At 68.9% G+C, this 56,987-nt stretch carries 49 protein-coding genes and 1 pseudogene (1 of these 50 running past the window's edge); 19 read left to right on the forward strand and 31 right to left on the reverse strand.

Translation table 11 applies throughout. From position 1 onward, the window contains the following. The 8 genes and pseudogenes from glyA to C3942_RS19105 all read right to left on the reverse strand — a co-directional run. Positions 1-131 (reverse strand): annotated as a pseudogene (gene glyA / locus C3942_RS19070) (serine hydroxymethyltransferase); the annotation flags it as partial. A gap of 63 nt (positions 132-194) precedes the next feature. Then, positions 195-1,292, reverse strand: a complete 1,098-nt coding sequence (nadA, locus tag C3942_RS19075; RefSeq protein WP_104231968.1) for a quinolinate synthase NadA — start codon at positions 1,290-1,292, stop codon at positions 195-197. 95 nt (positions 1,293-1,387) lie between these two features. Next, complete coding sequence (locus C3942_RS19080) at positions 1,388-2,989, reverse strand: hypothetical protein (protein WP_104231969.1); 1,602 nt, start codon at positions 2,987-2,989, stop codon at positions 1,388-1,390. 20 nt (positions 2,990-3,009) lie between these two features. Beyond that, a complete protein-coding gene (gene aspS / locus C3942_RS19085) occupies positions 3,010-4,806 on the reverse strand; it encodes an aspartate--tRNA ligase (RefSeq protein ID WP_104231970.1) in 1,797 nt (598 codons plus the stop codon). 154 nt (positions 4,807-4,960) lie between these two features. Further along, the gene (locus C3942_RS19090; RefSeq protein ID WP_104231971.1) at positions 4,961-5,248 is read right to left on the reverse strand and encodes an FmdB family zinc ribbon protein; all 288 of its coding nucleotides are present in this window, start codon (positions 5,246-5,248) and stop codon (positions 4,961-4,963) included. 83 nt (positions 5,249-5,331) lie between these two features. Continuing rightward, complete coding sequence (locus tag C3942_RS19095; RefSeq protein ID WP_104231972.1) at positions 5,332-6,519, reverse strand: sensor histidine kinase; 1,188 nt, start codon at positions 6,517-6,519, stop codon at positions 5,332-5,334. Beyond that, positions 6,516-8,297, reverse strand: a complete 1,782-nt coding sequence (locus tag C3942_RS19100; protein ID WP_104231973.1) for a putative bifunctional diguanylate cyclase/phosphodiesterase — start codon at positions 8,295-8,297, stop codon at positions 6,516-6,518. The genes C3942_RS19095 and C3942_RS19100 overlap by 4 nt, the downstream gene beginning before the upstream one ends. A gap of 10 nt (positions 8,298-8,307) precedes the next feature. After that, positions 8,308-8,790 (reverse strand): response regulator, encoded by a 483-nt coding sequence (locus C3942_RS19105; RefSeq protein WP_243393674.1) that lies wholly within the window; start codon positions 8,788-8,790, stop codon positions 8,308-8,310. Between the two features lie 109 nt (positions 8,791-8,899). Here C3942_RS19105 and C3942_RS19110 point away from each other — a divergent pair, with 109 nt between their 5' ends. Then, the gene (locus C3942_RS19110; protein WP_165797537.1) at positions 8,900-9,763 is read left to right on the forward strand and encodes a DMT family transporter; all 864 of its coding nucleotides are present in this window, start codon (positions 8,900-8,902) and stop codon (positions 9,761-9,763) included. Positions 9,764-9,793: 30 nt separating this feature from the next. On the opposite strand, the gene C3942_RS19115 is transcribed toward C3942_RS19110, so the two are convergent. Next, complete coding sequence (locus C3942_RS19115; RefSeq protein WP_104231976.1) at positions 9,794-10,555, reverse strand: competence/damage-inducible protein A; 762 nt, start codon at positions 10,553-10,555, stop codon at positions 9,794-9,796. A gap of 72 nt (positions 10,556-10,627) precedes the next feature. Then, positions 10,628-12,400 carry an isocitrate dehydrogenase (NADP(+)) gene (gene icd / locus C3942_RS19120; RefSeq protein WP_104231977.1) on the reverse strand — a complete coding sequence of 591 codons (1,773 nt, stop codon included), beginning with the start codon at positions 12,398-12,400 and terminating at the stop codon, positions 10,628-10,630. 112 nt (positions 12,401-12,512) lie between these two features. On the opposite strand from icd, the gene C3942_RS19125 reads away from it, so the two are divergent. Continuing rightward, a complete protein-coding gene (locus tag C3942_RS19125) occupies positions 12,513-13,055 on the forward strand; it encodes a DJ-1 family glyoxalase III (RefSeq protein ID WP_104231978.1) in 543 nt (180 codons plus the stop codon). Between the two features lie 67 nt (positions 13,056-13,122). Here C3942_RS19125 and grxD read toward each other — a convergent pair whose 3' ends face one another. Beyond that, positions 13,123-13,452, reverse strand: a complete 330-nt coding sequence (gene grxD / locus C3942_RS19130) for a Grx4 family monothiol glutaredoxin (protein ID WP_104231979.1) — start codon at positions 13,450-13,452, stop codon at positions 13,123-13,125. Positions 13,453-13,651: 199 nt separating this feature from the next. Between grxD and C3942_RS19135 the strand changes: the two genes are divergently transcribed. From C3942_RS19135 to nadC, 3 genes are all read left to right on the forward strand, one after another. Further along, positions 13,652-14,227, forward strand: a complete 576-nt coding sequence (locus C3942_RS19135) for a superoxide dismutase (RefSeq protein WP_104231980.1) — start codon at positions 13,652-13,654, stop codon at positions 14,225-14,227. A 75-nt stretch (positions 14,228-14,302) separates the two neighbouring features. Further along, positions 14,303-15,214 carry an ornithine carbamoyltransferase gene (argF, locus tag C3942_RS19140; RefSeq protein WP_104231981.1) on the forward strand — a complete coding sequence of 304 codons (912 nt, stop codon included), beginning with the start codon at positions 14,303-14,305 and terminating at the stop codon, positions 15,212-15,214. 4 nt (positions 15,215-15,218) lie between these two features. Then, positions 15,219-16,073: a carboxylating nicotinate-nucleotide diphosphorylase gene (nadC, locus tag C3942_RS19145; RefSeq protein WP_104231982.1), complete on the forward strand. Its 855-nt coding sequence runs from the start codon at positions 15,219-15,221 to the stop codon at positions 16,071-16,073. A 101-nt stretch (positions 16,074-16,174) separates the two neighbouring features. On the opposite strand, the gene murI is transcribed toward nadC, so the two are convergent. The 7 genes from murI to C3942_RS19180 form a co-directional block, all read right to left on the reverse strand. Continuing rightward, positions 16,175-16,945: a glutamate racemase gene (gene murI, locus C3942_RS19150; RefSeq protein ID WP_104231983.1), complete on the reverse strand. Its 771-nt coding sequence runs from the start codon at positions 16,943-16,945 to the stop codon at positions 16,175-16,177. Then, positions 16,942-17,733, reverse strand: coding sequence for an alpha/beta fold hydrolase (locus tag C3942_RS19155; protein WP_165797538.1), 792 nt, complete (start codon positions 17,731-17,733; stop codon positions 16,942-16,944). The genes murI and C3942_RS19155 overlap by 4 nt, the downstream gene beginning before the upstream one ends. Before the next feature lie 90 nt (positions 17,734-17,823). Beyond that, positions 17,824-19,701: a signal peptide peptidase SppA gene (sppA, locus tag C3942_RS19160; RefSeq protein ID WP_104231985.1), complete on the reverse strand. Its 1,878-nt coding sequence runs from the start codon at positions 19,699-19,701 to the stop codon at positions 17,824-17,826. A gap of 52 nt (positions 19,702-19,753) precedes the next feature. Continuing rightward, positions 19,754-20,875 (reverse strand): beta-ketoacyl-ACP synthase III, encoded by a 1,122-nt coding sequence (locus tag C3942_RS19165; RefSeq protein WP_104231986.1) that lies wholly within the window; start codon positions 20,873-20,875, stop codon positions 19,754-19,756. A 96-nt stretch (positions 20,876-20,971) separates the two neighbouring features. Beyond that, entirely contained in the window at positions 20,972-22,381 is a 1,410-nt protein-coding gene (locus tag C3942_RS19170; protein ID WP_104231987.1) for an alpha/beta hydrolase family protein, read from the reverse strand. Positions 22,382-22,389: 8 nt separating this feature from the next. Beyond that, entirely contained in the window at positions 22,390-22,683 is a 294-nt protein-coding gene (locus C3942_RS19175; protein WP_104231988.1) for a hypothetical protein, read from the reverse strand. Next, entirely contained in the window at positions 22,680-22,994 is a 315-nt protein-coding gene (locus C3942_RS19180) for a hypothetical protein (protein WP_243393675.1), read from the reverse strand. Before C3942_RS19180 ends, C3942_RS19175 begins: the two co-directional genes overlap by 4 nt. Before the next feature lie 30 nt (positions 22,995-23,024). Between C3942_RS19180 and C3942_RS19185 the strand changes: the two genes are divergently transcribed. The 3 genes from C3942_RS19185 (at position 23,025) to C3942_RS19195 (ending at position 31,315) form a co-directional block, all read left to right on the forward strand. Then, positions 23,025-23,537 carry an alpha/beta fold hydrolase gene (locus tag C3942_RS19185; protein WP_104231989.1) on the forward strand — a complete coding sequence of 171 codons (513 nt, stop codon included), beginning with the start codon at positions 23,025-23,027 and terminating at the stop codon, positions 23,535-23,537. Beyond that, complete coding sequence (locus tag C3942_RS19190; RefSeq protein ID WP_104231990.1) at positions 23,534-23,968, forward strand: DUF3293 domain-containing protein; 435 nt, start codon at positions 23,534-23,536, stop codon at positions 23,966-23,968. The genes C3942_RS19185 and C3942_RS19190 overlap by 4 nt, the downstream gene beginning before the upstream one ends. Positions 23,969-24,046: 78 nt before the next feature. After that, complete coding sequence (locus C3942_RS19195; protein WP_165797539.1) at positions 24,047-31,315, forward strand: two-partner secretion domain-containing protein; 7,269 nt, start codon at positions 24,047-24,049, stop codon at positions 31,313-31,315. A 12-nt stretch (positions 31,316-31,327) separates the two neighbouring features. Here the strand turns inward: C3942_RS19195 and C3942_RS19200 are convergent, their stop codons facing one another. Then, positions 31,328-31,789, reverse strand: coding sequence for an acyl-CoA thioesterase (locus C3942_RS19200; protein WP_104231992.1), 462 nt, complete (start codon positions 31,787-31,789; stop codon positions 31,328-31,330). A gap of 40 nt (positions 31,790-31,829) precedes the next feature. Between C3942_RS19200 and C3942_RS19205 the strand changes: the two genes are divergently transcribed. The 8 genes from C3942_RS19205 to C3942_RS19240 all read left to right on the forward strand — a co-directional run bounded on the left by C3942_RS19205 (position 31,830) and on the right by C3942_RS19240 (position 42,183). Continuing rightward, positions 31,830-32,735: a glycerophosphodiester phosphodiesterase gene (locus C3942_RS19205; protein WP_104231993.1), complete on the forward strand. Its 906-nt coding sequence runs from the start codon at positions 31,830-31,832 to the stop codon at positions 32,733-32,735. A gap of 172 nt (positions 32,736-32,907) precedes the next feature. Beyond that, complete coding sequence (locus C3942_RS19210; RefSeq protein ID WP_104231994.1) at positions 32,908-33,360, forward strand: SUF system Fe-S cluster assembly regulator; 453 nt, start codon at positions 32,908-32,910, stop codon at positions 33,358-33,360. A gap of 2 nt (positions 33,361-33,362) precedes the next feature. Then, the gene (sufB, locus tag C3942_RS19215; RefSeq protein WP_104231995.1) at positions 33,363-34,826 is read left to right on the forward strand and encodes a Fe-S cluster assembly protein SufB; all 1,464 of its coding nucleotides are present in this window, start codon (positions 33,363-33,365) and stop codon (positions 34,824-34,826) included. A gap of 45 nt (positions 34,827-34,871) precedes the next feature. Continuing rightward, a complete protein-coding gene (gene sufC / locus C3942_RS19220) occupies positions 34,872-35,618 on the forward strand; it encodes a Fe-S cluster assembly ATPase SufC (protein WP_104231996.1) in 747 nt (248 codons plus the stop codon). A 1-nt stretch (position 35,619) separates the two neighbouring features. Further along, the gene (gene sufD / locus C3942_RS19225; protein ID WP_104231997.1) at positions 35,620-36,714 is read left to right on the forward strand and encodes a Fe-S cluster assembly protein SufD; all 1,095 of its coding nucleotides are present in this window, start codon (positions 35,620-35,622) and stop codon (positions 36,712-36,714) included. Continuing rightward, entirely contained in the window at positions 36,711-37,919 is a 1,209-nt protein-coding gene (locus C3942_RS19230; protein WP_207766153.1) for an aminotransferase class V-fold PLP-dependent enzyme, read from the forward strand. The genes sufD and C3942_RS19230 overlap by 4 nt, the downstream gene beginning before the upstream one ends. 84 nt (positions 37,920-38,003) lie before the next feature. Further along, the gene (locus C3942_RS19235) at positions 38,004-41,144 is read left to right on the forward strand and encodes an EAL domain-containing protein (RefSeq protein WP_114409780.1); all 3,141 of its coding nucleotides are present in this window, start codon (positions 38,004-38,006) and stop codon (positions 41,142-41,144) included. A 175-nt stretch (positions 41,145-41,319) separates the two neighbouring features. Next, positions 41,320-42,183 (forward strand): helix-turn-helix domain-containing protein, encoded by an 864-nt coding sequence (locus tag C3942_RS19240; RefSeq protein ID WP_165797540.1) that lies wholly within the window; start codon positions 41,320-41,322, stop codon positions 42,181-42,183. A gap of 58 nt (positions 42,184-42,241) precedes the next feature. Here the strand turns inward: C3942_RS19240 and C3942_RS19245 are convergent, their stop codons facing one another. The 11 genes from C3942_RS19245 to surE form a co-directional block, all read right to left on the reverse strand. Further along, entirely contained in the window at positions 42,242-43,624 is a 1,383-nt protein-coding gene (locus C3942_RS19245) for a DUF1329 domain-containing protein (RefSeq protein WP_104232000.1), read from the reverse strand. A gap of 11 nt (positions 43,625-43,635) precedes the next feature. After that, positions 43,636-45,216, reverse strand: a complete 1,581-nt coding sequence (locus C3942_RS19250; RefSeq protein WP_165797541.1) for a DUF1302 domain-containing protein — start codon at positions 45,214-45,216, stop codon at positions 43,636-43,638. 254 nt (positions 45,217-45,470) lie between these two features. Continuing rightward, positions 45,471-47,168 carry a single-stranded-DNA-specific exonuclease RecJ gene (gene recJ / locus C3942_RS19255; RefSeq protein ID WP_436286243.1) on the reverse strand — a complete coding sequence of 566 codons (1,698 nt, stop codon included), beginning with the start codon at positions 47,166-47,168 and terminating at the stop codon, positions 45,471-45,473. Positions 47,169-47,265: 97 nt separating this feature from the next. After that, the gene (gene thrC, locus C3942_RS19260; protein ID WP_104232003.1) at positions 47,266-48,387 is read right to left on the reverse strand and encodes a threonine synthase; all 1,122 of its coding nucleotides are present in this window, start codon (positions 48,385-48,387) and stop codon (positions 47,266-47,268) included. A 46-nt stretch (positions 48,388-48,433) separates the two neighbouring features. After that, positions 48,434-49,054 carry a GNAT family N-acetyltransferase gene (locus C3942_RS19265; RefSeq protein WP_104232004.1) on the reverse strand — a complete coding sequence of 207 codons (621 nt, stop codon included), beginning with the start codon at positions 49,052-49,054 and terminating at the stop codon, positions 48,434-48,436. A gap of 23 nt (positions 49,055-49,077) precedes the next feature. Beyond that, positions 49,078-50,385 (reverse strand): homoserine dehydrogenase, encoded by a 1,308-nt coding sequence (locus tag C3942_RS19270; RefSeq protein ID WP_104232005.1) that lies wholly within the window; start codon positions 50,383-50,385, stop codon positions 49,078-49,080. After that, complete coding sequence (gene alaC, locus C3942_RS19275; protein WP_104232006.1) at positions 50,382-51,572, reverse strand: alanine transaminase; 1,191 nt, start codon at positions 51,570-51,572, stop codon at positions 50,382-50,384. Before alaC ends, C3942_RS19270 begins: the two co-directional genes overlap by 4 nt. A 140-nt stretch (positions 51,573-51,712) precedes the next feature. Next, positions 51,713-52,567: a peptidoglycan DD-metalloendopeptidase family protein gene (locus C3942_RS19280; protein WP_133164366.1), complete on the reverse strand. Its 855-nt coding sequence runs from the start codon at positions 52,565-52,567 to the stop codon at positions 51,713-51,715. Then, positions 52,564-53,169 carry a DedA family protein gene (locus tag C3942_RS19285; protein ID WP_104232008.1) on the reverse strand — a complete coding sequence of 202 codons (606 nt, stop codon included), beginning with the start codon at positions 53,167-53,169 and terminating at the stop codon, positions 52,564-52,566. The genes C3942_RS19280 and C3942_RS19285 overlap by 4 nt, the downstream gene beginning before the upstream one ends. Beyond that, positions 53,169-53,798, reverse strand: a complete 630-nt coding sequence (locus tag C3942_RS19290) for a protein-L-isoaspartate(D-aspartate) O-methyltransferase (protein WP_104232062.1) — start codon at positions 53,796-53,798, stop codon at positions 53,169-53,171. Before C3942_RS19290 ends, C3942_RS19285 begins: the two co-directional genes overlap by 1 nt. 65 nt (positions 53,799-53,863) lie before the next feature. Further along, positions 53,864-54,610, reverse strand: a complete 747-nt coding sequence (gene surE / locus C3942_RS19295; RefSeq protein WP_104232009.1) for a 5'/3'-nucleotidase SurE — start codon at positions 54,608-54,610, stop codon at positions 53,864-53,866. Positions 54,611-54,679: 69 nt separating this feature from the next. Between surE and C3942_RS19300 the strand changes: the two genes are divergently transcribed. The 3 genes from C3942_RS19300 (at position 54,680) to C3942_RS19310 (ending at position 56,591) form a co-directional block, all read left to right on the forward strand. After that, positions 54,680-55,231 carry a Smr/MutS family protein gene (locus C3942_RS19300; protein WP_104232010.1) on the forward strand — a complete coding sequence of 184 codons (552 nt, stop codon included), beginning with the start codon at positions 54,680-54,682 and terminating at the stop codon, positions 55,229-55,231. Then, positions 55,228-55,644, forward strand: a complete 417-nt coding sequence (locus tag C3942_RS19305) for a hypothetical protein (protein ID WP_104232011.1) — start codon at positions 55,228-55,230, stop codon at positions 55,642-55,644. Before C3942_RS19300 ends, C3942_RS19305 begins: the two co-directional genes overlap by 4 nt. A 140-nt stretch (positions 55,645-55,784) precedes the next feature. Beyond that, positions 55,785-56,591, forward strand: a complete 807-nt coding sequence (locus tag C3942_RS19310) for a LamG domain-containing protein (RefSeq protein ID WP_104232012.1) — start codon at positions 55,785-55,787, stop codon at positions 56,589-56,591. 32 nt (positions 56,592-56,623) lie between these two features. Here the strand turns inward: C3942_RS19310 and ispF are convergent, their stop codons facing one another. Further along, a protein-coding gene (gene ispF / locus C3942_RS19315; protein ID WP_104232013.1) for a 2-C-methyl-D-erythritol 2,4-cyclodiphosphate synthase crosses the window boundary here: on the reverse strand, positions 56,624-56,987 show its 3' portion. 122 nt of this gene lie beyond the right edge of the window; the window shows 364 of its 486 coding nt (coding positions 123-486); its start codon lies beyond the right edge, outside the window; its stop codon occupies positions 56,624-56,626.

Here is a 56,987-nt window from a genome sequence, read left to right on the forward strand (position 1 = left end):
ATCACCGCCGGGCTGGCGTAGTTCTCCGAGGCGATCAGCTCGATGTGCGCTTCCTGCCGCCCCGCTTCCTTCTGGATCGCGGCGTGCAGCTCAGGGTCGTATTGGGCGAGGCTCGGGGCGTTGGTCCACATGGCTTGGTCTGGCTACGGTGAAAAGGTGAAATGAAAACGGACAGGGCTACCCTGTCCGGCGCATCAGTCGACGACTTCGAGCATCAGCTCCAGCGCCGCCTTGGCGGGCCTGGCGATGTCCGCCGGGACGCGGATCTGGTTGACCACCTTGCCGGCGACCAGGTTGTCCAGGGTCCAGGCCAGGTGCTGGGGGTCGGTGCGGAACATGGTGGAGCACATGCACACGGTGGGCGACATGAACTCCACCTTGACGCCCTTGGGCTTCATCTCGTCGGCCAGGCGGTTCACCAGGTTCAGCTCGGTGCCCACCAGCCAGTGGTCACCCGGCTGCGAGGCGCGCACGGTGCGCAGGATGTACTCGGTGCTGCCGACGAAGTCGCTCTTCTCGCAGACCTGCAGGGCATTCTCCGGATGGCTGATGACCTTGCCTTCCGGGTGACGGCTGCGGAAATTGTCGATGTGCGCCGGCTGGAACATCTGGTGGACCGAGCAGAAGCCCTTCCACAGGATCATCCTGGCCGCCCGGATCGCCTCGGGCGTATTGCCGCCCAGGGGCTTGTTGAAGTCCCAGACGATCATCTGGTCCAGGCCGATGCCCATGTTCTTGGCGGTATTGCGGCCCAGGTGCTGGTCGGGGAAGAACAGCACCTTCTCGCGGCGGGCGAAGCTCCACTCCAGTACCGCGCGGGCGTTGCTGGAGGTGCAGACGATGCCGCCGTGGTTGCCGCAGAAAGCCTTCAGGTCGGCCGCGGAGTTGATGTAGGTTACCGGCGTAACCATCTGATCCGGATCAAGAATCTCGGACAGCTCCGCCCAGCACTTGTTGACCTTCACCAGGTTGGCCATATCGGCCATGGAGCAGCCGGCCGCGAGGTCCGGCAGGATCACGGAGCGCTGGCCGTCGGTGAGGATGTCCGCCACCTCGGCCATGAAGTGCACGCCGCAGAACACGATGAATTCGGCGTCGGTCTTCGAGGCCAGCTGTGACAGCTTCAGGGAATCCCCTGTGAAATCAGCGTGTTTGAAGACTTCGTTGCGCTGGTAATGATGCCCGAGGATGCACAGGCGTTTGCCCAGCAGCTTCTTGGCGGCGACGATGCGTGCGTCGCATTCGCCGTCGTCCAGCAGGTTGAAATGCTCGATCTTGAGCGCGGCAGCCATGTCGGCCTCCAGGCCTGAAAATGCCCGTCAGTAGCCAGACATTGTAGCGCGCCCGGCCCCCGACCACTACCAGTGGTACGGGGGCCGGGACGGAATCACTTGGAGATCGTCGCCGTGACCGTCTGGGTCTTGGTGGTGCTGGCGCGCTCGTTGGTGGCCTTGATCTTGACCGTGCGGTCCTGCAGCGGCGTGCCGTTGCTGTCGTCGGTGTCGGTATTCACCTGGAAGGCGGAGATCGCGGTGCCCGAGATCACGCTGTTCAGGCCGCCGATGGCCACCTTGGTGGAGCTGGTGGTGCCGTCGTTGGCGAAGACCGTCCAGGCGACCTGGCGGGTGATGTCCTGCTGGAAGCCCTCGTCGAAGGTGCCGACCGCGCGGAACTGAAGGCTCTTGTAGGCCTCGATCACCGGAGCGTCACCATCATCCGGCTTGACCGCAATGCCGGTCAGCGTCGACTTGCGGGCCTTGAACACGATCGTCGCCTTGGTCGGCTTGCCCTCCCAGCACTTGGACACGTAGTCGGTCGGGCGCGGATCGGGAACCGGCTCGGGCTGGCAGTAGGTGATGGTCACGTCCTCGCTCAGCTGCGGCGTCGTGGTGCCGGTACCGGTGGCCAGCGCTCGGACCGCCGTCGGCACCAGGCTGACGCCACCGCTGGTGTTGGTCAGGAAGACGCTCGTCGTGATGACTTCCGGCTTGCTGGACGACGCCAGGACCTGGGACGAGAGATCCTGTGCCGGCCCGGTGACGTCCGCGAACGTGGCGTAGGTGCGCAGCACCTCGGTGGTCTGGGACTGGGTGGCCGTGGTGGTCGTGGAATCCGGGATCACGGCCAGCACGTTGCCGTTGACCGGGCTTTCGAGTTCGCGCTGGATCAGCAGGCCGGTAGGCTGTGCCACGGTGACGTCGAGCTTCGCATCGGCGAACAAGGCCTTGGTCGCGGCCGGCAGCGCAGGATCATCGCCCTTGCAGGCGATCAGCGTCGGCAGGACCGTGCGGGTCGGAATCTTGCCGGTGAGGTCCTTGACCGCCTGGACGATGGTGGTGGCCTGGCCGCTGACGACCACGAAGTTGGCGGCCGCCTCGTCGTCGTCGTCCGGGTCCGTGAAGGACATCCCGCTCAGCGCCGAGGCCAGGTCGGTCTCGTAGCCCTCCAGCGTCCCCACCAGCTGCAGCTGCTGGATGGTGTTGGGGCTCATCTTGATGGCGGTGGCGGCCTGGTCGCCGTAGCCGGTGGCCTTGATGCGGAAGTTGCCGTCCGGGTTCTTCACCGTCATCGGGAATTCCTTCTGGATCCGCCCCAGGGCGGTCGCCTTGATGACGACGTCGCCCGGCGCGCGGGGCAGGACCAGGCCCGACACCGTGTAGACCAGCGGCTTGCCATCCTCGTCGAACTCGGCAGGGTCGACCGGATCGCCCCGGTTGGTGACGATCGCGATGCTGGGGTTGCTCGACTCCCACCTGGAGCGGTCGTTGAAGTTCTCCTGGCCGCCGTTGCTGAAGCCGATGGAGTACAGGAGCTGCTGCGGCACGCAGGTGAAGAGCTTGTTCTCCCCGAAGGCGGTGGTGCCGCCGACCTTCTGGATGCGCGCCGTATCCGGGTCCGGCGCGCTGCCGTCACCCACGCCGTCGCAGCCCGCGAGCACCAGCACCGACGCGGCCAGCATCGCCGCGATTCCGCCCTGCTTGATTCCCATCTTCAGCGATCCTCGATTCTTCAGGCCGGCTTCGCCGGCTCCTTGGGCTGCACGGTGCTGCGAATGCTGAGTTCCCTCAGCTGCTTGGCGTCCACCGGGCTGGGCGCATTGGTCAGCGGGCAATGCGCGGTCTGCGTCTTGGGGAAGGCGATCACCTCGCGGATGCTCTGCCCGCCCGCCATCAGCATGACCAGGCGATCCACGCCGATGGCCAGGCCGCCATGCGGAGGCGCGCCGAACGAGAGCGCCTCCAGCAGGAAGCCGAACTTCTCCTGCTGCTCCTCCGCGCCGATGCCCAGCAGGTCGAACACGGCCTGCTGGATGTCCGCACGGTGGATACGCACCGAACCGCCGCCCAGCTCGATGCCGTTCAGCACGATGTCGTAGCCCTGGGACAGGATCGTGCCCGGATTGTTCCGGATCTCGGCCGCGTCGAACTGCTTGGGGGCGGTGAACGGGTGATGCAGGGAGGCCCAGCGGCCGCCCTCGCGGTCGTCCCACTCGAACATCGGCCAATCCACCACCCACAGGGCCTTCCAGCCCTGGGCAGTGAAGCCGAGATCGTTGCCCACCTTCAGGCGCAGGGCGCCGAGCGCGTCGGACACCACGCCGCGCTTGTCGGCACCGAAGAACAGCACGTCGCCGTCCTGCGCGCCGGTGCGTTCCAGGATGCCGGCCAGCGCCGCGTCATGCAGGTTCTTGACGATCGGCGACTGCAGGCCGTCGCGGCCCTTGGCCTTGTCGTTGACGACGATGTAGGCCAGGCCCTTGGCGCCGTAGATCTTGACGAACTCGGTGTACTTGTCGATCTCGCCGCGCGACAGGCGCTCGCGGCCGCCGGGCACGCGCAGCGCGGTGACGCGGCACTTGGGGTCGTTGGCCGGGCCGGCGAAGACCTTGAAGTCCACGTCCTTGACCAGGTCGGCCACGTCCACCAGTTCCAGCGGGTTGCGCAGGTCCGGCTTGTCGGAGCCGTAGCGCGTCATCGCCTCGGCGTAGCTCATGTGCGGCAGGGTGCCCAGGTCCACGCCCAGCACTTCCTGGAACAGCTCCTTCACCAGGCCCTCGATCAGGGCCATGATCTCCTCCTGCGTCAGGAAGGAGGTCTCGACGTCGAGCTGGGTGAACTCCGGCTGGCGGTCGGCGCGCAGGTCCTCGTCGCGGAAGCAGCGCGCGATCTGGTAGTAGCGGTCCAGGCCCGACATCATCAGCAGCTGCTTGAACAGCTGCGGCGACTGCGGCAGCGCGAAGAACTGGCCCGGATGGGTGCGGCTGGGCACCAGGTAGTCGCGGGCGCCCTCGGGCGTGGCCTTGGTCAGGATCGGCGTCTCGACGTCGACGAAGCCGTTGGCATCCATGTAGTTGCGCATGCGCCGCACCACTTCGTGGCGCAGGCGCAGGTTCTTCTGCATCTGCGTACGGCGCAGGTCGATGTAGCGGTACTTGAGGCGGATGTCCTCGCCGGCGGTCTCGTCGTCCGGGTGGAACGGCGGGGTTTCCGCCTTGTTCAGCAGTTCCAGCTCCTTGGCCAGCAGCTCGATCTTGCCGGTGGTCAGCCCCGCATTCTCGGTGCCGGTGGGACGCGGCCGCACGCGGCCGGTGATCTTGACCACGTACTCGGAGCGCAGCTTGTCGGCCAGGGCGAAGGCCTCCGGGGTATCCGGGTCGAACACGCACTGCAGCAGGCCTTCGCGATCGCGAAGGTCGATGAAGATCACACCGCCATGGTCGCGGCGGCGGTGGACCCAGCCGGAAACGGTAACGGTCTGGCCGGTCAGCTCTTCGGTGACCTGGCCGCAGTAGTGGGAACGCATCATGTTGGAATCTTTGAGGTTTACGCCGGGCCGAACAATCGCGGCCGGAACGACGGGCCGCGTAGTGTAACCGCCCCCCGGGCGCCGGAGCCAACTCCCGGCGCCTGAAACGAAAAACGGCGCCCGAAGGCGCCGTTTCAGGTCCCTGCCCGGCCGTTCAGGCCGCGGCGCAGCCCGGCTTGTCGCAGCCTGACGGGGTACAGGCCGCGCCCGCCGAAGCGCCGCTGTCGGCCTTGGAGTCGGCCGTGAGGTTCTTCTTGTTGCCGGACTTGAAGTCGGTCTCGTACCAGCCGCCGCCGCTGAGGCGGAAGCCGGCCGCCGACACCACCTTGGTCAGGGCCGACTTGCCGCAGGAGGGGCAAACGGTCTCCGGCGCATCGGAAATGCGCTGCATGATCTCGGTCTCGACCCCGCAATCCTGGCAAACGTACTCGTAAATCGGCATGGCAACCTCGGTGAATCGGCAAAAAACGGCAACGGGCGCGGAGGCTATAGGGTCGGGCCGGTGCTTTTCAAGGGGTGGCGCGCCTAGCGCACATCCGGCGGGATGCTGCGGGCCGGCTTCAGGGTGGCGGGCTGGACCGGCAGCTGGATGTGGAACTCGGCGCCCCTGGAGCGGCTTTCCGCCCAGATCTGGCCGCCGTGGTAGGCCACGATCTTGCGGCAGATGGCCAGGCCGATGCCGGTACCCTCGTATTCCTCGGGTCCGTGCAGCCGGCGGAACACCGCGAACACGTTCTCGAGCTGGTCGGCCGGGATGCCGATGCCGTTGTCGATCACGGTGATGTGCCAGTCGTCCTTGCGGCGATCGCAGTAGACCTCGATCACCGGCTTGCCGCCCTGGGGCTGGAACTTGATGGCATTGCCGATCAGGTTCTGGAACAGCTGCAGCAGCAGGTTGTGGTCGGCGGTGATCTCCGGCAGGTCTTCCGCGATCAGCGTGGCCCCGGAGCGTTCGAACTCGCTCTCCAGCGCCTTGCGCACCTTGTCCAGCGTGTCGCCGAGCGGCTTCTTCTCGAACGGGGAATCGGTGCGGCCGACGCGCGACAGCGCCAGCAGGTCGTTGATCAGGGTCTGCATCTGCCGGGTGCCCTGCTCGATGAACTCGAGGAACTCCAGGGCATCGCCGTCGAGCTTGCTCTTGTAGCGCTGCGACAGCAGGCGCGAGAAGCCGGAGATGTTGCGCAGCGGCGCCTGCAGGTCGTGCGAGGTGATGTAGGCGAACTGCTCCAGCTCCGCCGCGGCGCGCTTCTGCTCGCCCAGGGACTTGCGCAGGTTGCGCTCGGCGGACTCGCGCAGCAGGATTTCCTCCTGCAGGCGGTGGTTGGATTCCTGCAGCTCCTGCGCGGAGCGCATCGCCAGCAGCCGGGGCACCAGCGGGATGATCGCCAGCGCGGTGGCCAGCGATACCAGGGCGGTCAGGACCTTGATCCAGCCCTGCAGGTAGTAGACCGGCTGCCAGATCGTGATGATGCCGAAGACATGGGTGATGCCGCAGAGCGTGATGAAGGCCGCGAACAGCCCGATCGCCCAGTTGAAGCTGATGCGGTTCTGGTAGCGCCGCAGGAAGTACAGCATGGTCACCGGAATCATGAAGTACGCCAGCGCGATGGTCAGGTCGCTCAGGACGTGCAGCAGGATCAGGTCCTTGCGGCCGACAAAGCAGAAGGCATGCGGCATCAGCGGCGTGGGGTCCAGCCAGGTCAGCAAGTTCATACCTCGAAGTCGGCAGTCCGGGAATCGGTCCGGCGTCGGCCGGCATCCCCTCGAAGGTAATCGGCCAGCGCCGCGGGCGCCAGCGGCGGACAGGGCCAGAAGCCCTGCACGTAGCGGAAGTCCAGGCCGGCAAAGCCTTCCAGTTCCTCTCCGGACTCGATGCCGGTGAAGAAGACCTGCAGCTGCAGCGCCGAAGCGGCCGCCAGCAGGCCCAGCAGAAAGCGGTGCGGGGTGCTGTTGCGGCCGTCGCGCGCGGCGGAGCGCAGCAGCCGGCGGTCCAGCTTGACGCCGGTGATCGCCGGCGAGGCCAGCGCATGCAGGTCGCCATTGCCCGGCAGGAAACCTTCCAGCACCATCGTGAAGCCGGCCTCGCGGAAGCGCTCCACGGGCACCGCCAGGCGGCCGTCGGAGGTGCCCATGGCCGCGGCATCCACCTCCAGCTGGACCTGGCCGGGGCTGATGCCTTCCTGGGCCAGCAGCGCCACCAGGCGCTCGGCCTGCTGCGGCGCCTGCAGTTCGGCGCCGGACAGGTTCAGCGCCAGCATCCCCGGCGCCAGGCCTTCTTCCCGCCAGCGGCGCCAGTCCCGCACCGCCAGGCGCGCCAGTTCCAGGCCGATGTCGGGCATGCGTCCCCCGCGCTCGAGCAGGGGCAGGAATTCGGCCGGCAACAGCAGGCCCTCCGGCCGGCGCCAGCGCAGCAAGGCCTCGATGCCGGCGACCTCGCCGGTGCCGTAGTGCAGCCAGGGCTGGAAATGGATCTCGAAACCGCCGTCGGCCACCGCCCTGGCCGCGTCGGTCGCGAGCTGACGCGCCAGCTCGCCGTCCCCGGCGGTGAAGTCGTCGCGCAGCGACAGGACGCCGCCGCCGCTGCCCTTGGCGCGGTACATGGCGGCGTCGGAGTGGTGCAGCAGCTCCTCCAGCGTCTCGCCGTGCTCCGGATACAGCGCGATGCCGACGCTGCAGCCGACCGAGACCGGCCGGCCCTCGATGCTCTCGATGCCGCGGATGCGCTCGACGATGCGCTCCGCCACCTCGCGGGCACGCGCCAGTTCGCCGATGGATGCCAGCAGGATCGCGAACTCGTCGCCGCCGATGCGAGCCAGGGTATCGCTGTCGCGCACCGATTCCCGCAGGATCTGGGCGATGCGCAGCAGCAGGGCGTCGCCCACGGCATGGCCGTGCCGGTCATTGACCGCCTTGAAGCGGTCCAGGTCCAGGAAACAGATGGCAAAACGCCGGTCCGCGGCGGCGGCCAGGTGTTGGCGCGCGCGTTCCTCGAACAGCTTGCGGTTGATCAGCCCGGTCACCGGGTCATGGCTGGCCAGCTCGAACTGGCGCGCGCTGCGCTCCTCCAGTTCATGGACCTGGCGGTTGCGTTCCAGGGCATGGCGCACCACCTTCAGCAGGCGCTCGCCTTCGTACTGGCCCTTGACCACGTACTCCTGGGCGCCGAGCTGCAGGGCGCGGATCGCCGAGCTCTCGCAGTCCAGGCCGGTCAGCACGATCACCGCCAGCTGCGGCTGCAGGCTGCGCAGGCGTTCGACATTGGCCAGGCCCTGGCCGTCCGGCAGGCCCAGGTCCAGCAGGGCGCAATCGTGGTGGCTGCGGCGCAGCTCCTCCTCGGCATCGGCGATGCTGCGCACGGTCTTGAGCACCAGCTCGCCGCGGTCGATGGCCTCGCGCAGCGACTCCTTCAGCAGGCGCGCGTCGGCCGGCGAATCCTCGACCGCGAGGATCGAGAACGGGGCGACGACGGGTGGCTGCGGGGCGGCGGACACGGCGACTCCATCACTCCATGCGGGGCGGCAACTGGATCATGCCCAGCCAGCAGTCGCGGATCATGCTGGCCAGGCGCTCGAATTCCTCGAGGTCCACCGGCTTCACCAGGTAGGCATTGGCATGCGACTGGTAGCACTCGACGACGTCGCGCTCGGCCTTGGACGTGCTGAGGATCAGGACCGGGATCTGGCGCAGCCGGGGGTCGGCCTTGACCTCGCGCAGCACTTCGCGGCCGTCGCGGCGCGGCAGGTTCAGGTCCAGCAGGACCAGGTCCGGCAGCGGCAGGCGGGCATGCTCGCCCTCCCGGCGGAGCATGCGCAATGCCTGTTCCCCGTCCCGTGCAACATGCAGGCGATGGCGGAAGCCGGCGTCGCGGAAGACCTCCTGGGCCAGCCGCACATCGGCCGGGCTGTCCTCCACCAGCATCAGCACGTACTCGCGGCCATCCGCTCCCGCGGATACCGGCGCTCCCTCGCTGTCGATCATGGCCATCCTCGGCACTCCATACGATACGGTAAAATTTAGCAGTGGAAATGGGGGCTTTCCTTGGATTGTTTATACCGTTTCCCGCCCTTCCATCGCTCCCCCCCATCCTTCCATCATGCAGAACGACCTCAAGCGCGGCGCCGCCCACGCCATCTACGCGGCGGCGGCCTTTTCGCTGACCGGTGTCTGCGTCAAGGCGGCCAGCGCCCACGCGCCGAACGAGGTCGTGGTGTTCTTCCGCTGCCTGGTCAGCCTGCTGGTCCTGATGCCCTGGGTCCTGCGCCAGGGCGCCGACAGCCTGCGCTCGCAGCGGGTCGGCGGGCATCTGTGGCGGGCCGCCTTCGGCGTGGCGGCGATGTATGCCTTTTTCTACGCCATCGGCCGGCTGCCCCTGGCCGAGGCCATGCTGCTGACCTACTCCACACCCCTGTGGGTGCCCTTCATCGCCTGGGCCTGGATCGGCGAACGCCCCCCGGCCGTGGCTTTCCCGGCCGCCCTGCTGGGCCTGATCGGCATCGCCTTCATCGTCAAGCCGGGACATGCCCGGATCGACTGGCTGGCGGGGATCGTGGGCGTGGCCTCCGGGATTCTGGCCGGCTGCGCCATGGTCAGCATCCGCCGGATTTCCGATACGGAGCCGGCCCAGCGCATCGTCCTGTACTTCATGATCCTGGCCACGGCGATCTCGGCCGTTCCCCTGCTCTGGGCCTGGCAGACCCCGGGCTGGGGCACCCTGGCCCTGCTGGTCGGGGCCGGCGTCACCGCCACGGCAGGGCAACTCAACCTGACCCGCGCCTATGCCTGGGCACCGGCCGCCCTGGTCGGCCCCTTCACCTACACCTCGGTGGTGTTCTCCGCCCTGCTCGCCTGGTGGATCTGGGACGAGAATCTCGACGGCTGGTCGGCCCTGGGCATGCTGCTGGTGGTGGCGACCTGCGCGCTGGTGGGCTGGAAGCGGACGCCGGCGGCAGAGGCGTGAAGGCTCTTGCAGGAGCGGCCGCCACCCCGATCAGGGCCGGCTCAGCTCCTCGACCTCGATCTGCGGCCAGGCCTTCAGCCCCTCGCGAAAGCTGGCATAGGCCGCCGCCGCATCCGCACGGGGCCCCTTGAAGCCGAACTCGATCTGCCGGGGCCGCTCGGGCGAACCGCGAAACGGCAGGCTCGACAGCTTGATCGAGGGAAACCGCGCCAGCGTGGCCTGCATCAGCGGCAGCAGGTCGCCCTCGGTCACCGGGCCGATGGCGTTGAAGGAGTACTCCACTGCAGGCTCGGCCTGGTGCAGGTGGCGCAGGCGCTGGTCCAGGACCCACTCCAGCATGGGCCAGGCCATCTCCGGGAAGCCGGGGACGAAGTAGCAGCCGCCCACCGAAAAGCCCGCCACCCGGTTCACCGGGTTGGGGATCAGCTCCGCCCCGGCCGGGAAATCCGCCATCAGCACGCGGTTGGGCAGCGCCTGCTCGCCGTACTGGGCCAGGATCAGGGCCTCGCCCTCCGGATGCCGCACGATGGGCCGGCCGAAGGCCTGGGCCGCCGCCTGGCGGGTGCAGTCGTCCGGCGTGGCGCCGATCCCGCCGCAGGACAGCACGGTATCGCCACGCCCGGCGGCCGCGGCGATGGCGGCGGCGATGCGATCCTGGTCGTCGCCCAGAAACTGCGCCCAGTCCAGCGCCATGCCCCGCTCCGCCAGCAGGCCGATGACCCGGGCCAGGTGCTTGTCCTGCCGCTTGCCCGACAGGATTTCGTCGCCGATCACGAACAGCCCCAGACTCATGTCCCACCCTCCACGGTCCAAACAGAAGGGGCGGCCTGCGCCGCCCCATGACTCGAAGACAGCCGCGCGGCTTCAGACCACGTCGCCGGCCCAGCCGAACTTGTCCACCGCATTGAAGATGTCGGTCTCGGTCACGATGCCGATCAGCTTGCTGCCCTGCGCCACGGTGAGGCGGCTGAAGCTGGAATCGGCGATCTTGCTGGCGGCCTCGCGGATGCTGGTCTCGGCCGGCACCGACACCACCGGGCGGGTGGCAACGTCGCGCACCTTGGTGGTGGCCGGATTCCTCCCGCCGCGCACGATCTTGGCGACGATGTCGCGGCGCGTGAGAATGCCCCACTCGCCCCTGGCATTGGGCTCCACCACCAGCGAACTGACGTCGCTGTCCGTCATCAGGTGCATGGCGCTCTCCACCGTCTCGTCGTCGGTGCAGGTGATCAGCGAGCGGGTCATCAGGTCGGCCACGGTCTGCGGCACGCGGCCGGAGTCCAGCATCTCTTCCATCGGCTGCAGCAGGCGACGGATCTCGCGCTGCTTGCGCTCCCTGGCGAGCTGCTCCTGCTGGGCCTTGCGCTTGGCTTCCAGGTCCACGCCGCCGCGGATGCGCTCGATCAGCGCGTCGGCGAACTGGCTGGTGCCGACCTCGGTGGCACCGTCGATCTGGCGCGCGAAGTCGTAGGTCACGATGCCGTCGCTGACCACTTCCGGATAGACCAGGGTGATCAGGTCGGCGGCTTCCTTCCAGCCCAGGTACTCCAGCATCATCACGCCGGAGAACAGCAGCGAGCCCGGGTTCACCTTGTTCTGGTTGGCGTACTTGGGCGCGGTGCCGTGGGTGGCCTCGAACACGGCGACGTGGTCGCCGATGTTGGCCCCCGGGGCGATGCCGACGCCGCCCACCTCCGCCGCGATGGCATCGGACAGGTAGTCGCCGTTGAGGTTCATGGTGGCCAGCACGTCGAACTCTTCCGGACGCAGCAGCATCATCTGGAACATGATGTCGGCGATGCGGTCCTTGATGACGATCTTGCCTTCCGGCTGCTTGCCCTTGTACTCGGCGTAGAGCTGCTCCTCGGTGATCGTGACGGCGCCGAACTCCTCGCGGGCCACTTCATAGCCCCAGTTCCGGAAGGCGCCTTCCGTGAACTTCATGATGTTGCCCTTGTGCACCAGGGTCACCGACTCGCGGCCGTTGTCGATCGCGTACTGGATGGCCTTGCGCACCAGGCGCTTGCTGCCGAACGAGGAGATCGGCTTGACGCCGAGGCCGGCACCGTCGAAGAACCTGGCCTTCATCTCCTCGCGCAGGAACCGGGCCAGCTTCTCGTTCTCGGGCGAGCCGGCCTTGTACTCGATGCCGGTGTACACGTCCTCGGTGTTCTCGCGGAAGATCACCACGTCGACCTTGCCCGGATTCTTCAGCGGGCTGGGCACGCCGGCGTAGTGGCGCACGGGGCGCACGCAGGCGTAGAGGTCCAGGTCCTGGCGCAGGGCGACGTTGAGGGAGCGGAAGCCGCCGCCCACCGGAGTGGTGAGCGGCCCCTTGATGGACACCACCAGGTCGGCCAGGGCCTTGATCGTCTCGTCCGGGCAGTAGTTGCCGTCGTAGAGGCCGGCGGCCTTCTCGCCCAGGTAGACCTCGCACCAGTGGATCTTGCGCTTGCCGCCGTAGGCCTTCTCCACCGCCGCGTCCCAGATGCGCAGGCAGGCCCTGGTGATGTCCGGGCCGATGCCGTCACCTTCGACGTACCCGAGGATCGGCTGGTCGGGAACGTGCACCTGGCCGTTCCTGACGCTCACCTTTTCTCCGGTCGTCGGGATCCTGATGTGACGGTAGGCGGACATCTTTCGTTCTCCGGTATTAATTTTTTGAATCAGGGCGGAAGCGAAAAGGGCTGTGGCATTCTAGCACCGTGCCCTGTGCGCGGTTCCCAACACAACAAGAGGAGATCCCCATATGAATGCCCTGGTAGTCATCGCCCACGGTTCGGAATCCCTGGAAGCCGTCACCCTCGTCAACGTGCTGCGGCGGGCGGAGGTGGAGGTCACCATCGCCAGCATCGAATCGAGCAGGACGGTCGAGGGCAGCCGCGGCCTGACGCTGACGGCGGACGCGCTATGGCCCGAGGTGGAGGGCCGGGAGTTCGACCTGATCGCCCTGCCGGGCGGCGAACAGGGAGCGCGAGCCCTCGCGGCCCATGCCGGCCTGGTCGGCAAGCTCCGGACCCAGCGCCAGGCCCACCGATGGACCGGGGCGATCTGCGCCTCCCCGGCCCTGGTCCTGTCGGCCCATGGCCTGCTCGACGGCAAGAAAGCCACCTGCTACCCCTCCTTCCGCGACCAGCTGCTGCACTACGTCGATCTGCCGGTGGTGGTGGACGGTCATTGCGTCACCGGCCAGGGCCCGGCCAGCGCCGTCGCCTTCGGCCTGGAACTGGTGGAGGTGCTTTGCGGGGCGGAAAAGCGCCGCTCGGTCGCCCAGGGGCTGCTCGCGGCCTGAGCCCCTTGCGGGGCTGCAACGAAAAACGCCCGCTTGCGCGGGCGTTTTCTTGTTCCGGGCCGGAAAATCAGGCCGCTTTCTTGTCCGCGACCGCTTCCTGCAGCATTTTCTGCAGCTCGCCGGACTGGTAGAGGTCCAGCGTGATGTCGCAGCCGCCCACCAGCTCGCCCTTGACGTAGAGCTGCGGGAACGTCGGCCAGTTGGCGTACTTGGGCAGGGCGCGGTAGACCTCCTCGTCTTCGAAGATGTTGACGTAGGCGAACGGCACGTTGCAGGCCTTGAGGGCCTGGACCGCACGGGCGGAAAAACCACACTGCGGAAAATCCGGCGAGCCCTTCATGTAGATCATGATGGGGTTGTCGGTGACCTGCTTCTTGATGCGCTCCAGCGCGTCCATTTTGCCTTCTCCGGCTGCTGGTAAGGGTACGGCGGGCGCGGATTATACGCGCACTGCCCCGGGAATGAACCTCTGCAAATTCCGGTCCAAGTCCATGTGCGGTATTGAATTTGCGCCCCCGCTCGCCTATTTTGTCGGCCCCACTTGCAGCCGGCCGGCGCATCCCCGGCGCCGCTTAGCAACAAAAGGAATCAAATCAATGGCTCTGACGCTCCCTGAACTTCCCTACGCCCGCGACGCCCTCGCCCCCCACATGTCGGCCGAGACGCTGGACTTCCACTACGGCAAGCACCACAAGGCCTACGTGGACAACGGCAACAAGCTGATCGCCGGCACCGAGTTCGAGAACATGGCGCTCGAGGACATCGTCCGGAAGTCCTCCGGCAAGATCTTCAACAACGCCGCCCAGGTCTGGAACCACACCTTCTTCTGGAACTGCCTGACCCCGAAGCAGACCCCGCCGGGCAAGAAGCTCACCGACGCGCTGGTCAAGCAGTTCGGCGGCGTTGAGGACTTCAAGAAGCAGTTCACCGAGGTGGCGATGAACACCTTCGGCTCGGGCTGGGCCTGGCTGGTGCAGAACGCCGACGGCAGCCTTGCCCTGGTCAGCACCTCCAATGCCGGCTGCCCGCTGACCGCCGGTCAGAAGCCCCTGCTCACCGCCGACGTCTGGGAGCACGCCTACTACGTCGACTACCGCAACGCCCGCGCCAGCTTCCTCGAGCACTTCTGGGCTCTGGTGAACTGGCAGTTCGTCGAGAGCAATCTCGGCTAGGCTTTAGCCATACCGCAACGGGGCCGTTCCATCGCGAACGGCCCTTTTGCTTTTTTAAAGGGATAGAAAGTCGTCATGACCCGGCACCTGCTGAAGCTGTCCGATCTGAGCGCTGACGAAGCGCAGGCGATCGTGGCGCGCGCCATCGCGCTCAAGAACAGCCGTGACCCGTCGTACCGCCCCTTCGTGGGCAAGACGCTGGCGATGCTGTTCACCAAGAACTCGACGCGCACCCGCGTCAGCTTCGAGTCCGGCATGGTGAAGTTCGGCGGGCATGCCCTGTTCCTCAGCGCCAGCGCCACCCAGATGGGCCGCGACGAGCCGCTCAGCGACACCGCCCAGGTGCTGTCGCGCATGTGCGACGCGATCATGATCCGCAACGATTCCCAGGCCGACCAGGAAGAACTGGCGCGCCACTCGCGCGTGCCGGTGATCAACGGCCTGTCCAACCTGCACCACCCCTGCCAGCTGCTGGCGGACATGCAGGTCTGGACCGAGCACCGCGGCAACCCCAGGGGCAAGACCGCGGCCTGGGTCGGCGACGGCAACAACGTCTGCCATTCCTTCATCGAGGCGGCGAAGCTGTTCGACTTCAAGCTGCGCATCGCCGCCCCGGTGGGCTATGAGCCGGCGCAGGAAATCGTGCGCCACGGCGGCAACCTGATCGAGGTCACCCACGACCCGAAGGCCGCCGTGGCCGGCGCCGACCTGGTGGTGACCGATACCTGGACCAGCATGGGCCAGGAAGAGGAAACCCAGCGCCGCCTGAAGGCCTTCGCCGGCTACCAGGTGGACGACGCCATGATGGCGCTGGCCAAGCCGGAAGCGATCTTCCTGCACTGCCTGCCGGCGCACCGCGGCGAGGAAGTCAGCGCCTCGGTGATCGACGGCCCGCAGTCGGTGATCTACGACGAGGCCGAGAACCGCCTGTGGGCGCAGATGGCACTGGTGGAGTTCCTGCTCGGCATGACGCCGGCAGCGAAGTAAGGCCATGACCCTCCCGGCCTACGTAACCGACCTGAAAGCAGTCGTCGCCCATGCGCTGTCCGAGGACGTCGGCGGCGGCGACGTCACCGCCCGCCTGGTGCCGGCCGAGGAGCGGGGCCAGGCCTACGTGATCGCCCGCGAGGCCGCCGTGGTCTGCGGCCGCCCCTGGGTGGACGAGGTGTTCCGACAGCTCGACGGCAACATCGAGGTGAAATGGCTGGTGCAGGAAGGCCAGCGGGTTGCCCCGGACCAGCGCCTGTACGAACTCCGGGGCCCTGCCCGCGCGCTGCTGACCGGCGAACGCCCGGCGCTCAACTTCCTGCAGACGCTGTCGGGCACCGCCACCGCGGTGCGCCAGTACGTGGACGCCGTGGCCGGCACCGGGGCACGCATCGCCGATACACGCAAGACCCTGCCGGGCCTGCGCAACGCGCAGAAGTACGCCGTGCTTTGCGGCGGCGGCATCAACCACCGCATCGGCCTCTATGACGGCATCCTGATCAAGGAAAACCACATCGCTGCCGCCGGCGGCATCCGCCAGGCCATCGCCAATGCCCGCGCCCTGCAGGCCGGCGTGCCGCTGATGACCGAGGCGGAGACGATGGCGGAAGCCCGCGCCGCGCTGGACGCCGACGTGGACCTGCTGCTGGTGGACGATTTCAGCCTGCCCGATCTGCGCGAGGCCGTGCGCCTGGTGCGCGAGCACCGCGACCGCGGCGGCAGGACGGTGATCGAGTACTCCGGCGGCGCGACGCTGCAGAACGTGCGCGGCTACGCCGAGTGCGGCGTGGACCGCATCGCCATCGGCGGCATCACCAAGCACATCCGGGCGCTGGACCTGTCGATGCGGTTTGCCTGAGGGCTATCGCATTCCGGCTTTGTCGCAGGAGCGGCCGTTGGCCGCGAAGCGCGGTCATCATCTCGACCTGCTTTCGCGGCCAACGGCCGCTCGTGCGTCGCTTATGAGCCGTCCGGCATCAGCAGCCGCCGCAGCTTTTCCAGCTGCACGGCATCGCCGCTGCCCTGCCATTCGATGCTGCCGGCCGTCCCGGCATCGTTGACCAGCCCTTCCCGCTCCAGCAGGCGCTGGGCCTGCCGCGCCACCGCGGCGCCGGTGTCGATCAGGCTCACGTCCTTGCCCACCACGTCCTGGATCAGCGGGCGCAGGAAGGGATAATGGGTGCAGCCCAGCACCATCACGTCGGCGCCCTGCTGCAGCAGCGGCGCGGTATAGCGCTCGACCAGCGCACGGGTCTCCGGCGTATCCAGCAGGCCGGCCTCGACCTGCTCCACCAGCCCTGGACAGGGCTGGGTGATCACGCGCACGCCGCGGGCATGGTCGGCGACCAGCTTGTGGAACTTGTCGCCGGCCAGGGCCGCGCCGGTGGCCAGCACGCCGACCACGCCGCTGCGGGTCTGCGCCGCCGCCGGCTTCACCGCCGGCTCCATGCCGACGAAGGGCATCGGGTAGGTGGCGCGCAGCTGCTCCACCGCCGCGATGGTGGCGGTGTTGCAGGCCACCACGATCAGCTTGGCGCCCCGCGCCATCAGGTACTCGGTGATCGCCACGGCCCGCGCCTGGATCTGCTCGCGGGTCTTGCCGCCATAGGGGCAGTGGCCGCTGTCGGCGTAGTAGACGAGATTCTCGCCGGGCAGCAGGCGCCGGATCTCGCGCAGCACCGAAATGCCGCCGACGCCGGAGTCGAAGACGCCTATCGGAGCGGCGCTCACGGGGCCACCTTGCGGCGGAAGAATTTCAGCAGGACCGGATTGAAGGCCTCCGGTGCTTCGGACGGCAGGCCGTGGCGTCCTTCGGCAAACCAGTGGAGATAGCCGCGCGGCAGCGCATGGGCAAACTTCACGACGTCGTCATGATCGAAGTAGTCCTGCCCGGCCCCCACCACCAGGGTCGGCATCTTCAGCTCCGGCAGACGGTCGATCACCGACCACTGCACCAGCCGGCAGAGGGAGCCCAGGTAGGCACGGCGCGTGTTGCGGGCGCCACGCGCGATCACCTTGGCCCGCAGGCCTTCGTTCTCCGGCCCCGGGAACATGCGCCGGGCACTGATGCGCGACAGGCGCGCCGGCCCCAGCAGGCCCATCACCAGCAGGCGGTAGCCGATCTCGAAGTACTGGCGCGAGGTACGCGGGCGGAAGCCCGGCACGCTGTTGGCGATCACCAGGCGCCGCACCCGCTGCGGATGCTGCAGCGCGAACTGCAGGCAGACCGCGCCGCCCATGCTGTGGCCGACCAGCAGGCAGCTTTCGACGCCGACGGCATCCAGGAAGCGGCGCAGGTCGTCCACGAACTGCGCGACCCCCGGCCCCCGCTCGCCGATCGGCGTGTCGCCGAAGCCGCGCAGGTCCGGCGCCAGCACGCGGTAGTGCTCGCCGAAGGCGCGGATCTGGTAGTCCCAGTCGGCCCAGGAACCGCCGAGCCCATGAACCAGCACCAGCGGGTCACCGGCGCCCGCCTCGACGTAGTGGACGTCGATGTCGCCGATGCCGATCCTAGGCATGCGGCGAAGCTCCGCCTCCCCGCTCCCTCCCAGCGGGAGAGAGGGGGACCGCCGGCAGAGCCGGCGGTGCGCAGAGGGAGGCATCAGCCATCAGCGTCCCATGATGCTGCCGCCCATGCTCGGCGTGCAATAGCAGTTGGCGTACATGCCACGCGGGTCGTTGAGGCTGCGCAGGGCGCGTTCGGCGTCGGTGCGCTGCAGCAGGGTCGCCAGCCAGCGCGTGGTGCCGGCCGGCAGGAAATCAAGCCTGATGCTGCCGGAGAACGGCAGAAGGAAGTCGAAGGGGAAGCCGCGGTCGGGGCTGTACTCCTCCAGCTGGTAGCTTTCCGGATCGAGGCTGGCGAGCTTGGCCGCGGCATCCGCCGCGTCCTCCAGGCCGCCGAGCTGATCGACCAGCCCCAGGGCCTTGGCGTCGCCGCCGCTCCAGACACGGCCGCGAGCGATCTCGTCCACCTTCTCCAGCGGCAGCTTGCGCGCCTTGGAGACGCCGCCGATGAAGTCACGGTAGCCCTTGTCGATCTGGGACTGGATGATGCTGGAGATTTCCGGCGACAGCGGGCGGTCCAGCCGCAGGCTGCCGGCGAGAGGCGTGGTGCCGACGCCGTCGGTATGCACGCCGACCTTGCCCAGCGCCTGGTCGATGGTCGGGATCAGGCCGAAGATGCCGATGGAGCCGGTGATCGTGGTGCTGTGCGCCCAGATCTGGTTGGCATCCATCGAGATCCAGTAGCCGCCGCTGGCGGCGACGGTGGACATCGAGGCCACCACCGGCTTGCCCTCGGCCTTGAGCGCCTCCACCTCGCGGCGGATCTGCTCGGAGGCCCAGACGCTGCCGCCCGGGGAGTCCACGCGCAGCACGACGGCGGCCACATCCTTGTCGCGGCGCGCCTGGTCCAGCAGGTCGGAAATGGTGTCGCCACCCGCCTGGCCGACGTCGCCCGGGCCATCGACGATCTCGCCCTGCACCACCACCAGCGCGACCTTGCCGGCCTTGCCGGTTGCGGACGGCATCTTGGCATGCTGCATGGCGCGCAGGTACTCGCTGAAGTGCACCTGGCGGAAGCTGCCGTGGTCGTCGTCGATGCCGACGATCGCGCCCATGCGCTGGCGGAACTGCTTGAGCGTCTCGACGTGCGTGACCAGCCCGGCCTTCCTTGCATAGGCCGCGGTGTCGCCGCCACCGGCTTCCAGCGCCTGGCGCATGCCGCTGACATAGTTCACCACGCCGTTCTCGGGCAGCTTGCGCGCACCGCCCACGCCCTGGGCGTAGTCGGTCCAGAGATCGCCCAGCCAGGCGATGTTGGCCTGCCGCGCATCCTCGGACATGTCGTTGCGCGTGAACGGCTCCACCGCCGACTTGTACTCGCCGACGCGGAACACGTTGATGCGCACGCCCAGCTTGTCGAGCGCGTCCTTGAAGTAGTTCTGGTAGACGCTGAAGCCCTCGATGTGGACCATGCCCTGCGGGTCCACCACCACCTCGTCGGCCAGCGCGGCGGCGAAGTACGGCGCCTGCTCGTACCACGGGCTGTAGGCAATGACCTTCTTGCCGGCGGCCTGGAAGCGCTTGATCGCGGCGCCCAGTTCCTCGAGCTGCGGCAGGCCGGCGTCGGCCAGGGCGTCGAGCTTGAGCACGGCGAAGGCGATGCGCGAGTCGTCGCGGGCCAGGTCCAGGGCGTCGATCAGGTCGCGCAGCAGCGTCTGCGAGGGCGGCTCGCCGCGCAGGTTCTCCACCAGGTGCTGGCCCGGGTCCTGGTCGATCTGCTCGACCAGGGCTCCGCTGGGCGCCAGGATCAGCGCCACGTTGTCCTCGATCTTCGGCGGCGTGCCGCCGCTGAAGAAGGTGAACATCACGAACAGGCCGATCGCCAGGCTGAGGATGAACAGGGCGCGGTAGACGATGACCGCGACCTTCCAGAGCCGGTTGAAGAAGCGGCCGAGGGCCGAGGAGGATTGCTGTTCGCTCATGGGTGCCTGTGTGACCTGAAGTGGCGCTTGGACCGCTGCTGCGGGGCCGGGTTCACAGCCGCTTCATGACCACGGAGCCGGCGGAGTAGCCGGCTCCGAAGGCGCAGAGCACGGCCAGATCGCCGGACCGGAGGTCCTCGTGATGCTTGTGGAAGGCGATCACCGAACCGGCGGAACTGGTATTGGCGTATTCGTCCAGCGTCACCGGGGCCTCGTCCGGCCCGGGGTCGCGGCCCAGCACGCGCTTGGAGATCAGCTGGTTCATGCCCAGGTTGGCCTGGTGCAGGAAGAAGCGGCGCACCGAATCCGGCGCAAGGCCCAGGTCGGTCAGGTGGCTCACGATCAGTTCGGAGGCGATCGGCACCACTTCCTTGAAGACCTTGCGGCCCTCCTGGTGGAACAGCACGTCGTCCCAGGGACGCGGCGGTATCTCGCAGGCATTGAGGAAGCCGAAGTTGTTGCGGATGTTGTTGGAGAACTGCGTCTGCAGGCGCGTGCCCAGCACCTCGAAGCGCACCGGCGCCACCGCCGTCTCCAGCGGCTCCACCAGCACCGCCGTGCAGGCGTCGCCGAAGATGAAGTGGCAGTCGCGGTTGCGGAAGTTGAGATGGCCCGAGCAGACCTCCGGGCTCACCACCAGCGCCGCGCGGGCGCTGCCCATGCGCACCGCATCCACCGCGGCCTGGATGCCGAAGGCCGCCGAGGCGCAGGCCACGTTCATGTCGTAGCCGTAGCCGGTGATGCCGAGGTGGTGCTGCAGTTCCACTGCCATCGCCGGGTAGCCGCGCTGCATGTTGGAGCAGGCCACCAGCACGAAGTCCACGTCCTCCGGCTTGCGGCCGGCGCGCTCCAGTGCCTGCCGCGCCGCGGCCAGGCCCATCTCCACCAGGATCGAGGGCTCGTCGTCCGAGCGGGTGCGGTAGCGCGGGCGCATCACATCCACATCGAGCACGCCCTCCTTGTCCATGACGTAGCGCGACTTGATACCGGAGGCCTTGACGATGAATTCGGACGACGACGGCGCCAGGGCGGGCACGGTGCCGGCGGCGATGTCCTCGGCATGCTCGGCGTTGTAGCGCTCGACATAGCGGTTGTAGCAGGCCACCAGCTCGTCGTTGCTGATGCTGTGCGGCGGAGTGAACAAGCCGGTGCCGGTGATGGCAACTCGTTTCATGGGGGAATCCGGGAGAATGGGGGGGCAAGGTGATGGACCGATTCTAGCCTGCCGGCCGGCTCGGCGGCGGGAAATCCCGCCTTCCCCGGCCGGGGTTCAGGCCAGCGGCCAGCCGGCGGCGGCGGCGGCGTGGCGCAGCACCAGGCCGGGCTCGCGCTCGTAGCGGATGGACAGGTGGGAACCCTGGTACCAGGTGACCGGCACGCCCCAGTGCCGAGCCAGCCTCTGCGGGTGGTCGGGCAGGACGATGCGGTCGGCGGCGGCGGCGACCAGGTGCAGCCGCTCGCGCGGCAGCAGCGGCGCCCTCGCCAGGGGAGAGACCACCTGCAGGATGTCGCGGTAGCGCTGTTCGTCCAGGCCATGCTCGCGGTAGTAGCGCAGGTGTCCGGGTGGCACGAAGCGCATCAGTGCCGAGGCGAAGTCCGTCACCGGGATCACCGCCAGCGTGAAGTCGAGCTCGCGCTCGTAGGACGCCAGCAAGGCGGCGTTGTAGCCCCCCAGCGAGTAGCCCATGACCCCGACCCGCGCCCGGCCCTCGTTCTGGCGCAGCCAGGCCAGGCTCCGCCGCAGGTCCCACAGCGCCTGCGACTGGGCGTGGACCAGGTCCAGCGGATCGCCGTCCAGGTAATGATCGCCGCTGCGGGCGGCGATGCGGCGCGGCCCATGCAGCGGCAGTACCGGCAGGATCAGGTTGAAGCCCAGGCGATGATGCAGCCAGCGGGGACTGAACAGGCTGAAGTCCAGCCACGGCGTGCCCATGCGGTAGCCGTGGATGCACAGCAGCCAGGGTCGCGGCGGCCCCGGGTGGCGCAGCAGGCGCACATGGCACTCACGGTTGCGCTCATGGGCGTTCCAGGCCGCCGCTCCCGGCAGGCCCGCATCGGGCACGAAGCCGCTGTCGAAGCGCAGGACTTCATGGTCCTGCCCCCGGTGGCGGGCCTTCTGGATGTAGGCGCGTGCCGGAGCCGGCGGTTCCGGATGCAGCGCGGCGGGATCCCGGTCCAGCCCACGCTGGCGGATGGCGGCGAGCATCTGCTCGGCCTGCCGACAGACCTGCAGCGCCTGCTCCCCGGCCGGCATGCGCGCACCGCCGACGAAGTAGCCCAGCACGGCCTCATCCATGCCGACCTTGAGGTCCATCCGGGGACCGCGCTCCGGCGCCGGCACCTCCAGTCCCTGGGGCTCGCGGGTCAGCGCCGCGCGGCCGGCGGCCATGAAGCTCGCGGCGCTGCCGGCCAGCGCCAGCAGCGCCGGCCAGAAGCCGCCCGCGATCCAGGCCGGCAGGAAGAACAGCACGCCCAGGAAGCCGGCCAGGGCCATGTAGGCGCTGATGCGCGGATCACCGGGGAACAGCAGCAGCGCCGTGCCGCAGGACAGCAGCAGCACGCCGGGCGGCAGTGCCCACAGCAGCCAGCCGCCACCCGCGTCCGGCAGCAGCCAGCACAGCCCGGCGAGGATCGGCACGAAGCTGAGGGGCTCCCACTGCCGCGGCGGTGGCAGTTGCATCGGATGCCTTAGAGCAGCGCGCGGTACAGGATGCCGCCGCCGGCGGCGATGCCCAGGAACAGCACCGCCTCCATCGGCCAGCGCCAGGTCTTCTCCCGGCGGTGGGCGTAGAACGTCAGCGCCGACAGCAGCAGCAGCACGCAGAACACCAGGAAGGTCGTCAGCACCAGCGGCCAGTCCTCGCGCAGGCGCGGCTCGGCGTCGAGGTAGACGGCATACAGCAGGGTGACCACGCCGATGGTGGCCGCAAAGGAAGCGGCCGTCGCCATGGCGACGGCATTGAAGATCTGTATGCCTTTCATGAACGCTTGTTGCGCAGCAGCTTGAGCAGGGGGAACACTTCGCCGGCGACCTTGGGCTGCTTCAGCCCGGCACGCACCAGCAGGCCGACAAAGCCGCGCACGATCTTGTCGCGGTTCTTGAACACGTTGTCGACCATCGGGATCGAGCGGTCGTCCATCATGGTGATGACGTCGTCCGCCTCGTCGCCGAACTTGAAGCGCATGGTCATGCGCACTTCCAGCGGCTGCTTGCGCTCGCGCCGGCGCTTGCGGCGGCGCTCGGCCAGGCTCAGGCGCTCGCCGTCCGCCTGCTTGTCCTCGTCGGGCTTCATAATGCTCCGGTCGTCAGCCAGCGTTCAGACATGAAAGACATTCCCGCTCGTCTCGTGGTTTTCGCCCATGGCAAGGAATCCGGCCCCTGGGGCACCAAGATCCAGCACCTCGCCGTGACCGCGCGGCAGCGCGGCTACGAAGTCCTCAGCCCGGATTATAGTCACACCCACGATGCCCGCGAGCGCGTGGCCCAGTTGCTCGCCCTGGCACCGCGGGCGCGGCAGAGCCTGGTGCTGGCGGGCTCGAGCATGGGCGGCTACGTCTCGGCGCAGGCCTGCGCGGCCCTGCGCCCGCGCGCCCTGTTCCTGATGGCTCCTGCCCTGTACTTCCCGGGCTGGGACGAGGAGCCGCAGGGCATCCCTGCCCTGTGCAGCGTGGTCCACGGCTGGAGCGACGACATCGTGCCGGTGGAACGCGGCCTCGACTTTGCGCGCCGCAACCGCGCGGAACTGCACCTGCTGGACTCCGGGCATACGCTCAACGACCAGCTCGAAACCCTGGCCCTGCTGTTCGACGACCTGCTGGCGCGCGCGGCGGCGTGAACAGGGCCGGGCTGGAGAAGGCCTACCGCCAGGCGCTGTACCTGGCCTGGCTGCCGGACGGCGAACTGGTCCTGCGCGTCGGCCCCGCCGACCCGCAGGCGGACCGCCGCCTGGCGGGGAGCGGCAGCTGCCGCCGGAACTGGGCACTGCTGACGCCCTGCAACCCCCGTTCGGAACGCCTTGACGCGGCTGCCAATCAGCGTCTTTACAATCAGTTGGAAGGCGAACTTCATGCCCTTTCGCAAGCGTGGCATCGCAGCCTGCATCGCGATCCGTCGGGGCAGTGGCCCGATGAACCGGGTTTCCTGCTGATCGATCCGCCCCCTGAACGAGCCGTCGAACTCGGGCGGCGTTACCGGCAGAATGCGATCGTCGCCGCAGAACTGGGACAGGAATCCCGCGTGGTCTGGCTGGATGATGCCGCGATGTGACGCGCCACACGACGGGCGGGGGCGTCCGCTGACAGCATGGCGGGCAAGTGTACGCAGGGGAGCCGGGGGGCTGCCGTCATGACAGAAAAGAGGCCGGGATTCCGCAGGCAGCTCATAGCAAGGCTGGCAGCGGCCGCCGGCTTCGCCCCGGGGCTCGCGCTGGCCACGCCCTCGGGCGGCGTCGTCACGGCCGGCGCGGCCAGCATCGGCAGTCCCCTGCCGGGCACGCTGCACATCGACCAGACCTCGTCCGCGGCCATCATCAACTGGCAGGATTTCTCGATCGCGCAGGGCGAGTTCGTGCAATTCTCGCAGCCCAGCGCCTCGGCCGCGGTACTGAACCGCGTGGTCGGCGGCCTGCCCTCGGAGATCCTGGGCAACCTGTCCGCCAACGGCCGGGTCTTCATCATCAATCCGCAGGGCGTGATGTTCGGCGCCGGCGCGCGGGTGGATACCGCATCGCTGGTGGCGACGACGCTGGACATCGCCGACCAGGACTTTCTTTCCGGGAGGCTGGTCTTCGCCGGCAGCGCCGGCAGCCAGGCCCGCGTCGTCAACCATGGGCACATCGAAGCCGCCGACGGCGGCTTCGTCGTGCTGGCCGCTGCCGGAGTCTCGAACGAGGGCCTGGTTTCGGCGCAGCTCGGCGAGGTGGCCCTGGTTTCCGGCACCGCCATGACGCTCTCGCTGGACGGCAGCGGCCTGGTCGGTTTCTCCATCGACCGCGCGGCGCTGGGGGCCGCGGCCGGCGCCGACAATGGCGGCGAGATCACCGCCAACGGCGGCCGTGTGCTGATGAGTGCGCAGCTGGCCCAGGGGCTGGTCGGCATGGCAGTGAACAACCGCGGGCGCATCACGGCGCAGTCCATCGAGGAGCATGATGGCGCCGTGTTCCTGCGGGCAGAGGGCGGCGATATCGCACATGCCGGCGTCATCGACGCCTCCGGCGTGGACGGCCAGGACGGCGGGCAAGTCCGGATGGACAGCGATGCGGACATCCGGATCCTGGACGGATCGCGGATTCTCACCATCGGCGGCGGTCCGGATGCCGCGGGCGGCCGCGTCGGCGCCCTCGCGCAGGGCGTGCTGCGCTTCGAGCGTGGCGCGGGCATCGATGCCCGCGGCGACCGGCGCGGCGGCGAGGCAGGACTATCCGGCTACCAGGACCTCTACGTGCATGGCGACATCCGCGTGGGAGCCGGGGGGCGTGTCCGCCTGGACCCCGCCGCCAATCCCCTGGTGATCGGCAACGGCTCCGCCAATGGCGGCTGCGACGCCAACATCTGCGAGGACGACCTGGAGTCCCGGCTGGCCGTCGGCGAAAGCTACATCGTCGCTTCCGCCGACGGCGTACGGGTCGAGGACCTGAGCGACCTGGATGCGGACGGCAACATCGTCGACGGCGTGCTCGATGGCCGCTCGACCGTCGCCGGCGTCCTTGGCGGCAGCCTGCTGCTGGGCGCCGGCACGATCAATTCCGACAACGGCCTGTTCGACCGCGGCAGCGACGGCTCGGTGAGCTTCGCCAACACCGCCAACCGCGTCCGGCTCGACGGTGGCTTCGAAGCCTACTCCGGCACCGACAGCGGTTCGATCACCACCGGCGCGGTCGAGGCGGGTTACTTCATCGTCATGCAGGCCGCTCAGGGCATCAGCACCGGCGACCTGGCGGTCCGCGGCAACCTCGCCCTCACCGCGGAGGATGGCGGCCTGAACAGCATCGTGGCGGCCGCGATCGCGCTCGACGGCGGCAGCGGCCCGATCACCGTCAATGGCGGCATCAGGGCCGAGGGCACGGTCGCCGGCTTCGACGGCGCCGACGATTTCGCGGTGCGCGGCGCCCGGGTCGACCTCTTTAGCGACGGCGGCGACATCACGGTGACGGGCCTGATCGATCTCGATGGCCATGTCGGCGCCGTGAACGGCACCAGCGACTGGTCGGCGATCGGTGCCCAGCTGCGCGTGGAGGCGGCGGGCGGCAGCGTCGACCTGCGCGGCCCGGTCGAGGTGGAGGGCAGCCTGGAGAGCGCCGGTGCCGACGGCGGCGCCACCGCCCGGGTCTTCGGCCGCGGCGCCGAGGTCGCCATCGGCCAGTTCGACGGCGGAGACCTGCCGCCCACCCTCCAGGTCAAGCTCGGCGGACCGGTGACGGTGAAGGGCACGGTCGGCCGCTTCGGCGCCGAAAGCGAGAGCGAAGCCATCGGCGCGTTCTTCCAGGTGCTGGCCAGCGGCGGCCCCGGCCAGGGCGATGACCTCTCCGCAGCCCATTTGCTGGGCCCGGTCGACATCCAGGGCAGCGTCGGGCCGGTCACCGGACACACCGCGCTGAAGGTCCGTGGCGGCTATGCCGAGATGGTGGTCTCCGGCGGCCTGCTGGACCTCGACGCCGCCCTGACGGTCAGGGGCCGCGCAACCGGCGCCGACGTCAGCAGCGACGTCGAGGTCAACGGCGCGGCGCTGTTCCTGCAGCAGAACGACGGCGACATCGACCTGGCGGGCCCCGTCACGGTCGACGGCGACATCGGCATCGACGAGGACGGCCTGGAGAGCGGCCAGGTGGTGGCGTCGTTCTACACCGAGACCCGCGCCGCCGACGCGGTCATCACCGCCAGCGGCGGCAGCATCGGCACCGCCGGCCTGGACATCAGCGGCGACACCAGCCGGGTCGTCTCCGGCGGCGACAGCAACAGCAACGGTGTCTTCCTCAAGCTCGAGGCTCCGGACGGCGACCTGACGGTGAACGGCGACATCGTCGCCACCGGCACCCTGCTCTCGGCCAGCGCCCCCGACAGCCTGAGCGCCTCCGCAGCACAGGTGCTGCTGACCGGCGGCAGCGTGTACACCGACGAGGCCGGCACGCGCTATCTGCTGGCCGCGGGCAATGTCGATGTCGGCGGCGACATCCGCCTCCGCGGCACCACCGGCACCGTGACCACCAGCGGTCCCGCCACGGTCAGCGGCAGCTCGCTCGGCATCAATGCCTACGGCGGCCGCTTCAGGCTGCAGGCGGCGCCAGCGGACCCGGGTTCCCTGGCCGCGGCAGCCACGGGCAGCATCGACCTCACCGGCGGCCTGGGCGCCACCGCCGGCGCGGCCCAGCTGACGGCGGAAGCCAGCAACGTGGCGATCAATGCGACCACGGTGTCCATCGACGGGTCCGTGATCCTGGCCGGCACCGCCAGCGGCATCGTCACCGGCGACAACTCGGTGATTTCCGGCAGCCTGCTCAGCATCCAGGCCGACGATACGCTGGGCGTCGGCGGCGACGTCGACGTCAGCGGCACCCTCGGCCCGGTCAACGAGGATGCGCCTGCGGAACAGGCGGCGGCCAATGGACTCTTCGTGCGTGCGGCGAGCGCCGTGCTGAATGCCGATGGCGAGTGGGTCGACAGCGGGGACGGCGACGCCACTCTGCGCCTGCAGGGCCAGCTCAGGCTCGCCGGCACGACACAGGAAACGGTCGTGGTCGGCAGCGACAGCTTCGTCAACGGCGCCTATGCCGGCATCTTCGCGGCCTACGGCAACATCGCGCTGGACGGAGGCGTCGACGCCACCGGCCGCATGGACACGACCCTGGGCGGCGACTACCTCGCGGCCCAGGCCGCGGAGCTGCGCGTGGTGGCGCAGGACCTCTCGGTGGGAGACGACATCCGGCTCACCGGGCAGAACCGCGTGGTCGAGGGCGGCTACCAGAGCTTCGCCTCGGCCAGCTTCCTCCGGCTCAGCGCCCTCGGCGGCGACATCGCGGTCGATGGGGAACTGGCGGCTACCGGCAATGCCGAGGCCGGCGCAGAGCCCAGCCGCATCGTCGTCGGCGGGGAGTCCTACGTCCAGGCGGTGTCGCTGAACGCGGATGCCGACTACGGTTCCATCCGTGTCACGGGGCCGATCCGCGCCGAAGGCCATCTCGGCTACAGCGAAGCGGCGTACTCCAGTTTCATCAACGGCGCCTTCCTCGACATCCGCAGCGGCGGCCTCTTCTCCGCCGGCACCGAAGCGTCCGTGGACGACGGCATCGAGGTGCGGGGCACGCTCGGCTCGGTGAAGGGAGGCTTCGACACCAGCGCGGAGGCCGCCGACGTGCTGGTCGACGCCGCGGCCATCGACATCGCCGGAGACATCGTCCTCGAAGGCGGGACCGGCATGGTCGAGGCCGGCCACGCCTCGGCGATTTCCGGCAGCTATCTCGCACTCACGTCGAGCTACGACCAGCAGATCCGGGGCGGGCTCGACGTCCGGGGCAGCATCGACAGCGTCGCGGGTCTCGAAGACGGAGACGGCGGAATCCTGCCGCCGGACCATCTCTATGCCCGGGCGGTGAGCGTCAGCGCGCGAAGCTACCTGGATGGCAGCCTCGGCATCGATGGCCCGGTGGTGCTGGACGGTTCCGTGGACAGCGTCGAGGCCGGCATGGACGCCTTCGTCAACGGCGTCTACCTGAACCTGGGCGGCACGGACGATTCCGGCGCGGGTTTCCTGAACCGGATCCGGATCGGCGGCGATGTCCGCGCCATGGGCAGCCTGGGCACCGTCAGCGCCGGCGACAGGCTGTTCGCGCGCGCCACCGAAATCGGCCTGACGGCCGTCGACGGCTCCTACTCCGAGGACGGCGCCGCCCTGGTCCTGGAGGGTGCCCTGGTCCTGGGCGGCGATGCCACCGGACGCATCGAAGGCGGCTTCCAGAGCTTCGTCAACGGCATCTCGGTACTGATGGGCGCCGCATGGGGCGACATGCTGCTGGGCACCGGCATCACCCCTGACAGCAGCATCCTGGTCGACGGCGTGCCCTTGCAGGGCACCTCGATCTATGCCGCCGGCCGGCTGCAGGAGGTACAGGTCTACGGCGGCTCCTTCGTGCAGGCCACCGAGTTCGACCTGTCGACCTCCAGCTTCGGCCACGTCGACGTCACCGGCGATACCCGTCTCCTGGGCAGCATCGGCGCCATCACCTCGGCGGAATCGGACCTGCTGACCGTCAACGCCGTCAGCGCCCGCTTCAACACGGAGCTGGGCGACATCCTGCTGCACGGCAACCTGGGCGCCAGCGGCACGCTGAACGGCGTCGGCGCCGGCTCCAGCCTGTTCGCGCGCGGCATCGAACTGGGGGTGTTCGCCGGCAACGGCAAGCTGGAGATCGACGGTGACCTGGATGTCGCCGGCAGCAGCAATGGCGAGGTCACCGGCTTCAACGATCTCTACGTCAACGGCGCCTACGTGCAGCTGATCACCGTGGACGACGACGTGATCATCGACGGCGACGTCCGCCTCTTCGGCAGCGTCGCCCGCGTCCAGGGCGAGGACTACGTGTTTGCCTCCGGGGCCGAATTGCAGGGCCTGCCGGACGGCGCCTTCGTCATCGGCGGCGGCCTGGATGTCGAGGGTTCGGTCAGCAGCTACGAGGCTCGCGACTCCAGCGGCCTGTTCGGCGGCGAAGTGTTCATCTTCTCCGGCAGCACCGACCAGGAAGGCCGCACCGAGATCGACGGCCCCGTCAGCGTGACCGGCACGCTGGGCACGGTCACCGGCGGCCAGGACCTTTACGGCTACGGCGCCTTCGCCTCCTTCAAGAGCCTGCAGGGCGACGTCAGGCTGCTGGGGCCCGTCACCGTCACTGGCGAGATCGCCCGCATCACCGCCGGCGACAACCTGACCCTCAGCGGCTCCGGCTTCTGGGCCGACGCCGACGACGGCAGCGTACAGCTCGCCGGCCCCCTGCAGGTCTCCGGCACCGTCGGCTTCGTGGATGGCGCCCACGGCGCCTTCCTCAACGGCAGCTTCGCCTACCTGACGGCCACGGAGGGCGACCTCGAAATCTCCGGCGGCGCGGAACCGGAAGGCCCGGTCCCGCTCGCGGAAGCGCCGCGGGTCTCGGTCACGGGCAGCCTGGTCGAGGTCCTCGGCGACAGCGGCATCGCCGCCTCCGGCGCCGACCTCCTGCTGGAACGCTCCGGCAGCGAGCCCGGCGGCCTGCTCAGCATCGCCGGCGACATCGTCGAGACCGGGTCCGTCGGCCTGTTCGATGTCGCCGATCTGGAGAGCAGCTCGCGCTTCAGCGGCGGCCTGCTGCTCAACGCCAACGACGGCGGCGTCGCCTTCCGCAATATCACGGCCGACCACGGCTTCATCTACTTCAACCAGGACTCCGCGATCGGCGAGGCGACACTGACCGGACGGGAATACCTGGAGATCGTGACCCCGTCGGGCGCGCCGACACTGGATGCACAGCGCCTGCGCCTGGAGGCCCCGGAGCTGTTCGTGAGCGCCAACCTCGAAGCCGGGCTGCTGGAGCTCTCCGCCGGCGAGGCCCTGGCCGTCTCCGCGGCCACCCTCGGCGGAGGCCAGGTCCATCTCTCCAGCGGCGGCCTGCTGCAGTTGGCGGACGACCGCGAAACGACCGGCGCCGCCACCGTGATACGCGGCGACCGGCTGCGGCTCGAAGGCGCCCGCATCATCAGCGACGAAGGCACCCTGATCGACGCCGGCGGGCTGGACGTGGTGGCCGGCGAGACCATCCGCCTCGCCGGCCTGGTGCGCGTCGGCGATGGCCAGGCGCAGTACAGCGGCGACCCGGCGCTGCTCGAGCAGATCGGTGCCGGCCTGCCCGGCGTACTGCCGGCCTCGGCGCGACCCAATGCCTACTTCCAGGCGCCGACGGTGGCCCTGGCCGAGCTGGAGCTGGCCGGCGACTACCTGCACATCGAGGCCAACACCCTGCGCCTGGGCTCACTGACGCTGAACGACGGCACGCTGGTGCAGCTGGACCCGCTGGTGAACCTGCCCTTCTTCACCGAGAGCGTGGACGTGACCGACGCCGGCCTGGACAGCGTCAAGGATCGCCTGGCTACCGAGGACAACCGCGTCATCCCCAACCTGGGCAGCTTCAACAGCGACGAGGGCGAGACCGGCGATCGCAAGCTCGGCGATCGCCCGGTGCTGAACGACGGCCGCACCGATGCCGCCGGCAATCCGCAGTTCCAGGTCGGCGACGGCGTACCCAACCTGGGCCAGCTGATCCTGCAGTCGGGCCTGGCCGACAACACCGTGGTGATCGGCGCCAGCGACTACACCGCCGGCATCCAGGTCGCCGACCAGCTGGTGGTGGACGTGCTGCCCAGCAGCACCAACTTCGTCTTCGCCACCTCGGCCAAGATGCTGATCACCGAACCGATCCGCACCAACGGCCGGGTGCTGGTGCTGGGCGGCGGCGTGGAGACCGACCGCAATACGTTCTACTCGGCCGTGGTGGACCAGATCAACGCCTACTACGACGCCCTGGACCCCGATCCGGCGGAAGAGGACGACGGCGAGGTCGAGGAGAAGAGCACCGACGGCCAGGAGTGCAACTGAGGCCGCTCCGATTCAGGCCGGTATCGGCAGCGCCGGCACGTAGGCCTTGAGGAATGCCTCCGGCTGGCGCCGCGGCCGGCCGGTCTTCATGTCGATGCAGACCCAGTGGGTCTGTCCACGCAGGACGGTCTTGCCGTCGGCCGCGCGGATGATCTGGTAGCGGCGCCACATGCTGAGCTTGCCGTCGTTCTCGTGGATCCAGGTGGCGGCCAGCAGTTCGTCACCGGCGAAGGTCGCCGCCAGGTAGTCCAGCTCGTGCCGGCGCGCCACGCAGCCCACGCCGGTACGCTCGTAGTCCTCGAAGCCGAAGCCGAGGCTCACCGAATGCGCCCAGGCGACCTTCTCCAGCCATTGCAGGTAGACCACGTTGTTGGTGTGGCCGAAGGCGTCGAGGTGCTCCGGCCCCACCGTGATGGACTGGACGAAGGGGTTCTGCACGTCCCAGGCGGGTGCCGGCCTTGCTTGTTCTGTCATACGCGGAGGTTAACCTGTGCGGATACATCCGGGATATCGAATGCGCCTTGCCCTGTTCATCCTCGTCGGCCTGCTGGCCGCCTGCGGTTCCTCGGTCGAGCCCGACGGCGCGGACATCCCGCCCCTGAAGACCGACCAGGTGATCGTGGCCCACCGTGGCGCCTCGGGCCATGCCCCGGAACACACCCTCGCCGCCTACGACCTGGCCCTGGAAATGGGCGCCGAGTACATCGAGCAGGACGTCTACTCCACCGCCGACGGCGTGCTGGTCTGCCTGCACGACACCACGCTGGACCGCACCGCGCGCGGCCCGGCGGAGAACTGTAGCGGCAGCGTCGGCAGCAAGACCCTGGCCCAGCTGAAGACCTGCGACATGGGCAGCTGGTTCAACGAAACCCATCCGGACCGCGCCCGGCCGGAATACGTCGGGCAGAGGATTCCGACGCTGGAGGAGGTGTTCCAGCGCTATGGCCGCGAGGTCAACTACTACATCGAGATCAAGCCGGGCCTGGACCTGACGCCGCCCTCGGTGGCGCAGCGCCTGCTGGACCTGATGAACCGGTACGGCCTGCGCGAGGGCTCGGTGCAGCGCCGCCAGGTGCTGGTGCAGTCCTTCATCCCCACCGTGCTGCTGGAGATGCGCCGGCTGGATCCGGAAATTCCGCTGATCCAGCTGATGCAGCCGTTCACCACCAATGCCGCCACCATGGCCCTGATCGCCGGCTACAGCTTCGGCATCGGCCCGCCGGTGAGCGACGTCAGTGCCAGCCTGGTGCAGCAGGCCCACGGCCTGGGGCTGGCGATGCATCCCTATACCGTCGACGAGCCCATGGACCTGGAGCGCATCGCGGGCTATTGCGTGGACGGCCTGTTCACGAACTTCCCGGATCGGTATCGCGCGGTGCTGGAAGCCAACCCGTACGACTGCCCGGCGCCGATCCGCTAGACCCCGGCCTCCCCGTGGGAGCGGCCTTGGCCGCGATCCTTTCCAGCCGGTGAAAGATCGCGGCCAAGGCCGCTCCCGCGTGAAAAGGCCCCTCCACCGGCCAAGGGTTGTCCTGGCTGGCGCACAGCAGTAACATGCGCGCCCCAATCAGGACTTCTTTGGTCTTAATTGCATGCTCAAGCTCAGCAAGCTGGCCGATTACGCCACCGTGGTGATGAGTCTCATCGCCGCCGAGCCGGCGCGCGTGCATACCGGGGTGGAGTTGGCCGAACGCAGCCACATTCCCGCCCCGACGGTCGCCAAGCTATTGAAAACATTGACCCGAGGCGGCCTGCTGGAGTCGATCCGCGGCGCCCATGGCGGCTACCGGCTGGTGCGGGCCCCGGCCCAGGTCTCGGTGGCCGAGGTGATCCGGGCCCTGGAAGGCCCCATCGGGGTCACCGAATGCTCGATCCACGAGGGCAGCTGCGGCATCGAGTCCCAGTGTGGCACCCGCCAGGGCTGGCGCCTGATCAACACGGCGATCCGCGAGGCCCTGGAGGCCGTGACGCTGGACCAGCTCGCCGCCCCGCAACGCCGGTCCGAGATGCCGGTCCAATTCATTACCGCCCCCCAGAGGGCATGACCATGTCCACGAACCAGGAAGACATCCAGGCCCTGGTGCGCAACCGCACCTACTCCGCCGGCTTCGTCACCGACGTCGATTCCGAGACGCTGCCGCCCGGCCTGAACGAAGACGTCGTGCGAGCCATCTCGGCGCGCAAGCAGGAGCCCGAGTGGCTGCTGGAGTTCCGCCTCAAGGCCTACCGCCGCTGGCTCAAGATGAGCGAGCCCAAGTGGGCCCATGTGCACTACCCGCCCATCGACTACCAGGCGGTGTCCTACTACTCGGCGCCCAAGTCGATGAAGGACGCGCCCAAGTCGCTGGACGAGGTCGACCCCAAGCTGCTGGAGACCTACAAGAAGCTCGGCATCCCGCTCAAGGAGCAGGAGATGCTGGCCGGCGTGCAGCCGCAGGTGGCGGTGGACGTGGTGTTCGACTCCGTCTCGGTTGGCACCACCTTCCGCAAGAAGCTGGCCGAGGCCGGCGTGATCTTCTGCTCCATCTCCGAGGCGGTGCGCGAGCACCCGGAGCTGGTACGCAAGTACCTGGGCACGGTGGTGCCCTTCGGCGACAACTTCTACGCGGCGCTGAACTCCGCGGTGTTCACCGACGGCTCCTTCGTGTTCATCCCCAGGGGCGTGCGCTGCCCGATGGAGCTGTCCACCTATTTCCGCATCAACGAGCGCAACACCGGCCAGTTCGAGCGGACGCTGATCGTGGCCGAGGAAGGCAGCCACGTCTCCTACCTGGAAGGCTGCACCGCCCCGCAGCGCGACGAGAACCAGCTGCACGCCGCCGTGGTGGAACTGGTGGCGCTGGACGACGCCGAGATCAAGTACTCCACCGTGCAGAACTGGTACCCCGGTGACGAGAACGGCGTCGGCGGCATCTATAACTTCGTGACCAAGCGCGGCGACTGCCGCGGCCCGCGCAGCAAGATCAGCTGGACGCAGGTGGAAACCGGCTCGGCCATCACCTGGAAATACCCGAGCTGCATCCTGCGCGGCGACGATTCGGTCGGCGAGTTCTACTCGGTGGCGCTGACGCACCACCGCCAGCAGGCCGACACCGGCACCAAGATGATCCACATCGGCAAGCGCACCAAGAGCACCATCGTGTCCAAGGGCATCGCGGCGGGCCATGGCCAGCAGGCCTACCGCGGCCTGGTGCGCGTGCTCCCCGGAGCCGAGGGCGCGCGCAACTACACGCAGTGCGACTCGCTGCTGATCGGCGACAAGTGCGGCGCGCACACCTTCCCCTACACCGAGATCCGCAATCCCAGCGCGATCCTGGAGCATGAAGCCACCACCTCCAAGATCGGCGAAGACCAGCTGTTCTATGCCCGTTCGCGCGGCATCGCCGAGGAGGACGCCGTGTCGATGATCGTCAACGGCTTCTGCAAGGACGTGTTCAAGGAGCTGCCGATGGAATTCGCCGTCGAGGCCCAGAAGCTGCTTTCCGTTTCACTCGAGGGGTCGGTCGGCTGACCGATGCCATAGCCAGAACCACAGGGTTCGAGCCAGAAGAACGCCATGCTTGAAATCAAGAATCTGCACGCCCGAATTGAAAACAAGGACATCCTGAAAGGGGTCGACCTGCGCCTCGGCGCGGGCGAGGTCCACGCCATCATGGGCCCCAATGGCTCGGGCAAGTCGACACTGTCGAAACTGCTCGCCGGCCACGAGGACTACACGATCACCGAAGGTTCGGTGAGCTTCCTCGGCGAGGACCTGCTGGAACTGGCCCCGGAGCTGCGCGCCGCCAAGGGCATCTTCCTGGGCTTCCAGTACCCGGTGGAAATCCCCGGCGTGTCGAACATGGTGTTCCTCAAGGCGGCCCTCAACGCGCAGCGCAAGGCACGCGGCGAGAAGGAGCTGGATGCCGGCGACTTCCTGGCCTGGGTCAAGCACCGCGTCAAGCAGATGCAGATGAACCCGGCGATGCTCTCGCGCGGCGTCAACGAGGGCTTCTCGGGCGGCGAGAAGAAGCGCAACGAGATCCTGCAGATGCTGGTGCTGGAACCCAAGCTGATGGTGCTGGACGAGACCGACTCGGGCCTGGACATCGACGCGCTCAAGGTGGTGGCCGACGGCATCAACCTGATGCGTTCCAAGGAACGCTCGGTGCTGCTGGTGACGCACTACCAGCGCCTGCTGGACTACGTGAAGCCGGACTTCGTGCACGTGCTGGCCGGCGGCCGCATCGTCAAGTCCGGCGGCCCGGAGCTGGCGCTGGAGCTGGAGGAAAAGGGCTACGGCTGGATCCAGCAGGCGGCCTGAGATGCTCGACCTCGCCACCTTCCGCAGTGCCTTCGAGGCGCTGCCCGAACCGGCGCGCAGCAGCGCGCGCCGCAAGGCCCTGGATGCCTTCCTGGCCGGAGGCCTGCCCTCCACCGACCTCGAGGAGTGGAAGTACACCGACCTCTCCCCGCTGGCCGCCCTGCCCCCGGCAGCCCTGCTGCCGGAAGCCGAGGCAGCCGGTGAGGGCATCGGCTTCACCGACGCCCTGGACGCGCTCAATGCCGCCTTCGCCGGCGGCAGCACGGAACTGCGCATCGCCGCCGATACGCGCCGCGACGAGCCGATCCGCCCGGCAGACCGCGCGCACCAGCGCCACCGCCTGCACCTGGAGCGCGGCGCCGAGGCGACGCTGATCCTCAACACCTCGGGCGATGGCGCCTTCGAGACCGTGTTCGCCGACATCCGGCTGGACGCGGGCGCGCGCCTGAACCTGGTGCGCCTCAACGACGCCGGTGCCGATGCCCACCGCCTGACGCGCATCAACATGCACCTGGCCCGCGATGCCTGCGCCAACGTAGTCACCGTGGACCTCGGCGGGCGCCTGTCGCGCCATGACCTGAACGTGGACCTCGCCGAGCCCGGCGCGGCGATCCACCTGCACGGCCTCTACGCCCCCGCCGGCGAAGGCCACGTGGACAACCACACGCGCATCGAGCACCGCGCGCCGCATTGCACCAGCCGCGAGCAGTACCGGGGCATCGCGCGCGACAAGGCCCGCGGCGTGTTCAACGGCATGATCCGCGTGCACAAGGACGCCCAGAAGACCGACTCCGAGCAGCGCATCGCGAACCTGATCCTGTCGCCCGGCGCCGAGATCAATGCCAAGCCCGAGCTGGAAATCTACGCCGACGACGTCAAGTGCGCACATGGCGCCACCTTCGGCCAGCTCGACGACGAGGCGTTGTTCTACCTGCGCTCGCGCGGCCTGCCCGAGAGCACGGCCCGCGCCCTGCTGACCTGGACCTTTGCCCACGAGGTGCTGCAGCACATCCACCAGGAGGACGTGCGCGGCCGCGTTACCCGGCGCCTGCTGCGCCAGCTGCCGAACAGCGAGCAGCTGGAGGCCCTGCAGTGAGCGGCTACGACCTGGCGCGGGTGCGCGCCGAATTCCCGATCCTGCGCGAGACGGTGCGCGGCAAGCGCCTGGCCTACCTGGACAACGCCGCCACCACGCAGAAGCCGGAAAGCGTGCTGCGCGCGATGGACGGCTACTACCGCAGCTCCAATGCCAACGTGCACCGTGCCGTGCACGAGCTGGCCGAGCGCGCCACCGGCCTCTACGAGGGCGCGCGAGACCGCATCGCGCGCTGGTTCAAGGCCTCGCGCGAGGAGATCGTCTTCACTCGCGGCACCACCGAGGCGATCAACCTGGTGGCGCGCAGCTTCCTGGCCCCGCGCCTGCAGCCGGGCGACGAGGTCCTGCTGACCGGCATGGAGCACCATTCCAACATCGTGCCCTGGCAGCTGGCCGGCGCGAAGACCGTGGCGGCACCGGTGAACGATGCCGGCGAACTGGTGTTCGAGGAATGGCTGAAGCGGATCGGCCCGCGCACCCGCCTGATCAGCGTGGTGCATGTCTCCAACTCCCTGGGCACGGTCAACCCGGTAGAGGACATCGTCCGCGAGGCCCGCGCCCGCGGCATCCCGGTGCTGGTGGACGGCGCCCAGGCCATCGCCCACCTGCCGGTGGACTTCCCTGCCCTGGGCGCGGACTTCTATGTCTGCTCGGCGCACAAGGCTTACGGCCCCACCGGCTTCGGTTGCCTGGTGGCCAAGCGCGAGCACCTGGAGGCGATGCCCCCCTGGCACGGTGGCGGCGACATGATCCGTACCGTGGCCTTCGAGGGCAGCACCTGGAACGAGGTGCCCTACAAGTTCGAGGCCGGCACGCCGGACATGGCGGGGGCCATCGGCTTTGCCGCCGCGCTGGACTGGATCGAATCGGCGGGCCTGCAGGCCATTGCCGCCCACGAGCACGCCCTGCTGGAGTACGCCACGCCGCGCGTGGCGGCGGTCCCGGGCCTGCGCCTGGTCGGCACCGCCCGCAACAAGGGCGGCATCCTGTCCTTCGTCATGCAGGGCGCCCATCCCCACGACATCGGCAGCATCCTGGACCAGGAGGGCGTGGCGATCCGCACCGGCCACCACTGCACGATGCCGCTGATGGAGCGTTTCGCCGTGCCTGCCACGGCCCGCGCTTCGCTGGCGGCCTACAACGGCGAGGACGACGTTGACCAGCTGGTTGCTGCACTGCACAAGGTGGTCCGGCTGTTCGGCTGAGGCGCTCTGCCCTCCGGACACGATACCTGCTCTACGTTCGGGGGGCTGTGCCGCGCGGTTCCCTGTGCAATCATGGCTTTCCCGATGAATGCTCAGGCCCCCTCCCCGAAAACCGCCGCCCTGCCGGTCCTGCGCTGGCACGAGACGCTGCAGTTCAAGCTGGTCGCGATGCTCACGCTGCTGCTGCTGCTGGCGCTGGTGGCGGCCGCCATCGCCGGCAAGTTCCTGGTGCACGATGAACTGACCGGCGAAACCTTCCGCTACGAGCAGGAGAGCGGCCGCCGCCTGGCGCTGGAGATCGGCCAGTACGCGGCTCAGGCCGAGGAGCTGGCGCGCAGCATCGCCGCATTGGTGCCGCATGCCCATCCGGACAGCCTGAGGACGCTGGTCCCCGCCCTGGCAGCCGGCACCGGCTATGCCGCGGTGGGCATCTGGCCCGAGCCCTACACCCTGCGCAGCGACGCCGAGCGCGCCAGCCTGCTGTGGATGCGCGGCGCCGATGGCCGGCTGCAGCAGCGCGAGGACTACAACGATCCGCGCGTGGTGCCCTACTGGCGCGAGCGCTGGTACACGCCGGCGCGCCAGCTGCAGGAGCCGCGCTGCAGCTGGAGCCTGAGCGTACGCGATCCGCTGTCCAAGGCGGCCACCCTCATCTGCAGCCTGCCGCTGCAGCGCGAGGGGCGCTTTGCCGGCGTGGTCACCGTGGCCCTGCCGATCCCGGCCGTTCTGGAAGCCTTCGCCGCCCGCAGCCGCGACCAGCGCGGCTACTCCCTGCTGCTGGATGCGGAGAACAACATCCTGGCCGCCTCGCCGGCCCTGGCGGAAAAGCTGCCGCAGGACAAGCCGCTCAACCTGGCCGGCCTGGCGCAGGAGTTCGCCGCCTACAACCCGCTGGCGCTGGCCCTGCACGAACGCAACGAGGCACTGCTGGCCGAGTTCGCGCAGTCGCCGCTGGCGGCGGCGGCCAAGAAGCTGAAGGCCGATACCCGCGAGATGTCGCCGGAGGAAGCCCAGACGGCGATGCTGGCGCTGTGGATGGGCGGCAAGGATCGCCCGCTGTGGGAAGCCGAGCCGGGCTTCGTGCGGCTGGGCGCGGACCCGGTGCTGGGCGGCCGCAGCTACGTCTCGGCCTTCGAACTGGGCTACCCCGGCTGGCGCCTGCTGCGCGTGACCTCGGCCAGCGAGGGTTTCGCCGGCGCCGATGCGCTGTTCCTGCGCATGCTGGGACTGACCGCGGTGGCCCTGGTCATCCTGGTCGCGCTGCTGTACCTCGGCTTCCGCGTGCTGGTGCTGGGGCCCCTGTCGAAGATGGTGGAGCGCATGTCGGAAACCTCCGGCACCAACGACACCCTGGGCCTGCTCGCCAACGACAGCGCCGCCAACGAACTGGGACTGTTCGCGCACTGGCACAACGAGCGCGTGCGCCAGCTGCGCGACGTCACCGACCGCAACATCAGCATCAACTCGCAGCTCGCCACCGAGACCAGCGAGCGCCGCAAGCTGCAGGAATCCTCGGCGCGCCAGCTGGAGCGCCACTCGCTGGCCCTGCAGGCCCTGGACGAGGCCGTGATCAGCACCGACGAGAACGGCCGCGTCGAGGACATGAACCCGGCCGCGGAGCGCCTCACCGGCACGCCGCTGAAGGCAGCGCGCGGCCAGGCCTTCGCCGAGGTCTGCGTCACCCGCCACGCCGGCAGCGACGGCGCCTCCGACAGCTACTCCGATCTCGCCCGCGCGGCGATGGAGCGCGGCGCCCGCATCGAGCATGGCGACAGCATGGTGATCGTGCCGCGCGGCGGCGCCGAGCGGCCGGTGATGGCCACGGCCACGCCGATCCGCACGCGCAGCAACCGCATCGCCGGCGCGGTGGTGGTCCTGCGCGAGCGCAGCACCGCGCAGGCCGCGGCCGGGCCAGGCCGCTCGGCCACCGAATCGGCGCGGGTCGCCGGCATCAAGGATCCGCTCACCGGACTGCCCCTGCGCGGCGCCTGCGAGCAGCGCCTGCGCGAGTTGATCGACGCCGCCAAGCTGGCGCCGCGCGGCCACGCCATGCTGTGGCTGGACCTGGACCATTTCTCGCGCGTCGCCGACAGCGGCGGCACCGCGGCCGGCGATGCCGTGCTGGTCCGCCTGTCCGAGCTGCTCGCCAACCTCACCGGCAGCGCCGGCGAACTGTTCCGCATCGGCGCCGATCGCTTCGCGATCCTGCTGGGCAATTCCAGCGCCGACCGGGCGCGGACCTTCGCCGAGGCGCTGCGGCGCACGGTGGCTTCCACCCGCTTCGCCTGGGAGGCGCGCCAGTACAACCTGACGCCGAGCATCGGCATCACCGAGTTCAATGGCCAGTCCGAGGGGGCGCTGGACGTGATGCGCCGCGCCGAGGAAGCCTGCGCCGCGGCCAAGCGCGCTGGCCGCAACAGCATCAAGGTCTACGACGAGAGCATGAGCCGCCACCGCGCGCCGGTCGATGACGCGATCTGGGCACGCCGCATCCGCAACGGCCTGGAGCAGGGCCTGCTCCACCTGACCACGCAGACCCTGCAGCAGGCTCAGCCGCGCCGCGGGCAGATGCTGGAGCTGCAGCTGGCGCTGGAGGACGAGGAAGGCTTCTGGACGCCGGCGCCGGGCTTCATGCCGGCGGCGGAGCGGCAGCGCCTGGCTGGCGAACTGGATCGCTGGACCGTGCAGCGCATCCTAGGCCAGCTGGCACGCCAGCCGGAATCGCTGGGCGACCTGGGGCTCCTGTTCATCCCGCTGTCCGGCGTTTCGCTGATCGACCCGCGCTTCATCGAGAGCGTGATCGAGCAGCTCGGCCAGAGCAATGCCGTGACCGCGGACCGGATCTGCTTCCTGGCCGACCAGAAGGCCCTGCTGGCGCACCCGCAGTCGGCTGCGAATTTTGCCGGCACGCTGCGTTCGATGGGCTGCCGCCTGGCCATCGACGGCTTCAGCGCCCGCGGCGCGGGCGAACTGGCCCTGCTGCGCGCGCTGCCCGCCGAATTCCTGCGCGTGGATGCCACGCTCTACCCCGCCGCCGCCAGCGATCCGGGCGAGCAGGCCCTGGCGGAGTCCACGCTGCGCCTGGCACGTGCGCTGGAGCGCCGCCTGATCGTGCACAACCTCGACGATCCGCGCCTGGCGGAACTGTGGCGGCGCATCGGCGCCGACTACCTGCAGGGCAACGCCCTGGCGCGCGCCGTCCCCCTGGTCTTCGCCTCCGGCTGACTCCTCCAAACGGCTGATCGCGGTGCAGCAAGCACCGCCCTCCATCCGGCGGCAGCCACCGTTCGTCCACACCGCCGCTGAACCGGTTGCCCATTCGATCCGGGCCATGCCAACGTCGTTCCGCGCCGGAAGGAAAAGGCGCAGTTCCGGCTGGATAACCCACGGAAGGTCCACGATGTACACGACGTCCGCGACCATGGCTTCGGGAGCCCCGTTCCACACCGTCCTGGAACGGGAGGTGGAGGACATCCGCTGCTCGCTGGTGCAGCTCGAGCCGGATGCCCCGCGCCACGCCATCCTGCATGACCGGCTCTCCTTCTGGGTGCCGCTCAACGGCCGCCGGCTGGTCTACGACCGCCGTGCGCGCGAATACGAATGCCGCGGCGGCGACAGCATCACGATGACCTCGGGCGGCAATGTCTGGGAAGGCTTCTGGCATGGCGAGGAGTCGCAGGCCTGCGTGTTGCTCGAGGTCGGCGACAGCGTCCTGCGCGAGCACAGCCGCGGGGGACTCGTCCATCCCAATGGCGGACAGATGATCCTGCGGCAGGACGAGCGCATCCGCTACAGCATGCTGGCCCTGTACCAGGATCTGCTGCAGCCCTCGCCGGCTTCGGAGCTCTTCACCGGGCATCTCGCGCGCGGCATCACGCAGCACTACGTCAGCCACTACTGCCGCGCCGCCGACGTTCCCGATGCCGGAGGGCGCGGCCTGTCGGCTCCGGAACTGCGGCGTGTCCGCGAATGCGTGGAAGAGCGGCTGTCGCAGAAGCTCTCGCTGCCGGAGCTGGCTCGGCTCACCGGGCTCAGCGTGCCGGCGTTCTGCCGGCGCTTCCGCGCCAGCACCGGCCTCTCACCCTACCAGTATGTGCTCCGTGCCAAGATCGAGCATGCCAAGGCCGTGCTGGCCCGCGAGGAGATGCCGCTGACCGATCTGGCGCTGTCGCTGGGCTTCTACGACCAGAGCCAGTTCACCAATACATTCCGCCGCATTGCCGGCGTGAGCCCCCGCGACTTCCGGCGCCGCACGGCCGCCTGAGCGCAGCTGCGGGGAGCAGCACGGCGCGCAGTCGCCTGCGCGCCGGCCGCTTCCCGGTTCAGGTGCCGCCACGGCGGCGCACGCCGTCGGTGGTGAACTCGCCCGGCAGCGGCTGCCGGTGGTTGAACTGGTTGGAGGTGGGTTCCTCGCTGGTGATGTTCTCGGCGCTGTAGGCCCGCGAAACCAGGTCGTGGTAGAAGCTCGCGTTGAGATAGTAGAACTTGCCGTCGTAGGCGTAGGCCGCGCAGTTCTCCACCACACGCCACAGATCGCCGCGCGTGTCGTAGTTGTCGGCCAGCAGCACTTGCCAGCTGTCTTCCTCGACGTAGAGCCGGCGCTTGCCGTAGATATGGCGGCTGCCCTTCTTGAGGGTGCCCTCCACCACCCATACGCGGCGCAGTTCGTAGCGGATGAAGTCGGGCTTCGGATGACCGCTGGTGGACACCAGTTCGGCGTACTTGGTGGAGGGGTCCTCCAGCCGGTTGGTGTGGAAGGGCACGTACACCTCGCGGCGGTCCACCAGCTTCCAGTCGTAGCGCTCGGGCGAGCCGTTGAAGCCGTTCTGCTCATCGACCGTGCGCGGCCCCGAATCCATCGGGAAGTCAAAGCCGACGTCGGGCGACTTGCGCAGGCGGCGCGTGCCGGGGTCGTACTGCCAGGCCTGGCGCGGCGCGCCGAAGTAGTCGAGCGTGTTGACCGTGAACGACATCTTGCCGTTGGTGCGCGGCGGGGCCTTCTGGATGGTGATGCTCATCGACTGGATGTCGCTGTCCTTCCAGCCGGCGCGATTGTCGCCCTTCAGGTAGGGATTGAACACCGACAGCGTGGTGCGCGACCAGCTGATGCCGCCGCCAGGCTGCACGTAGGCGCCGACGTTGGGGGCGTCGTAGATCCAGGGGCCAACCAGCGTGATGACGTTGTACACCACCTCGATGCCGGACTTCGGGATCGGGAAGGCAGGGCCGCCATAGGCGCCCTTCAGCGTCAGGCCCTCGTTGCTGAGCTGCGCGCTGGTCGCGTTCAGCTTGACGTTCTGGTTCACCAGGTCGGTGTGGCGGAAATCGCGGTGCGTCGGATAGACGATGATCCGGAACGTGTCCGGGTACTTCTTGAACAGCGCCTTCTGGCCCTCGCTGAGCTTCGCCGAATACTGCGCCATGTTGGCGGCGGTGATGGTGAAGAGCGGCTTCTCGCCGGGATAGGGATCGGCGTTGCGCTTGCCGTCGTACTTCACGTGGTCGGGCGCGCCCAGCCATTTGCCGCTCCAGGCCGGAATGCTGCCGTCGGCATTGCCGGCCATCTCCGCGCCGGTCGGCGTCAGCGTGGTGCCCAGCGCCTTGGCCTCGTCGGCGCTGACCGCGCCCTGGGCTGCAGCGGCGAACAAGGCGGGGATCGCGGCGGCGGCGAGGGTCCGGAGCCGGATGCGTCTGCTGCTGATCATGTGTCGCTCCTCTAGAAGCTGTACTTGATGCTGAAGGCGGCGTTGCTGCGATCGGCCAGGGGCCGCCGCGCCAGGCTCGCGCCGCCGGCATAGCCGTTGTAGGCCAGGCCGACCTCGAGATTGCCGAGATACTTGAAGGTCGGGCCGAAGCTGTAGCGGATGTCGCCCTTGCCGGTGAAGCTGCCGAGCGCGCCGGCGATCGGCGAGGTGCCTTCCAGGCCGTAGCCGTTGACCAGGATCCAGGTCAGGTCCCAGCCTGCCCAGACCTGCTGGTAGCCGGCCTGCAGCGACCATTGCAGGGCGCCGGCGTCGTGGTTGCCGGCCAGGTCGTCGACCGCTACCGGCCCGCCGGCGGTGGGCACGATCAGGGCCTCGGTGTCGGTGACATGCAGGTAGGACACCTCGCCCAGCGCGACCAGCGTGTCCCAGAAGCGCGTCGGCAGGAAGATCTTCAGCAGGTTGAAGTTGCCCTGGATCACGTCGCCGCGGCCCGGCGTGGGAGACGAGCCGACCAGGATGTTGACGCCCGCATCCTGTCGGTAGCTGACTTCCGCACCCACCGCCGTGCCCAGCAGTTCGGTGCTGAGCGAGGCCGAGGTCATCTTGATGTCGTCGGTATAGACCACCTGGTAGCCGCTGGGGAAACCGCCCGCGGTCAGCACGTTGGCGCCGACCGGATTCTTGTCGTTGTAGCGCAGGTAGTGAAGGCTGATCTCGGTAGCGTCGCCGACGCGGTAGCGCGTGCCGATGCCCCATTGCCCGTCATCCCCCGGCTTGTCGTCGGCCGCACGCGGCAGCGCCAGGCCGAACGCCGGAATCAGCAGGCTCTCCGCTCCCGGCCCGACGAGATCGGAGGAGCTGAAGAAAGCGTCCGAGGGATTCAGCTCGGTCCCCTTCCACTGCCACTGCCAGTAGCCCATCAGGCTCAGGCGGTCGGTCGCGCCCCACTGCATGAACAGCTGGCCGGTCGGCAGCAGGATTTCCTTGACCTCGGTACCCGGCACGTTGGACTTGGTGGCATCGGCCGGCGCCTGCGCGCCGCTGGTGTTGGGGAAATACAGGCTCTCCCCCCAGGACACCACCTGGTTGCCGGCGCGGATGTCGAGCGCGGTGTTCCCGACCGGCACGGCGGCGAAGGCATAGAGGTCCAGCATGCGTGCCCGGGCGCCGAGGCGATCGCGCGCGTCGTCGGAGAAGCGGTCCGAGCGGCCGCCGCGATTGAGCGTGGCCTGCGAATCGTTGTCGCTGTCGTGGAAGTAGACGTCGTCGTAGAAGGCGCTGCCTCGCGCGACCAGGCCGTACTGCCGGTAGCGGAAGGTGCCCTCGGCCAGCAGCGCGAGACGGTTGTTGATCAGGGCATTCTTGTCGAAGGCACGGTTGCCGTCGTCGCCGTTGACGTTGGCCAGCAGCTCGGGGTCGGCATCGTCGGTGCGCATCGCCAGGCTGTAGGTCAGGTTGGCCGCGTAGTCCAGCGACATGCCGGAGCCCAGGTCGCGCGTGCCCGCCTGGGCGGGTGCGGCAGCCAGCGCAAGACCGGCCCCCAGGGTGACTGCCGTGCAGGTTCTCGCAAATGCCGGACTGGGCGGACGCATGGTTTCTCCTCCTACGCCTCTGGTTCGCATGGGCCGGTCGGTCCTTCCCCGTCCCTTGTGCGGGAAGTCCTACCGTGGCCCCGAGCTTTCCCCATCGCAAAACGCAGGGGCTTGGCGAATCGGATCGGATTTGGCGAATCCGATCGGCGCGATTTCCGTTCCAGGCAAGCGGGCCGGCTGCAGCAGGCAGGAGCAGACGCCGCGGCGCAACAAAAAGCCCCGCGAAGGCGGGGCTTGGAGGAAACGCGGCAGCGCTAGAGCGGTTGCAGGTGCTCGATGCGCAGGTCCAGCGACTCCGCGCCCTGCCAGCGGTTCACCGCCAGCGTGAACACCGCCTGCAGGCGGCTGCGCGGCGACTGCAGGCGTGCGCCGCCGTGGAAGTCCACCGCGGTCAGCGGCGCGCCGCCGGCGGCGCTGCGCAGGCGGTACTTGGCGTGCTGGCCGTCGCTGCCGATCAGGCGCGCATCCAGCACCTCGAAGCGGCCCTCGAACATCGGCTCGGGAAACCCCTGCCCCCAGGGCCCGGCATGTTCCAGCTGCAGGGCCGTGGCCAGCTGGAGTTCCTCCGCCAGCAGCTCGCCGTCGGTCTCCAGCACGCGCTGCAGCTGGGCCTGGCTGAGCCACTCGCGGCAGATGGCGTCGAAGGCCTGGCCGAACGCGGCCAGGTGGGCCTCGGGCAGGCTCAACCCGGCCGCCATCGCATGGCCGCCGAAGCGGCCGATCAGGCCAGGCTGGCGTGCATCGATCGCCGCCAGGGCGTCGCGCACGTGCAGGCCGTCAATGGAACGCGCCGAGCCCTTCAGCAGGCCCGGCTCCTGTGCGCGCGCGAAGGCGATGGAGGGACGGTGCAGGCGCTCCTTCAGCTTGGAGGCGACCAGGCCGACGATGCCCTCGTGCCAGTCTTCCTCGAACACCACGACGCCGACGGCTTCGCTGTCCTCGCTGAGCAGCAAGGCTTCCTCGCTCATCTGCGCCTGCAGTTCGCGGCGTTCGCGGTTGAAGCGGTCCAGCTGCGCCGCCAGGCCCTGCGCCGCCTCCTCCGAATCCGCCAGCAGGCAGTCGATGCCGGTGCGGATGTCGTCGAGCCGCCCGGCCGCGTTGATGCGCGGCCCCAGGGCGAAGCCGAGGTCCACCGAACCGACGCGCGAGGGCTCGCGGCCGGCCAGCTTCAGCAGCGCCAGCAGGCCCGGACGTGCGCGGCCGGCGCGGATGCGGCGCAGGCCGTTCTCCACCAGGATGCGGTTGTTGTAGTCCAGCCGCGCGAGGTCGGCGACGGTGCCCAGCGCCACCAGGTCCAGCCACTCCGACAGGTTCGGCTCCGGCTGTCCCTCGAAGGCGCCGCGGCGGCGCAGCTCGGCGCGCAGGGCCAGCAGCAGGTAGAACATCACGCCGACGCCGGCCAGCGCCTTGGAGGCGAAGCCGCAGCCCGGCTGGTTGGGATTGACGATGGCGTCGGCGCCGGGCAGTTCCGGCCCCGGCAGGTGGTGGTCGGTCACCACCACGCTCAGGCCCAGTTCCTGGGCGTGTCTCACGCCGGCCAGGCTGGCGATGCCGTTGTCCACGGTCACCAGCACGCCGGCACCGGTCGCCGCTGCCAGTTCCGCCAGCTCCGGCGACAGGCCGTAGCCCATGCGGAAACGGTCCGGCACCACGTAGTGCACCTCGGCGGCGCCAAGGGCACGCAGGCCCAGCACGCCCAGCGCGGTGCCGGTGGCGCCGTCGGCATCGTAGTCCCCGGCGATGACGATGCCCTCTCCTGCCTCGATGGCGTCGGCCAGCAGTGCCGCCGCCGGCTCGATGCCGCGCAGCCCGGCGGGCGGCAGCAGATGCTTGAGCTCGAGCGAGAGTTGCGCCGCTTCCACGCCGCGCGCTGCGTAGAGGCGGCGCAGTACCGGGTGCAGGCTGTCCGGGAAACCGACGGCATCGGCGGCGGGACGGGGGCGGATCAGCAGGGTCATCGACGCTTCCCTTGGCACAAGTCGTAGGAGCGGCTGTTAGCCGCGATACTTGCGTCGCGGCTAACAGCCGCTCCTACGACACAAGCAGGCTTCAGGCGAGGCGATCGAGCAGCGCCTTCTCGACGGCGGCGCGCTCGGCCGGCACCTGGATCAGGCCCTGCAGGCCACCCTTGACGATGATGTCCGGGTCCTTGAGTCCGTTGCCGGTCAGCGTGCAGACCACGGTGCTGCCCTGGGCGATCTTGCCGGCCTTGATGTCGCGCAGCGCACCGCAGAGCGAGGCGGCCGAGGCCGGCTCGCAGAACACGCCTTCCCTCTCGGCCAGGAAGCGCTGGGTCTTCAGGATTTCCTCGTCGACGCACTCGTCGAACCAGCCGCCCGACTCCTCGCGCACGACCCAGGCCTGCTTCCAGGACTGCGGGTCGCCGATGCGGATGGCGGTGGCGACGGTTTCCGGATCCTTCACCGGGCCGCCGCGCATGAACGGCGCCGAGCCCGCCGCCTGGTAGCCGACCATCTTCGGGCGGTTGGAGACGATCTGGGCGGTGGAATAGTTGCGCAGTTCCGGCGGCAGGGTGTTGGCGCCGGTGGTGAAGCCCGACACCTCGGAGTAGCCGATCCAGTGCGCCGTGATGTTGCCGGCGTTGCCGACCGGCAGGCAGTGGTAGTCCGGCGCGCGGCCCAGGGCCTCGGCGATCTCGAAGGCCGCGGTCTTCTGGCCCTGCAGGCGGAAGGGGTTGATCGAGTTGACGATGGTCACCGGCGCGGTCTCGGCCACTTCCTTGACCAGGCGCATGCCGTCGTCGAAGTTGCCCTGGATCTGTACCACGACGGCCCCGTGCACCACGGCCTGGGCCAGCTTGCCCAGGGCGATCTTGCCTTCCGGGATCAGCACGAAGGCGGTGATGCCGGCGCGCGCGGCGAAGGCGGCGGCGGCGGCCGAGGTGTTGCCGGTGGAGGCGCAGATGATGGCGCGCGAGCCCTCGTGCACGGCCTGGGTCACGGCCGAGGTCATGCCGCGGTCCTTGAAGGAGCCGGTGGGGTTCAGGCCCTCGAACTTCACGAAGATCTCGCCCTCGAAGCCGACCAGCTTCGGGATGTTCTCGAGCCTGATCAGCGGCGTGCGGCCCTCGCCCAGGGAGATCGCACGGACCTCGGGGGCAAACGGCAGGCGGGAGCGGTATTGGTCGATCAGGCCGGTATAGCGGGTCACGTCGGATTCTCTAGGGGCGCCGAAGCAGGGTTTGAACAGGTGGATTTTACGCCAGTTTGCGTTCCAGGCCGGCCTTCACCGCCGGCCAGTCGCTGTCGATGATGCTGAAGTACACCGAATCCCGCAGGCGGCCGCCCTCCACGATCATGTGGCGGCGGAAGATGCCTTCCTCGGTTGCCCCGATGCGCGCCAGGGCGCGCCGCGAGGCCTGGTTGCGGGAATCGGTCTTGAACTCGACGCGGACCAGGCCCAGGGTCTCGAAGGCATGGCGCAGCATCAGGTACTTGGATTCGGTATTGGCCGCGGTGCGCTGGAAGGCCGGGGCCAGCCAGGTCCAGCCGATCTCGGCACGGCGATGGCCGGCATCGACCGCGGCGAAGCGGGTGCTGCCGATGACCCGGCCGCTGGCGGCGTCGACCTGCACGAAGGGCAGCGCCACCCCGTTGGCCTGCCAGTCCAGCGCCTGCTGGCCCCAGGCGCGCATGCGCTCCGGGCCCTGGGCGGACTGCGGATACCAGGCCCAGACCGCGGGGTCGGCCCCGGCCTCGACCAGCGCCGGCACGTGGCCGAGCGCCAGCGGCTCCAGCCGCAGGTGGCGCCCGGCCAGGGTGACCGGCTCCAGCTTCAGCGGCGTGCGCGCCAGCGCGGCGTAGTGTTCGGCGTTCATGGCAACGCCGGCGCGAGCGCCGGCTAGTCGAACTTCTCGACGCGGAAGCGTGCGATGCCCTCGCGCACGAACGGCAGGGTCTGCATCTCGGCCATGGCGGTGGCCAGGCGCTGCTCCGACACCACCGAGGTGATCAGGGCCACCTTGGCATCCTCGCCGCCATGCGGCTCGCGCTGGATGATGGCCTCCACGCTGATGTCATGGGCGGCCAGGATCGCGGTGATCTTGGACAGCACGCCCGGCTCGTCGGCCACCCGCAGGCTCAGGTAGTTGGCCGACTCGGTGTCGGCCGCCGGCACCAGCGGCAGCGGCTTGACCGCGTCGGGCTGGAAGGCCAGCGCCGGCACGGTGTAGCGCGACTCGCCGGTCAGCGCACGCGCGATGTCGACGATGTCGGCGACCACCGAGGAGGCGGTGGCCTCGCTGCCGGCGCCGCGGCCGTAGAAGCCGACCTGGCCCACGGCATTGCCCTTGACCAGCACCGAGTTCAGCACGCCGTCGACCTTGGCCAGCAGCTTGTCCTCGGGGATGAAGGTGGGCTGCACGCGCAGCTCCACCCCGCCCTCGCTGCGCTTGGCGATGCCCAGCAGCTTGATGCGGTAGCCGAGCTGGCGGGCGTTGGCGATGTCCTGCGAGGTCACGCGAGTGATGCCCTCGGTGGCCACGGCCTCGAAGGACAGCGGGATGCCGAAGGCGATCGAGGCCAGGATGGTCAGCTTGTGCGCCGCATCCACGCCCTCGATGTCGAAGGTCGGATCGGCCTCGGCATAGCCGAGCTTCTGCGCCGCGGCCAGGGCCTCGGCGAAGTCCTCGCCCTTCTCGGTCATCTGCGTGAGGATGTAGTTGCAGGTGCCGTTGATGATGCCGGCGACGCTTTCGATGCGGTTGCCGGCCAGGCCCTCGCGGATGGCCTTGATGATGGGAATGCCGCCGGCCACCGCCGCCTCGAAGGCCACGGCCACGCCGGCCTTGCGGGCGGCGTCGAAGATGCGGTTGCCGTCCTGGGCGATCAGCGCCTTGTTGGCGGTGACCACGGACTTGCCGCGCCCGATGGCGGCCAGGATCAGCTCGGCCGCCGGCGAGTGGCCGCCGATCAGCTCGGCGACGACGTCCACGTCGGCATCGCGGGCGATGCTCATGGAATCGGTGGTGAGCTGCACGCCCGTCAGGTCCACGCCGCGCTCGCGCGACAGGTCACGCGCGCTGGCGTGCGTCACGACCACCGGGCGGCCGACACGGCGGGTGATTTCCTCCGCATTCTCGCGCAGGACCTTGATGACGCCCTGGCCGACGGTGCCGAGGCCGATGAGACCGACTCTGATGGGTTTCATACTCTCGATTCTTTCAACATCTTCTTGATGCCGCGGACAGCTTGGCGCGTGCGGTGCTCGTTTTCGATCAGCGCGAAGCGCACGTGGTCGTCGCCGTACTCGCCGAAGCCGATGCCCGGCGACACGGCGACCTTGGCCTCGTTCATCATCAGCTTGGAGAACTCCAGGCTGCCGAGCTTGGCGAAGGGCTCCGGGATCTTGGCCCAGATGAACATGCTGGCCTTGGGAATCTGCACGTTCCAGCCGGCCGAATGCAGACCTTCGCAGAGCACGTCGCGGCGCTCCTGGTACATCTGCGCGATGTCCCTGACGCAGTCCTGCGGGCCTTCCAGCGCGGCGATGGAGGCGACCTGCACCGGCGTGAAGGTGCCGTAGTCCAGGTAGCTCTTCATGCGGCTGAGCGCGTAGCACAGCTCCTTGTTGCCGCACATGAAGCCGGTGCGCCAGCCCGGCATGTTGTAGCTCTTGGACAGCGTGAAGAACTCCACGCCGACGTCCTTGGCTCCCGGCACCTGCAGGAACGACGGCGCCTTCCAGCCATCGAACACGATGTCGGCGTAGGCGATGTCGTGGATCACCCAGAAGTCGTACTCCTTGGCCATCTGCACGACGCGCTCGAAGAAGTCCAGCTCCACGCACTCGGCGGTGGGGTTGCCGGGGAAGTTCAGGATCAGGAACTTCGGACGCGGCCAGCATTCCTTGATCGCCCGTTCCAGCTCGGCGAAGAAGTCGGTGCCCGGCGTCAGGCGCACATGGCGCACGTCGGCACCGGCGATGACCGCGCCGTAGGGATGGATCGGGTAAGCCGGGTTCGGCACCATGACCACGTCGCCGCGGTCCAGCGTGGCCAGCATCAGGTGCGCCAGGCCTTCCTTTGAACCGATCGTGGCGACAGCCTCGGTCTCGGGGTCCAGATCCACGTCGAAGCGGGTCTTGTACCAGCGCGCGATCGCGCGGCGCAGGCGCGGGATGCCCTTGGACACGGAGTAGCGGAACACCGCCGGGTCTTCGCGCTGCACCACCTCGACCAGCTTGTCGATGATGTGCCGGGGCGTGGCCTGGTCGGGATTGCCCATCGAGAAATCGATGACGTCCTCGCCGCGGGCCCGCGCACCCTTCTTCAACTCGCCGATGACGTTGAAGACGTAGGGTGGCAGCCGCTGGATGCGCGGGAATTCATTCTTCATGAAGAGGCCTTCATGGCGGATTTCACAGGGAGTTCCAGCGGTTAGGCGGAAAAAGGGGGCGTATTATCAAGTCGCCGGGCCGGATGTTCAATGTACAGCCGCCCCCAGGAACGACCGGCACAGCCGGCCGCCGGCCGGGCTCAGCCCGGCTTGGCCGCCGGCTTGGACTTGGCCGGCAGGAACCCCACCGGATTCACCGGCTTGCCGCGCTCGCGGATCTCGAAGTGCAGCAGCGGCTTGTTCTCCGGCCCCAGGCCCATCTCCCCGATCGGCTGGCCGGTGGTGACGACGTCGCCTTCCTTGACGTGGCGCTGGCGGTTGTAGCCGTAGGCCGACAGGTGGACCTCGTCATGCTTGATGATGATCAGCTCGCCGTAGCCCTTCAGGGCGTTGCCGCTGTACACCACCCGCCCCGGGGCGGCGGCGAACACCGGCTGGCCCACGCTGCCGGTGAAGTCCAGGCCCTTGTTGCCCTGCGCCGGCTCATAGCCACGCGCCACCGTGCCGTTGGTCGGCCAGGTCCATTGGAAACCGGCGGTATCCACCACCACGGCCCCCGGGGGCTCCAGCGGCGGCGGCGGGGTATCGGCGGTGATCGGCTCGGACTTGACCGGGGCCACGTCGGCCTCGGGCGCGGCGGTGGTTTCGACGTCGCCCTCGGTGAAACGCGGCCGGGGTGCCGGCGGGGGCGGCTTCAGCCGCAGCACCTGGCCGGGGCGGATGAGGTAGTCGGACCCGATGCCGTTCCAGCGCGCCAGTTCGCGGAAGTCCAGGTTGTTGCGGAAGGCGATGGCATAGACCGTGTCGCCGCGCTGGACCAGGTGGTCGTCCGCGCCGACGGGGCGTTCCGGCCGCGCCGGCGCCTCCGCGGCCGGCGCCGCCTTCTTGCCGTTGTACACCGTGCGCTCCCCGGTTTCCCAGGAAGCCAGGCCCGCGCAGCCCCCCAGCGCCAGGACGCCGAGCGACAGCATGGCGGAGCGCAGCACGGCCCTCACGCGACACCCCCGGAGCGGCGGCGCAGCAGGAACCACAGGCCGAAGACGGCCGTCAGCAGCACGGCGGCGATGCCCAGCTCATGGGTGTATTCGGTGATGGCCTGGATCGCCGGCTCGCCGAAGAAGTACCCGGCCGCCACCAGGACCGCGCACCACAGCGTGGCGCCGACGGTGGTGATCACCGCGAAGGGCAGCAGGGCCATGCCGAACACGCCGGCGGGCAGCGAGATCAGGTGGCGGATCACGGGCAGCAGACGTCCGACGAAGGTGGCCAGGTTCGCGTTCTTCAGGAACAGCGCTTCCGCCTCGTGGTACTTCTGCTCGTTGATCAGGAAGTACCTGCCGTAGCGCAGCAGGAAGGCCCGGCCGGCGTAGCGGCCCAGCGCATAGTTGGCGCTGGCGCCGATCAGGGAGCCCAGGCCGCCGGCGGCCACCGCCAGGAAGGGGTTCAGCTGGCCCTTGGCGGCGAGATAGCCGGCCGGGATCATCACCAGCTCCGAGGGCACCGGGAACAGGCTGGATTCCAGCGCCATCAGGAACACGATCTCGGCATAGCCGAGGTGCGCCAGGATGCCGCTGAGCCACTGGCCGAAGGCTTCCATCAGGCCTTACCCGCCAGCAGGGGCACGAAGCTCACAGGGGTGACGTCCTGTTCCTTGAAGGCTCCGGTGATGCGGCGGTCGATCACGCGCAGCACCTGGCCGCCCTGCGGCCCCACCGGGATCACCAGGCGGCCGCCCTTGTCGAGCTGCGCGAGCAGGGCCGGCGGCACGCTCTCGGCCCCGGCGGTGACCAGGATGCCGTCGTAGGGCGCATAAGGCATCCAGCCCTGCATGCCGTCGGCGTAGCCGAAGTGCACGTTGCGGCAGCCGATCCCGGTCAGGCGCTTGCGGGCGACCTCCGACAGCGGCTTGATGCGCTCCACCGTGAACACCACGTCCACCAGGTCGGACAGGACCGCGGTCTGGTAGCCGCTGCCGGTGCCGATCTCCAGCACGCGCTTGAGCCGCTTGCCCTGCAGCAGCAGCTGCGTCATCAGCGCCACGATGTAGGGCTGGGAGATGGTCTGGGCGTGGCCGATGGGCAGGGCGTCGTTGTCGTAGGCCCGGGTCTTCAGGGCCTCGGAGACGAACTCGTGCCGCGGCAGCTTGGCCATGGCGGCCAGCACCTTCTCGTCGCTGATGCCCAGGCGGCGCAGTTCGTCGATCAGGCGCGAGCGCGGCGCCGGTATGGCGGCCGCGCCGCCGTTGGCCGCGGCACGAGCCTGGGCCGGCGTCTTGTTGCGCAGGTCGTACCTCACAGGCGGCTGGCCCACTGCCCCAGCCGGTCCAGCAGGCTGTGGCGCGTCAGGTCCACCAGGATCGGCGTGATCGAGGCGCGGTTCTGCGCCACGGCATGGAAATCGGTGCCCGGGCCGCAGTCGGCCTCGCCGCCGGCGGCGCCGATCCAGTAGATCGGCCGGCCGCGCGGGTCGGCTGACTTGGTGACGGATTCGGCGCGGTGCCGGTTGCCCAGCCGGGTGACCTCGAAGCCCTGCAGCTGCTCCCAGGGGATGTCCGGCACGTTGACGTTGAGGATCGTGTCGCCCGGCAGCGGATCTTCCGCCAGCCGCTCGACCAGGCGCAGCGTGACCCGCGCGGCGGTCTCGAAATGCTTCGGGGTATGCGAAACGCAGGACACCGCGATCGCCGACAGGCCCAGGTGGCGGCCTTCCATCGCGGCGGCCACGGTACCGGAATACAGGGTGTCGTCGCCCAGGTTGGCGCCGGCATTGATGCCGGAAACGACCATGTCGGGCTTGGTGTCGAGCAGGCCGGTCAGCGCCAGATGCACGCTGTCGGTGGGAGTGCCGTCGACGCACCAGACGCCGTCCGGGTGGCATTGGGCGCGGATCGGGTTCAGCAGGGTCAGCGAGTTGCTGGCGCCGCTGCGGTTGCGGTCCGGGGCCACCACGGTGACCTCGTGGTGGCGGCGGAGGTGTTCGTGCAGGCAGCGCAGGCCCGGCGCCATGCAGCCGTCGTCGTTGGAGAGCAGGATTTTCATGCGAACCGAATTAGCTGGCCCTAGTTTACCGGTTCAGGGGCTATGATGGTTGAGTTGGAAGGATTTTTCATGCCCGGACACCACCCCGACGAAGACGACAGCGCCCTGTTCCGCGAGGCGGTCCGGGACGTGCGCCCGAAAGGCCCCAGCGAGCACGTCACCCTGAGCGGGCGGCGGCTGTCGACGGTGCCGCGTTCACGCGAGGCAGACGACCGCCAGGTGATGCGGGAACTGCTGGAAGAGCCCGACGAGCTGTTCGAAAGCGGCGACACCCTGGCCTATCGGGCCGAGGGCATCCAGGACGGCGTGTTCCGCAAGCTGCGCCGCGGCCAGTACCGGATCGAGCGGGAACTGGACCTGCATGGCCTGAACCGCGACCGCGCCCGCGAGGCCGTCAGCCGCTTCCTGGCGCTGTGCCTGGACCAGGACCTGCGCTGCGTGCGCATCATCCATGGCAAGGGCAACGGCTCGCCGAACTCCGGCCCGGTGATCAAGAGCCTGCTCGACGGCTGGCTGCGCAAGCGCCGCGACGTGCTGGCCTTCTGCTCGGCACGCCCGGTGGACGGCGGCACCGGGGCGGTCTACGTGCTGCTGCGCCGCCGCAGCGGCGGCCCGGCGTGAAGGGAGCCGGCGGCCGGCTGCTGCGCCTGGCCTGGCCCCTGCCCTGGACCCTGGCCGGCCTGCTGCTGGCCTTGCCGGCCCTGCTGGGCGGCGGCTGGCAGTGGCGCCGGGTGGATGGTACGGGAGCCCTGTGCGCCCACGGCGGCCTGAGCGGCCGGATACTGGCCCGGAGCTGGATCGGTGCCATCACCATCGGCCACCTCGTACTGGCCAGGGACAGCGCCACGCTGGAACGCACCCTGGCCCACGAACTGGTCCACGTGCGGCAGTTCGAGCGCTGGGGGCTGCTGTTCCCGCTGCTGTACCTCTGGGCCTCCTGGGAGGCCTGGCGCCATGGCGGACGAGCCTACTGGGACAACCGCTACGAAGTCGAGGCCCGGATGGCGGAGCCTGCCAGAAGCGTCCGGCACTGAATCACGACGGCCATGCCGTCCGGCTTCCGAATCGTGACTTCGGTCTCAATTAAATCGGCCGTTTCAGTCGAGACCAATCAAGGCCGGCGCGCCGTCAGTAAACTCCTCGCCATCCATCCGCACCGCGCTTGTGATCGCCCATGAAAGCATCCTCTTCCCGGCTTGGCTCCCTTTTCGCAAGACTTGCCCTGCCCTGCCTGCTTGGCTTCGGCCTGGCAGCCTGCGGAGGCGGAGGAGGAAGCGGGGAGGAAGAGGAGGTCGGCTCGGACCGGGTGTTCTACAACTTCGACGAAGCAGGGGGTAGCATCGCCCGCAACAGCAGCTTTGATGGACTCCACGGCACGTTGATCGGCGTTCTGCGCTCCGAGGGCCATTCCGGCCAAGCGGTCGACTTCACCGCACAAGCCGGCAGCCATGTGCTGTTCGACATCTGCTGCAATGACGACGTCATTGTGGAGTTTCCCGAGAACGCGATCACTCTCGCCATGTGGTTGCGACCCGCTTCCGCCAATCCCGACCCCGACTCTTCCCGCCAGATTCTTGGTGGCACGGGAGGGGGCATACAGAGTTTCATGCTGGAGATAAAAGAGGATCGGGTCGAATTCCTGCTCTGCCAGCCCAATACGGCGGGCCCGTTCTTCTCGATCGTCAGGAGCGTATCAGCGCTTCCCGAGCAGCAATGGACCCATGTGGCGGTGGTCTATGACGGAAGCACGGCCGTGCTGTACGTCAATGGGTTGGAAGACAGCCGGACGAGCATCTCGACACCCGTATCGAGGGTTTACAACGATCTCATCCTGTCGTTCCCGGGCCGCGTCGACGATCTGTTCATGTCCTCTGCGGCGCTTACCCGGGATCAGGTACAGGCTCTGATGGCCGGCGCCTGGGAGGCCCCGGCGGCAACGGTTCCGCCGAAGGCGCTTTTCCGACGATCCGCGGCGCCTTAAGCGCCATCGCCACGGAGAATGCTTCGTCCGAATCAGCAGGCGGCCTGCGCCAACAGCACCACGGCATGCGCCGCGATGCCTTCCTTGCGGCCGATGTGCCCCATGCCCTCGTTGGTGGTCGCCTTGACGTTGACGCAGGCGATGTCCACGCCCAGGTCGGCCGCCAGGGTCTCGCGCATGGCCTGGGTGTGGGGCGAGACGCGCGGCACCTGCGCGATCAGGGTCAGGTCGGCGTTGACCACGCCGTAGCCGGCCTCGCGCACCCGGCGCATGACCTCGGCCAGCAGGCGGCGGCTGTCGATGCCCTTGAACCGGGCGTCGGTGTCCGGGAACAGCTTGCCGATGTCGCCGCCGCCGATGGCGCCCAGCAGGGCGTCGCAGAGGGCGTGGATCATG

Source organism: Solimonas fluminis (assembly GCF_002930645.1).
GTDB lineage: Bacteria > Pseudomonadota > Gammaproteobacteria > Nevskiales > Nevskiaceae > Solimonas_A > Solimonas_A fluminis.

What these genes read in the sequence shown, in the direction of transcription:
- nadA (WP_104231968.1), bottom strand. Translation starts at nt 1,292, where the DNA reads ATGGCTGCCGCGCTCAAGATCGAGCATTTCAACCTGCTGGACGACGGC.
- C3942_RS19080 (WP_104231969.1), bottom strand. Translation starts at nt 2,989, where the DNA reads ATGGGAATCAAGCAGGGCGGAATCGCGGCGATGCTGGCCGCGTCGGTG.
- aspS (WP_104231970.1), bottom strand. Translation starts at nt 4,806, where the DNA reads ATGATGCGTTCCCACTACTGCGGCCAGGTCACCGAAGAGCTGACCGGC.
- C3942_RS19090 (WP_104231971.1), bottom strand. Translation starts at nt 5,248, where the DNA reads ATGCCGATTTACGAGTACGTTTGCCAGGATTGCGGGGTCGAGACCGAG.
- C3942_RS19095 (WP_104231972.1), bottom strand. Translation starts at nt 6,519, where the DNA reads ATGAACTTGCTGACCTGGCTGGACCCCACGCCGCTGATGCCGCATGCC.
- C3942_RS19105 (WP_243393674.1), bottom strand. Translation starts at nt 8,790, where the DNA reads ATGGCCATGATCGACAGCGAGGGAGCGCCGGTATCCGCGGGAGCGGAT.
- C3942_RS19110 (WP_165797537.1), top strand. Translation starts at nt 8,900, where the DNA reads ATGCAGAACGACCTCAAGCGCGGCGCCGCCCACGCCATCTACGCGGCG.
- C3942_RS19115 (WP_104231976.1), bottom strand. Translation starts at nt 10,555, where the DNA reads ATGAGTCTGGGGCTGTTCGTGATCGGCGACGAAATCCTGTCGGGCAAG.
- icd (WP_104231977.1), bottom strand. Translation starts at nt 12,400, where the DNA reads ATGTCCGCCTACCGTCACATCAGGATCCCGACGACCGGAGAAAAGGTG.
- C3942_RS19125 (WP_104231978.1), top strand. Translation starts at nt 12,513, where the DNA reads ATGAATGCCCTGGTAGTCATCGCCCACGGTTCGGAATCCCTGGAAGCC.
- grxD (WP_104231979.1), bottom strand. Translation starts at nt 13,452, where the DNA reads ATGGACGCGCTGGAGCGCATCAAGAAGCAGGTCACCGACAACCCCATC.
- C3942_RS19135 (WP_104231980.1), top strand. Translation starts at nt 13,652, where the DNA reads ATGGCTCTGACGCTCCCTGAACTTCCCTACGCCCGCGACGCCCTCGCC.
- argF (WP_104231981.1), top strand. Translation starts at nt 14,303, where the DNA reads ATGACCCGGCACCTGCTGAAGCTGTCCGATCTGAGCGCTGACGAAGCG.
- nadC (WP_104231982.1), top strand. Translation starts at nt 15,219, where the DNA reads ATGACCCTCCCGGCCTACGTAACCGACCTGAAAGCAGTCGTCGCCCAT.
- C3942_RS19155 (WP_165797538.1), bottom strand. Translation starts at nt 17,733, where the DNA reads ATGCCTAGGATCGGCATCGGCGACATCGACGTCCACTACGTCGAGGCG.
- sppA (WP_104231985.1), bottom strand. Translation starts at nt 19,701, where the DNA reads ATGAGCGAACAGCAATCCTCCTCGGCCCTCGGCCGCTTCTTCAACCGG.
- C3942_RS19165 (WP_104231986.1), bottom strand. Translation starts at nt 20,875, where the DNA reads ATGAAACGAGTTGCCATCACCGGCACCGGCTTGTTCACTCCGCCGCAC.
- C3942_RS19170 (WP_104231987.1), bottom strand. Translation starts at nt 22,381, where the DNA reads ATGCAACTGCCACCGCCGCGGCAGTGGGAGCCCCTCAGCTTCGTGCCG.
- C3942_RS19175 (WP_104231988.1), bottom strand. Translation starts at nt 22,683, where the DNA reads ATGAAAGGCATACAGATCTTCAATGCCGTCGCCATGGCGACGGCCGCT.
- C3942_RS19180 (WP_243393675.1), bottom strand. Translation starts at nt 22,994, where the DNA reads ATGAAGCCCGACGAGGACAAGCAGGCGGACGGCGAGCGCCTGAGCCTG.
- C3942_RS19185 (WP_104231989.1), top strand. Translation starts at nt 23,025, where the DNA reads ATGAAAGACATTCCCGCTCGTCTCGTGGTTTTCGCCCATGGCAAGGAA.
- C3942_RS19195 (WP_165797539.1), top strand. Translation starts at nt 24,047, where the DNA reads ATGACAGAAAAGAGGCCGGGATTCCGCAGGCAGCTCATAGCAAGGCTG.
- C3942_RS19200 (WP_104231992.1), bottom strand. Translation starts at nt 31,789, where the DNA reads ATGACAGAACAAGCAAGGCCGGCACCCGCCTGGGACGTGCAGAACCCC.
- C3942_RS19205 (WP_104231993.1), top strand. Translation starts at nt 31,830, where the DNA reads ATGCGCCTTGCCCTGTTCATCCTCGTCGGCCTGCTGGCCGCCTGCGGT.
- C3942_RS19210 (WP_104231994.1), top strand. Translation starts at nt 32,908, where the DNA reads ATGCTCAAGCTCAGCAAGCTGGCCGATTACGCCACCGTGGTGATGAGT.
- sufB (WP_104231995.1), top strand. Translation starts at nt 33,363, where the DNA reads ATGTCCACGAACCAGGAAGACATCCAGGCCCTGGTGCGCAACCGCACC.
- sufC (WP_104231996.1), top strand. Translation starts at nt 34,872, where the DNA reads ATGCTTGAAATCAAGAATCTGCACGCCCGAATTGAAAACAAGGACATC.
- sufD (WP_104231997.1), top strand. Translation starts at nt 35,620, where the DNA reads ATGCTCGACCTCGCCACCTTCCGCAGTGCCTTCGAGGCGCTGCCCGAA.
- C3942_RS19235 (WP_114409780.1), top strand. Translation starts at nt 38,004, where the DNA reads ATGAATGCTCAGGCCCCCTCCCCGAAAACCGCCGCCCTGCCGGTCCTG.
- C3942_RS19240 (WP_165797540.1), top strand. Translation starts at nt 41,320, where the DNA reads ATGTACACGACGTCCGCGACCATGGCTTCGGGAGCCCCGTTCCACACC.
- C3942_RS19245 (WP_104232000.1), bottom strand. Translation starts at nt 43,624, where the DNA reads ATGATCAGCAGCAGACGCATCCGGCTCCGGACCCTCGCCGCCGCCGCG.
- C3942_RS19250 (WP_165797541.1), bottom strand. Translation starts at nt 45,216, where the DNA reads ATGCGTCCGCCCAGTCCGGCATTTGCGAGAACCTGCACGGCAGTCACC.
- C3942_RS19265 (WP_104232004.1), bottom strand. Translation starts at nt 49,054, where the DNA reads ATGAACGCCGAACACTACGCCGCGCTGGCGCGCACGCCGCTGAAGCTG.
- C3942_RS19270 (WP_104232005.1), bottom strand. Translation starts at nt 50,385, where the DNA reads ATGAAACCCATCAGAGTCGGTCTCATCGGCCTCGGCACCGTCGGCCAG.
- alaC (WP_104232006.1), bottom strand. Translation starts at nt 51,572, where the DNA reads ATGAAGAATGAATTCCCGCGCATCCAGCGGCTGCCACCCTACGTCTTC.
- C3942_RS19285 (WP_104232008.1), bottom strand. Translation starts at nt 53,169, where the DNA reads ATGGAAGCCTTCGGCCAGTGGCTCAGCGGCATCCTGGCGCACCTCGGC.
- surE (WP_104232009.1), bottom strand. Translation starts at nt 54,610, where the DNA reads ATGAAAATCCTGCTCTCCAACGACGACGGCTGCATGGCGCCGGGCCTG.
- C3942_RS19300 (WP_104232010.1), top strand. Translation starts at nt 54,680, where the DNA reads ATGCCCGGACACCACCCCGACGAAGACGACAGCGCCCTGTTCCGCGAG.
- C3942_RS19310 (WP_104232012.1), top strand. Translation starts at nt 55,785, where the DNA reads ATGAAAGCATCCTCTTCCCGGCTTGGCTCCCTTTTCGCAAGACTTGCC.